Origin of the sequence: Arthrobacter sp. ISL-5 (genome assembly GCF_018613835.1) — a bacterium.
GTDB lineage: Bacteria > Actinomycetota > Actinomycetes > Actinomycetales > Micrococcaceae > Arthrobacter.
In genome coordinates, this window is sequence record NZ_JAGGPM010000043.1 from 1 (window position 1) to 57671 (window position 57671).

51 protein-coding genes, 7 pseudogenes and 1 riboswitch (1 of these 59 running past the window's edge) are annotated in these 57671 nt (G+C 62.2%); of the genes and pseudogenes, 30 read left to right on the forward strand and 28 right to left on the reverse strand.

Features of this window, described 5'->3' with window-relative positions; all coding sequences use genetic code 11:
• Positions 1-619 precede the first annotated feature (619 nt).
• Positions 620-1459, forward strand: a complete 840-nt coding sequence (locus tag J7I89_RS26010) for a hypothetical protein (protein WP_374102034.1) — start codon at positions 620-622, stop codon at positions 1457-1459.
• On the opposite strand, the gene J7I89_RS21230 is transcribed toward J7I89_RS26010, so the two are convergent.
• Together J7I89_RS21230 and J7I89_RS21235 are read right to left on the reverse strand one after the other, a co-directional pair.
• Positions 1425-2291, reverse strand: a complete 867-nt coding sequence (locus J7I89_RS21230) for a nucleotidyltransferase (RefSeq protein ID WP_214974436.1) — start codon at positions 2289-2291, stop codon at positions 1425-1427. The two genes, J7I89_RS26010 and J7I89_RS21230, sit on opposite strands and share 35 nt — an antisense overlap.
• Position 2292: 1 nt before the next feature.
• Positions 2293-3204: an S-4TM family putative pore-forming effector gene (locus J7I89_RS21235; protein WP_214974438.1), complete on the reverse strand. Its 912-nt coding sequence runs from the start codon at positions 3202-3204 to the stop codon at positions 2293-2295.
• A gap of 842 nt (positions 3205-4046) precedes the next feature.
• On the opposite strand from J7I89_RS21235, the pseudogene J7I89_RS26015 reads away from it, so the two are divergent.
• Both J7I89_RS26015 and J7I89_RS26020 read left to right on the forward strand, forming a co-directional pair.
• Positions 4047-4247: pseudogene (locus J7I89_RS26015) on the forward strand (helix-turn-helix domain-containing protein); the annotation flags it as partial.
• A gap of 106 nt (positions 4248-4353) precedes the next feature.
• Positions 4354-4646, forward strand: a pseudogene (locus J7I89_RS26020) (hypothetical protein).
• Between the two features lie 77 nt (positions 4647-4723).
• On the opposite strand, the pseudogene J7I89_RS21245 reads toward J7I89_RS26020, so the two are convergent.
• From J7I89_RS21245 to J7I89_RS21270, 6 genes and pseudogenes are all read right to left on the reverse strand, one after another.
• Positions 4724-4990: pseudogene (locus J7I89_RS21245) on the reverse strand (recombinase family protein); the annotation flags it as partial.
• Positions 4991-5858: 868 nt separating this feature from the next.
• Positions 5859-7313 (reverse strand): hypothetical protein, encoded by a 1455-nt coding sequence (locus J7I89_RS21250; RefSeq protein ID WP_214974441.1) that lies wholly within the window; start codon positions 7311-7313, stop codon positions 5859-5861.
• Positions 7314-7363: 50 nt separating this feature from the next.
• Positions 7364-7624 (reverse strand): thioredoxin family protein, encoded by a 261-nt coding sequence (locus J7I89_RS21255; RefSeq protein WP_214974443.1) that lies wholly within the window; start codon positions 7622-7624, stop codon positions 7364-7366.
• Between the two features lie 29 nt (positions 7625-7653).
• Positions 7654-8391 carry an ABC transporter ATP-binding protein gene (locus J7I89_RS21260; RefSeq protein WP_214974445.1) on the reverse strand — a complete coding sequence of 246 codons (738 nt, stop codon included), beginning with the start codon at positions 8389-8391 and terminating at the stop codon, positions 7654-7656.
• A 65-nt stretch (positions 8392-8456) separates the two neighbouring features.
• Positions 8457-8714, reverse strand: coding sequence for a hypothetical protein (locus J7I89_RS21265; RefSeq protein ID WP_214974447.1), 258 nt, complete (start codon positions 8712-8714; stop codon positions 8457-8459).
• A 783-nt stretch (positions 8715-9497) separates the two neighbouring features.
• Positions 9498-9935 (reverse strand): VOC family protein, encoded by a 438-nt coding sequence (locus J7I89_RS21270; protein ID WP_214974449.1) that lies wholly within the window; start codon positions 9933-9935, stop codon positions 9498-9500.
• Between the two features lie 638 nt (positions 9936-10573).
• Here J7I89_RS21270 and J7I89_RS21275 point away from each other — a divergent pair.
• The 8 genes and pseudogenes from J7I89_RS21275 (at position 10574) to J7I89_RS21305 (ending at position 18485) form a co-directional block, all read left to right on the forward strand.
• Positions 10574-11584 carry a hypothetical protein gene (locus J7I89_RS21275; protein ID WP_214974450.1) on the forward strand — a complete coding sequence of 337 codons (1011 nt, stop codon included), beginning with the start codon at positions 10574-10576 and terminating at the stop codon, positions 11582-11584.
• 407 nt (positions 11585-11991) lie between these two features.
• A pseudogene (locus J7I89_RS25400) lies at positions 11992-12123 on the forward strand (GlsB/YeaQ/YmgE family stress response membrane protein); the annotation flags it as partial.
• Between the two features lie 716 nt (positions 12124-12839).
• Complete coding sequence (locus tag J7I89_RS21280; protein ID WP_214974452.1) at positions 12840-13472, forward strand: DUF416 family protein; 633 nt, start codon at positions 12840-12842, stop codon at positions 13470-13472.
• 200 nt (positions 13473-13672) lie between these two features.
• On the forward strand, positions 13673-13891 hold the full coding sequence (locus J7I89_RS21285) for a hypothetical protein (protein WP_214974454.1): 219 nt from the start codon (positions 13673-13675) through the stop codon (positions 13889-13891).
• A 276-nt stretch (positions 13892-14167) separates the two neighbouring features.
• Entirely contained in the window at positions 14168-15292 is a 1125-nt protein-coding gene (locus J7I89_RS21290) for an EAL domain-containing protein (protein ID WP_214974455.1), read from the forward strand.
• Between the two features lie 697 nt (positions 15293-15989).
• Positions 15990-16820, forward strand: coding sequence for an SDR family NAD(P)-dependent oxidoreductase (locus J7I89_RS21295; RefSeq protein ID WP_214974457.1), 831 nt, complete (start codon positions 15990-15992; stop codon positions 16818-16820).
• An 865-nt stretch (positions 16821-17685) separates the two neighbouring features.
• Positions 17686-17865: pseudogene (locus tag J7I89_RS21300) on the forward strand (helix-turn-helix domain-containing protein); the annotation flags it as partial.
• A 245-nt stretch (positions 17866-18110) separates the two neighbouring features.
• Positions 18111-18485: a DUF1508 domain-containing protein gene (locus J7I89_RS21305; RefSeq protein ID WP_214974462.1), complete on the forward strand. Its 375-nt coding sequence runs from the start codon at positions 18111-18113 to the stop codon at positions 18483-18485.
• 105 nt (positions 18486-18590) lie between these two features.
• Here the strand turns inward: J7I89_RS21305 and J7I89_RS21310 are convergent, their stop codons facing one another.
• Positions 18591-18794 (reverse strand): co-chaperone YbbN, encoded by a 204-nt coding sequence (locus J7I89_RS21310; protein ID WP_214974464.1) that lies wholly within the window; start codon positions 18792-18794, stop codon positions 18591-18593.
• Between the two features lie 140 nt (positions 18795-18934).
• Between J7I89_RS21310 and J7I89_RS21315 the strand changes: the two genes are divergently transcribed.
• Positions 18935-20089 (forward strand): PxKF domain-containing protein, encoded by a 1155-nt coding sequence (locus J7I89_RS21315; RefSeq protein ID WP_214974471.1) that lies wholly within the window; start codon positions 18935-18937, stop codon positions 20087-20089.
• A 406-nt stretch (positions 20090-20495) separates the two neighbouring features.
• On the opposite strand, the gene J7I89_RS21320 is transcribed toward J7I89_RS21315, so the two are convergent.
• The 4 genes and pseudogenes from J7I89_RS21320 to J7I89_RS21340 form a co-directional block, all read right to left on the reverse strand.
• Complete coding sequence (locus J7I89_RS21320; protein WP_214974473.1) at positions 20496-20759, reverse strand: DUF4190 domain-containing protein; 264 nt, start codon at positions 20757-20759, stop codon at positions 20496-20498.
• A gap of 353 nt (positions 20760-21112) precedes the next feature.
• Positions 21113-21367, reverse strand: a complete 255-nt coding sequence (locus J7I89_RS21325) for a hypothetical protein (protein ID WP_214974475.1) — start codon at positions 21365-21367, stop codon at positions 21113-21115.
• Positions 21368-21738: 371 nt separating this feature from the next.
• Positions 21739-21981: pseudogene (locus J7I89_RS21330) on the reverse strand (transposase); the annotation flags it as partial.
• A gap of 825 nt (positions 21982-22806) precedes the next feature.
• A riboswitch (TPP riboswitch) is annotated at positions 22807-22920 on the reverse strand.
• 47 nt (positions 22921-22967) lie between these two features.
• Positions 22968-23201 carry a hypothetical protein gene (locus J7I89_RS21340; protein WP_214974477.1) on the reverse strand — a complete coding sequence of 78 codons (234 nt, stop codon included), beginning with the start codon at positions 23199-23201 and terminating at the stop codon, positions 22968-22970.
• A gap of 122 nt (positions 23202-23323) precedes the next feature.
• Between J7I89_RS21340 and J7I89_RS21345 the strand changes: the two genes are divergently transcribed.
• Complete coding sequence (locus J7I89_RS21345) at positions 23324-23698, forward strand: hypothetical protein (protein WP_214974479.1); 375 nt, start codon at positions 23324-23326, stop codon at positions 23696-23698.
• A gap of 600 nt (positions 23699-24298) precedes the next feature.
• Here the strand turns inward: J7I89_RS21345 and J7I89_RS25670 are convergent.
• The gene (locus tag J7I89_RS25670) at positions 24299-25870 is read right to left on the reverse strand and encodes a LuxR C-terminal-related transcriptional regulator (protein WP_285290252.1); all 1572 of its coding nucleotides are present in this window, start codon (positions 25868-25870) and stop codon (positions 24299-24301) included.
• Positions 25871-25998: 128 nt separating this feature from the next.
• Here J7I89_RS25670 and J7I89_RS21355 point away from each other — a divergent pair, with 128 nt between their 5' ends.
• Positions 25999-26655, forward strand: coding sequence for a hypothetical protein (locus tag J7I89_RS21355; RefSeq protein WP_214974481.1), 657 nt, complete (start codon positions 25999-26001; stop codon positions 26653-26655).
• On the forward strand, positions 26652-26915 hold the full coding sequence (locus J7I89_RS21360; protein WP_214974483.1) for a hypothetical protein: 264 nt from the start codon (positions 26652-26654) through the stop codon (positions 26913-26915). The genes J7I89_RS21355 and J7I89_RS21360 overlap by 4 nt, the downstream gene beginning before the upstream one ends.
• 58 nt (positions 26916-26973) lie before the next feature.
• Here J7I89_RS21360 and J7I89_RS25675 read toward each other — a convergent pair whose 3' ends face one another.
• From J7I89_RS25675 to J7I89_RS21395, 8 genes and pseudogenes are all read right to left on the reverse strand, one after another.
• The gene (locus tag J7I89_RS25675) at positions 26974-27105 is read right to left on the reverse strand and encodes a hypothetical protein (RefSeq protein WP_285290253.1); all 132 of its coding nucleotides are present in this window, start codon (positions 27103-27105) and stop codon (positions 26974-26976) included.
• A 333-nt stretch (positions 27106-27438) separates the two neighbouring features.
• Positions 27439-27951 carry a hypothetical protein gene (locus J7I89_RS21365; RefSeq protein ID WP_214974485.1) on the reverse strand — a complete coding sequence of 171 codons (513 nt, stop codon included), beginning with the start codon at positions 27949-27951 and terminating at the stop codon, positions 27439-27441.
• 116 nt (positions 27952-28067) lie between these two features.
• Positions 28068-28301 carry a hypothetical protein gene (locus J7I89_RS21370; RefSeq protein ID WP_214974487.1) on the reverse strand — a complete coding sequence of 78 codons (234 nt, stop codon included), beginning with the start codon at positions 28299-28301 and terminating at the stop codon, positions 28068-28070.
• A gap of 38 nt (positions 28302-28339) precedes the next feature.
• Positions 28340-29212: a hypothetical protein gene (locus J7I89_RS21375; protein WP_214974489.1), complete on the reverse strand. Its 873-nt coding sequence runs from the start codon at positions 29210-29212 to the stop codon at positions 28340-28342.
• A 160-nt stretch (positions 29213-29372) separates the two neighbouring features.
• The gene (locus tag J7I89_RS21380) at positions 29373-30062 is read right to left on the reverse strand and encodes a hypothetical protein (protein ID WP_214974491.1); all 690 of its coding nucleotides are present in this window, start codon (positions 30060-30062) and stop codon (positions 29373-29375) included.
• Positions 30063-30408: 346 nt separating this feature from the next.
• A complete protein-coding gene (locus J7I89_RS21385) occupies positions 30409-30945 on the reverse strand; it encodes a hypothetical protein (protein ID WP_214974493.1) in 537 nt (178 codons plus the stop codon).
• A gap of 13 nt (positions 30946-30958) precedes the next feature.
• The gene (locus J7I89_RS21390; RefSeq protein WP_214974495.1) at positions 30959-33121 is read right to left on the reverse strand and encodes an SH3 domain-containing protein; all 2163 of its coding nucleotides are present in this window, start codon (positions 33119-33121) and stop codon (positions 30959-30961) included.
• Positions 33122-33398: 277 nt separating this feature from the next.
• Positions 33399-34037: pseudogene (locus J7I89_RS21395) on the reverse strand (CpaF family protein); the annotation flags it as partial.
• 194 nt (positions 34038-34231) lie between these two features.
• Here J7I89_RS21395 and J7I89_RS21400 point away from each other — a divergent pair.
• From J7I89_RS21400 to J7I89_RS21410, 3 genes are all read left to right on the forward strand, one after another.
• Entirely contained in the window at positions 34232-34516 is a 285-nt protein-coding gene (locus tag J7I89_RS21400; RefSeq protein WP_214974498.1) for a hypothetical protein, read from the forward strand.
• A gap of 619 nt (positions 34517-35135) precedes the next feature.
• Entirely contained in the window at positions 35136-35627 is a 492-nt protein-coding gene (locus J7I89_RS21405) for a hypothetical protein (protein WP_214974506.1), read from the forward strand.
• A gap of 304 nt (positions 35628-35931) precedes the next feature.
• Positions 35932-37347 carry a hypothetical protein gene (locus tag J7I89_RS21410; protein ID WP_214974511.1) on the forward strand — a complete coding sequence of 472 codons (1416 nt, stop codon included), beginning with the start codon at positions 35932-35934 and terminating at the stop codon, positions 37345-37347.
• Positions 37348-37482: 135 nt separating this feature from the next.
• Here J7I89_RS21410 and J7I89_RS21415 read toward each other — a convergent pair whose 3' ends face one another.
• From J7I89_RS21415 to J7I89_RS21430, 4 genes are all read right to left on the reverse strand, one after another.
• Complete coding sequence (locus J7I89_RS21415; RefSeq protein WP_214974721.1) at positions 37483-38802, reverse strand: IS1380 family transposase; 1320 nt, start codon at positions 38800-38802, stop codon at positions 37483-37485.
• A 189-nt stretch (positions 38803-38991) separates the two neighbouring features.
• Positions 38992-39378 (reverse strand): uracil-DNA glycosylase family protein, encoded by a 387-nt coding sequence (locus J7I89_RS26025; protein WP_374102036.1) that lies wholly within the window; start codon positions 39376-39378, stop codon positions 38992-38994.
• A 1410-nt stretch (positions 39379-40788) separates the two neighbouring features.
• The gene (locus tag J7I89_RS21425) at positions 40789-41100 is read right to left on the reverse strand and encodes a hypothetical protein (RefSeq protein WP_214974515.1); all 312 of its coding nucleotides are present in this window, start codon (positions 41098-41100) and stop codon (positions 40789-40791) included.
• Positions 41101-41120: 20 nt separating this feature from the next.
• Positions 41121-41591 (reverse strand): hypothetical protein, encoded by a 471-nt coding sequence (locus tag J7I89_RS21430; protein WP_214974517.1) that lies wholly within the window; start codon positions 41589-41591, stop codon positions 41121-41123.
• A gap of 758 nt (positions 41592-42349) precedes the next feature.
• Here J7I89_RS21430 and J7I89_RS21435 point away from each other — a divergent pair.
• Together J7I89_RS21435 and J7I89_RS21440 are read left to right on the forward strand one after the other, a co-directional pair.
• Positions 42350-42613, forward strand: a complete 264-nt coding sequence (locus tag J7I89_RS21435; protein WP_214974519.1) for a hypothetical protein — start codon at positions 42350-42352, stop codon at positions 42611-42613.
• Between the two features lie 1502 nt (positions 42614-44115).
• Positions 44116-44676 (forward strand): hypothetical protein, encoded by a 561-nt coding sequence (locus J7I89_RS21440; RefSeq protein ID WP_214974521.1) that lies wholly within the window; start codon positions 44116-44118, stop codon positions 44674-44676.
• Positions 44677-44815: 139 nt separating this feature from the next.
• Here J7I89_RS21440 and J7I89_RS21445 read toward each other — a convergent pair whose 3' ends face one another.
• Positions 44816-46936, reverse strand: coding sequence for a DUF262 domain-containing protein (locus J7I89_RS21445; protein WP_214974527.1), 2121 nt, complete (start codon positions 46934-46936; stop codon positions 44816-44818).
• 804 nt (positions 46937-47740) lie between these two features.
• Here J7I89_RS21445 and J7I89_RS21450 point away from each other — a divergent pair.
• Entirely contained in the window at positions 47741-48712 is a 972-nt protein-coding gene (locus J7I89_RS21450; protein ID WP_214974529.1) for a shikimate dehydrogenase, read from the forward strand.
• Between the two features lie 8 nt (positions 48713-48720).
• Entirely contained in the window at positions 48721-50112 is a 1392-nt protein-coding gene (locus J7I89_RS21455) for an MFS transporter (protein WP_214974531.1), read from the forward strand.
• A gap of 134 nt (positions 50113-50246) precedes the next feature.
• On the opposite strand, the gene J7I89_RS21460 is transcribed toward J7I89_RS21455, so the two are convergent.
• Positions 50247-51020: an IclR family transcriptional regulator gene (locus J7I89_RS21460; protein WP_214974533.1), complete on the reverse strand. Its 774-nt coding sequence runs from the start codon at positions 51018-51020 to the stop codon at positions 50247-50249.
• A 94-nt stretch (positions 51021-51114) separates the two neighbouring features.
• Here J7I89_RS21460 and J7I89_RS21465 point away from each other — a divergent pair, with 94 nt between their 5' ends.
• The 8 genes from J7I89_RS21465 to aroQ all read left to right on the forward strand — a co-directional run.
• Positions 51115-51906 carry a 2-keto-4-pentenoate hydratase gene (locus J7I89_RS21465; RefSeq protein WP_214974535.1) on the forward strand — a complete coding sequence of 264 codons (792 nt, stop codon included), beginning with the start codon at positions 51115-51117 and terminating at the stop codon, positions 51904-51906.
• Positions 51907-51938: 32 nt separating this feature from the next.
• The gene (locus J7I89_RS21470; RefSeq protein ID WP_214974537.1) at positions 51939-52901 is read left to right on the forward strand and encodes an acetaldehyde dehydrogenase (acetylating); all 963 of its coding nucleotides are present in this window, start codon (positions 51939-51941) and stop codon (positions 52899-52901) included.
• On the forward strand, positions 52898-53968 hold the full coding sequence (gene dmpG, locus J7I89_RS21475; protein ID WP_214974544.1) for a 4-hydroxy-2-oxovalerate aldolase: 1071 nt from the start codon (positions 52898-52900) through the stop codon (positions 53966-53968). Before J7I89_RS21470 ends, dmpG begins: the two co-directional genes overlap by 4 nt.
• Positions 53965-54783: a 2-keto-4-pentenoate hydratase gene (locus J7I89_RS21480; protein ID WP_214974546.1), complete on the forward strand. Its 819-nt coding sequence runs from the start codon at positions 53965-53967 to the stop codon at positions 54781-54783. Before dmpG ends, J7I89_RS21480 begins: the two co-directional genes overlap by 4 nt.
• 48 nt (positions 54784-54831) lie before the next feature.
• Positions 54832-55260, forward strand: a complete 429-nt coding sequence (locus J7I89_RS21485; protein ID WP_214974548.1) for a carboxymuconolactone decarboxylase family protein — start codon at positions 54832-54834, stop codon at positions 55258-55260.
• A 75-nt stretch (positions 55261-55335) separates the two neighbouring features.
• Complete coding sequence (locus tag J7I89_RS21490; protein ID WP_214974550.1) at positions 55336-56358, forward strand: VOC family protein; 1023 nt, start codon at positions 55336-55338, stop codon at positions 56356-56358.
• A gap of 3 nt (positions 56359-56361) precedes the next feature.
• Positions 56362-57279: a sugar phosphate isomerase/epimerase gene (locus J7I89_RS21495; protein ID WP_214974552.1), complete on the forward strand. Its 918-nt coding sequence runs from the start codon at positions 56362-56364 to the stop codon at positions 57277-57279.
• Between the two features lie 51 nt (positions 57280-57330).
• Positions 57331-57671, forward strand: the 5' portion of a protein-coding gene (gene aroQ / locus J7I89_RS21500) for a type II 3-dehydroquinate dehydratase (RefSeq protein WP_214974554.1). It continues 136 nt past the right edge of the window; the window shows 341 of its 477 coding nt (coding positions 1-341); the start codon lies at positions 57331-57333; the stop codon falls past the right edge of the window.

Consider the following 57671-nt stretch of genomic DNA (forward strand, 5'->3'; position numbering starts at 1 on the left):
ACACTAGGCCCCTGACGAGCCAGCCGGCCCTTGGTCCGCTGGTCCTTGCGCGGGAACGACGCGAAAACCTGCCTGACGTACTCCTCCAGCCCGGCCCGTATCGCCGCCAGCTCGTCCTGATCCATGCCCGAAAAATTAACAGAACGGGGAACGGATTAACAGCCGACACGCCACATCTAACAAAGTACTACTAGGTGCCACGCCCTATAAGGCCTCGATGACCCCTTAACGTTTATCAGACAGTCCGGCAGATCTTTGGATGATTTTCGGCTTCGGGACCAGGATCTCATCCAGGCCGTACGCGACGTCCAGGGCTGTAACCGCGTACTCTCGAACAGTTTCGGACGGGATGGAGAGTCCTCCGCGTGGGCGGCCTCGTTGCGAAGCCGGCTTAGCCCGGCTGCCGCTGTCCCCAGATCGTGAGGAACGGCCTCGACACGCTTCAGCTTGTAGTGAATCGACCCTTGCCTTACCTGGTGAGGAGCATAATCGAATGCTGAGGAAACTAAGGAGGACCGGGTTCACGCCGCCCCTGCCGTACTCAAATCATGACTGGCATTGAAGACTATGCAAGTCAGCGGCCAATGAGCAAGAAACAGCCGATTCATTGGCGCCGGGGATGTGCACCGTCTGTAGGATTGCTTCAAGACGGACGCAAAGCCAAACGGAAGAACGCGAGGAGAACTTGGTTTGGACCACTGCAGGCGCATTCCAGGAGTTCTTGTCGACAATAAATCTCCCCGGTGATCACCGGACGATCGCCAACATTCGTAAGGACTGGATCGTACGACTGCGTAGCGGTGGCCTCAATATCCTAGACGCCTTCACAATGGGGTCGATTCCCAGATACACCGCGCTGCGTGATCACGCAGATTTGGACGTTATGGTCGTCCTTCATTTTGCGGAGCACATAAAGGGCAGAACTCCGGCTCAGGTGCTGTCCAGTGTCAAAACTTCCCTGGGGTCCGGAGCGGGGAACGTGAGACGCAACGGTCAAGCTGTGACCATGAAATTCCTGTCGTGGCCGAGCGTGGACGTGGTGCCCGCCTCGAGGCTGGTAGACAAAGCGAAGGCTGTAACAGGCTACGAAATTCCAGATATGAATCGTGGCGAATGGATTCGAACGAACCCACCGAGCCATTCAGTAGCGATTACCGCCGCTGTAGGGCAGTACGGGCCAAACTTTAGGCACGTGGTCAAAATGATCAAGGAGTGGAATCGCCGCCAGGACGTGCGCATGCAGAGTTACCACATTGAGGTCATAGCTTTAAAAATGACCACAAGTTGCCAGGATCATAGCTGGGCGATCCTTCAGTGGCTTGAGACAGCAAAGGGGGCAGGCGATAAGCCAGTGGCGATCCCTGTTTGGCCAGAAGTTCCCTACCTACGGCTAGCTCCCCTTCCAGAACACGGGCAGGTAAGGACTAGCTGTAGGACGGAAAGTCGGCGCCTAGGATGATTTTCCAGAGGCGGAGGGATTCTTCGTGGTTCCCCGACGCCTCCGCTTCACCTGCAGCAACAGCCCGCTTGTGTGCAGTGCTGAAGCTCGACACCACGTCCGACCGGGAGCGTTCTGACAGGTACAAGTCCAGTCGTCCGGAGTGCCCAGACGGATCCTTAACCGGAAGCCACTTTGAAGCATGTTCGAAAAAGACTCGCAGATTAGCGCGCTGGTTGTTTCCCAGCGTTGTAAACATGCTTGCTGCAACAGTCTCAAGGTGAAACGAGCGCATCCGGCTAGAGTGGGCCCGATTCCACTTTTTGAGCAGCTGAACCAGTGGTTTTAGGTTCGATGCGTGCTGGCCGTCTTGAGTATTTAGCCATGAAGTGCAGGCTTCTGGATCCGTCGTGATCCAAGTGCCGTCGCCTGCTGGCAGCAAGTATCCCTTCGAAGCGGTGAGGACCGGGGCTATATCGACGTGGCCGCCATCAACGTAGAAGAGCCTCACAGCCTGGCCCCGCGAACCGACAGTTTCAACCCTTTTCCCAGCCAAGGCATCTCTGACTCTGTAAAGGAAGCCTTGGCTATTTGACTTGTACTTTTCATACAAAGCGGGAGCATTTGCAAACACGGCCATGGCATCGACGTCATCAATGGGCCGAATGATGGTTCCCTTTGCGGCCGATCCCATAAGTGCCATCCTGTGCAGGGGCATGTCTGTGCCGTCGAACTCGGTAGACAGAATATTTCGGGAACTGTTGAAGCGAGAATTCACAGAGTTCCACTGATTGACCGTGGGAGCGATGGCCGTGACATATTCACTAAATGCTGCAGCGGTAGTTATCGCCACATTACGCTCGCTCTCCGCTGATATTTTCCAGGAATCTGGCGGATGAATACTTCATCGCTCTCTCATTCCAGCCATAGACCAGCTTGTAGATTGGTTCCGGTAGAGGCGGGGCGCTGGACCTGATCTGGTACTGTGCGTCCTGGTTCGTACGCAACCGTGTTTCTGTGACCGCGCGGGACTGAGCTTGCTCGTCCAAGGCGTCCCCCAGGACCTGCCGCTGTCTCGCTGCTGTAGCGTTGCCGCGTATTACTTCGTTCAGGGCGATGACGCCGGGAATAATCGGTAATGCGATGCCAGCCAGAAAGTCCCCCAAGGACATACCTTTGAGCACCGCTATGAGCAGGATTGCCGAAAGAGAAATGGCCCCCAGCATGGCTGTGACGATGTAGTAGACGGTATGAATCCTCTGACTGTAAACGCACGCTATGCGTTGGGCCAGGAGAACCGCCATCGGGCCGGGCAGTCCGGGTCTGATCTCATACCAGCCCTGTAGTTTGTGCCTTTTTATTGCTTTCTCGAACCCGCCAAGGCGGTCTGAGATATGTTCCGGGGCAACCTTCTGGCCCAACGCCTGATTCCAGGGCAACCCAAAGACAATACATTCAAACTGTTCCAGGATCCTGGCAGCCCGAACGATCAACAAGGACTCCCACGGGGAAAGTAGCAATGACAGAACGACCCAGATGCCGGCCAAGGAGCCTACAAGATTGTCGGTCAAAACGTCAAGGGTGGTGACCACCGGTCCTAAAAGGGTAATAGTAAGGGCCCCGCCGATTCGGACTCTCCTGATCCACTTCGCAATTCCAAAGATGCGACGCTGGGCAAGCAGTAGTTCTAGGGCTCCACGTTCATCTTGGCGCTCCAGCAACTCGTCGCTGGCAGCCACGAGCCGTGGCGAGGCACTGTTGATCACATGCATCATCCAACCACACGTTGCCCGGGTATCTCCCATCGCCCCTCGCCGGTCTGGGGCGGCGCCATGCTTCGTTTGCCTATGCCGAACAGGGTGGGTCATGCCTAGGCCCAATTTGCCTCGGCGTAGACGTCTATGGGTGGAAAGTGGACCATTTCGCTGTCCATTGATGATGTCGACAGACGTATCCACTCGCATGCCGGGCGTAAGAAGACGGTTTAAGGTCGTCATGCACGCGGCACATGACCGGGGAACTCTACTTCATCGGAACGCTACCTTGAGCCATGTACGGCTGGGGCTCGGCAAGTAGTCGAGATTCTGCCTAGGAGGACCCACCTCCCAATTGAACAATCACTGGCAACAATGGTCAGGTGAGTCTTACAACCCAGACAGGCTCGATTGACCAGCAAAAGTGCTGGTCAGCGGGCATTTGGGCTACCCACCTCTGCACTGAGAGTTTGTGCGCCTCGCCAACAAACTATCTGCAGAGGTGGTCCTCTGCCGGTGTCAGTGCTCGGGGGCAGTTCGGTGATGGCAGTCTCTCGTTGCCATGCACCTCTGGCATTCCAACTGGAGCGGCAACGGAAGCGCCCCAGCTCCATTACTGAGTTGGCCGGGCGACTGCGGCAAGCAATCCATCAACGTGCACGGGGCGGCCGACTGCTTCCCGCATTCATTTCGGCGACTGACCGGTGCTCCACGCGAGCCCTCGGAGCCCTGATCTCGACGCACTGAGCGACCCACTAGCCCCGCCGGGGGTACCCGACAGGGACTCCCGGGATTGGCGTCCCTGCTCGTACCTTTGAGGAATGAATTCGAAGGACGAAGCACAGGAGTTCCTGATGTCCCGCCGCGCGCAGATCACGCCGGCCCAGGTCGGCCTGCCCGACTACGGCGAGGAGCGGCGCGTGCCCGGGCTGCGGCGCGAGGAGGTCGCGTCGCTCGCCGGGGTGAGCCTCGGTTACTACACGCGCCTGGAGCGAGGCGACGTCGGCGGCGCGTCGGAGAGCGTGCTGGGCGCGATCGCCACAGCGCTTCGGCTGACGGAGGCGCGCACTACTGAGGGCTGCTCCCTTGGAGGGGAACGAGCCCTCAGTAGTGCGCGCCTCGCTCCGACGCCTTGTCGACAGCATCAGCGTGCCCGCGATCGTGCAGACGCCGCGCCTGGACCTGGTTGCGGCGAACGACCTCAGCCTGGCGCTGTTCTCCCCGGTCTTCGAGGACCCGCGCGGGGCGAACTTCGCGCGGTTCAACTACCTCGATCCGCCCGCCCGGGACTTCTACGTCGACTGGCTGCTGGCGCGGCGGCCGGCGCGGCCATCCTCCGCCTGGAGGCGGGACGCAACCCGCTGAACGAGGAGCTGACGGCGCTGATCGGCGAGTTGTCCACGATCAGCCCGTACTTCCGCGAGGACTGGGCGCGCCGCGATGTCGGGGTCTGAGGAGGATCGGTACGGAAATTCACGTTTAGGAGGTTATGGTGCGAATTCCGGCCTTGGATGGCGGAACTCTTTCGGATCTACGCGGTGGTGTCGCCTGCACGTTTGATGGCGCGGTAGACGGTTGAGCGCACGACCGCGAACAGTTCTGCAAGTTTGACTGTCGTGTGCGTCCCCGCCGGGTGAACGGAGACCAGGTGCGCCTCCTGTGTTTTGGAGAGCTTGGGCTGCTTCCCCCGGAGGCGGCCCTTCGCCTTGGCGACGGCCATGCCCTCCCGGGTTCGTGCCCGGATCAGGTCCGCTTCGAATTCGGCGACCATGGCCAGGACGTTAAAGAGGAGCCGGCCACGGAGCACGAGAAACGCCAGGCCTACCCCGACGCCGTTGACCAGGCTCACGCCGACTTAGCCGCGCTCCAGCCGAGCACCTGACGTTGGCCAAGACCGGCCCGGGTCATCGCTGGTCAGCCATATCCGCCTGATTTTTCCCAAGTACTACGGCGATCCCGAGCAAGGTGGCGCAATCAGCAGCTGAGCCGGAACCTTGCCTGTACCACCATCGCCCGCCGTGGGCCAGGTCGTTCAGCGTTTCCGCTCGTTCACCGGTGAGGATCCCTGGTTTCTTGGATGCCTGGTGGCCTTCAGGACGAGCTGACCGACTCCTATCAAGACCATTCTCCCGTCGGCGAAAAACGGCAGTAGATTGACGGCATGTCCGAGCGCCACAGGAATCGCTATCCAGGCCGGGACGCCGGCAGGGATGGTCAGTGTGCAGCACAGAACCCCGGCTAACGGGCCCGAGGTTGCCGTGAGGATGTTGTGTATTCCCTGCATGCGGGGTGCGGCTATCCATACACCGGTCAAGGAATTTTTCGTTGTCCCGGCGCAGGAATCCTGGAGGAGCCATCGAAGGACTGTCAGATGAGCGGTCTCATGGAGGATGAGGGAGCTCAAGCATACTGCGAACCCGATCAGTGCTGCCGTGAGGGGGTCATTGAGCGTTCCTGTGGCGAGAGCGGCTATGGTTCCCGCCGCGAGGAAGACGGATGCCATTGTCATGGCGGGCAGGAGGGCTGCGCGGAGCACAGAGAGGAGCGCACCGCTGCTTCCCGAACCATGGCGAAGGTTCCCTGGCATCCGTCCACGCCGCCGGATCTGGATACTTGTGGATGAAAAGGTTCCGGGTCGGTGGGCAGATGTGGGTGTCCTGAGCTGATCACTGACCCGCCATTTCCGAGCGGTGCAGTCCCATCCACCGTCCTGTCAGGAAGTACGCCGCGACGACTGCGATCATCATCATTAGCTGTACCAGGACAATTGCGAACAGACTGCCGGATGCTGCAAGCGTTGACTGTAGGCCGAAGGTCAGGCCGATCAGGCCAATCACGGCGACTGCTTCGGACACGGCCCCGCCAATTGACTGGTCCCGGGACACCGGCAGCAAAAGCCCCAGGATGCAGCTGGCGCACATTTCCACGAAAAGCATCGGCAATGCCATCATTAGATCCACGGGCTGGGCGTCCGTGAATAGGATCAGGGCTGTCCCGTAGAAACCCATCATGGCCGCCCAAACTACGAATACTGCCATGAATTTCGGCATGACCCATGATGTCGGTTGTCCTGCGACCCGGTATATCCAGTGGTGACGGCGGGTTGGGCCGTAACATCCGATGCCTAGGGCACTGGCGACGCCCAGCGAGATGTAGAACAGGCCCAGGTCATCAGAGCCGGCAATCGCAGCAGAAATGACAGCTGCCACGCACAGTCCGTTGACGAACAACAGCAGCACGGCGTTCGAGGGGAAGCATAGCCACTGTCGAAGCTCGAGGCGGAAGAAGGATTCGTCGTTGGCCTTCCGGCGTTTCCGCCTCCATCGGAGTATTGGATGCCAGGCTGTGAATTCCGGCCGGGGCACCCATTCCAGCAATTGCAGGACGCCCAGCATGACCAATGGAGCGGCTGCGACCAGCGTCACGGTCCACCATGCCGGGGCTGGGCCGCCGAGTAGCCACGCGAATACCTCTCCCAGCGGCAGCAGAACGCCTCCGCTTTCCCTGCCGTTCATAGGCAGTGTGCCGATGAACGCGAACAGGAGAAGGCCCGCGGTCAGCAGTCCGCTGATTCCCTGAACGATGACTCCGTTCCGACCCAGCGACCTTCCTATGATCACCTGCCCCAGTTCGATAAGAACCTGGGTCGTAAGACATCCGAAGAGGGCTGCGAATAAGGCATAGCCAAGTCCGGCCACTGCGACGCGTACGCTCCCAGTGAAGACGAACTGAAGGGCGAGGGGGCCTGCGACGAGAAGCCCGCCGAAGTAACCCACAGAGACGGTGAGCCACCGCACGGCCGCCCGGATATGGGCCTGTCGGACGGGGAGTACCGAGAGCATCTCGGTGAGAAGCGTCCGGCTCGGGGCATACAGTACTGCCATCAGCGTGGCCAGTGCAGGCATTGTAAACACCACACCGGCTACGGGGGCAGCGATCTGCCATCCCATATCCGCGTCCAGCCCCAGTTGATGACCCAGCTCGACGCTGGACCACGCAGTCCAGGCCACCATCGCGGTGAGGATCCCGGACACAAATGCTCTTGCCCTGTTCTTCGACCCCAGCGACCGGGCGAGATCGTTGAACCAGATACGCCAGGTGATGCCATGGACTGCAGCCATCACGGTCAGTGCCGGCGGAGGAGGCGAAGGCCGGCGGAACCCGGTGATGCTCATTGCTTCCGGCCGGCGCGCTTGGACCCCTTGCCGGCCAGCCAGATCAGCGTACCGGCCACCAAGGCGAGGCCAATCGGGCCCAACGGGTTGAAAAACATGCTTGTTTCCGGGGCTCCGACCTCATTGGTGGTTGATTCCACCACGACGAACGCCGGAATCGACAGGCTGCCGTTGGTGAGAAAGGTGACGATGAATATGACGAGCAACGTCAGCAGCGCCACCACGATTCCGATACCGAGGGACTTAGCGAAGTTCACATTCTCTCCCGTGTGTGAAGTGACTCTGGTTACGGTGACCGCAGCAGTCGCTGCAGTTCCTTTTCCTTGCCGATCATCGTGGCGTGCAACCCGGTGGCGTGGACAAACAATTCCTCCAGGGATCGGGCGCCGTTCTCTAACATCAGATCCCGTGGCGTTCCGGAGGCGACCATTGTTCCTTCAGCGAGGATGACAACTGAATCGCAGAATCGTTCAGCCGCCACGAGGTCATGGGTGGCCAGGAGAATGGCGCCGCCTTCTTGTGTGAATGTTTTCAGCAGCGCATTCATCAGCAGGCCGGCTTCCGGGTCAAGACCGCGCATAGGTTCATCCAGGATGAGCAGTTCCGGCCGATGGGCCAGGGCCAGAACCAGCTGAAGTTTGCGCTTCATGCCGTGGGAATAGTCCCCGACGTATTTATCCAGATGCGAGGACAAGCCGAGTAGCTCGGTGAGACCGGAAGCGGTTTCGTTGGAGAACAGCGGCCTCAGGCGGCGGTAGAAGGAAATGGTCTCGGAGGCCGTGAGGGACTCCGGCATCGGCAGATCGTCCGGGAAGAAACCAAAATGGTCCTTCGCCTCCACTGATTCGTGCGGGGCGCCGCCGATGAGGATGCTGCCGAAAGACAGTTTGATGAACCCGGTGATGCAATGCAGGGTGGTGGACTTGCCCGACCCGTTGGGTCCCAGAAGTCCCGTAATCGCACCCTGAGGGACAGCGAAGGAGAGATCCTGGACTCCGTGCCGGGTTCCGTAGGTTTTGGTCAAACCCGTCACTTGCAACGGGTCAGGCAAGTTCGCCATTGTTTTAATCCTCTCCTAGGGCCATCGGCCTAGTAGCAGCCGAGTTTGATGCCGATCTTGACTCCCCAAGGACCCCTAACGGCACTAATGTCGCCGGTGAAGCCGTCGTAGCCTGATTTGCGGCAGTATACCCATGCGGCTGCAGCGGCGACCACCAGAATGCCGATTAGGACCAGCCAGACCCAGCGAAATTCGCTGGACTTCTCCAGGGCCGAATCCACGGCTCGGGCGATGGCGTTCTGGGCGGATATGTGCGCCCCAATTGCATAATCTGTGAGTGCAAGCATTCACTTATTCCTTTCGATTTGTTGATGAATTGCCAAATGGCATTGCGGATTTCGCCCAGAAACAAACGCGGTTCAATTCCGCCCGTTAGGGCGCAGGAAAAGAAAGACCGTCAAGTCGATGGGTTGATCCAGTTAATTTGTTAATCAGCCAGTGCCGTCTTCGAATGCATGCTGGGCAGTCGAACGAAATCGTCTGATAAGAGGTCCGGAGGCAGCATGCGGGCACTGAGCCACTTGCCATCGATGCTTGAGTTATACGACAGGCGCGATGGAACAATGTGGCCAATCTGCGGAGTACTCAGCGGGCGGCTGCTTGACGGGTTTCCCCTCAGAAACAAACGCTTCTCGAATCCCCCAAGAAAAGGGTAGAAAAGATACACCTGCAAAGTCAACGGGTTAATCCAGTTAATTTATTAATCGCCAAGTGCCACGTTCCCAGAGGCGCGTACTCGGGCCCGCCGCGTCCCAATCGATGAACACCCACCGTTCGCCCCCTTGCATATGCAGCGCAGTCCTTTGGAGTGCTCTTTGAAGGCCAACCGGTTCCAGAGGCAGCTGCGAGGCTGCGCGCTGTTATTGACGGTTATGGGGCTGACGAGGTCCTACGGGAAGCGGCGAGCACTCGCACGCTGCGGCTGACTATGTCCTACGTAATCAAGACGCCTGGAAACAGGTCCTGACCTAGATTGCTGCTGCCGTGCAGGGACCCGATGAAGGATCCTTTACCGGACAGTCTCTTGACCCTTAGGCCTAGCAACACAGGCCAATTGGGCCGATCGGCCGTCAGCTCTTCTTCAGTTCCTCGGCGAGCATCACGAGGATGCCGCTGGGACCGCGGACGTACGTGAGCTTGTAGATGTCCTGATAGGTCGCTACGCCGCGAAGCGGATGGCAGCCGTGCCTCGCGGCTGTCTCGAGGGCTTCGTCGATGTCGTCGACCGAGAAGGCGACGCGGTGCATGCCGATCTCGTTGGGAAGCGTGGGCTTGGTCTCGATCGCTTCGGGGTGGATGTACTCGAAGAGCTCGAGGCGGCCGTGGCCGTCCGGCGTCTGGAGCAGCGCGATCCTGGCGTGGTTGCCGTCGAGGCCGACGGCGGTGTCGGTCCACTCGCCGCTGACCGTGTCGCGGCCGAGGACCGTGAGGCCGAGGTCGGTGAAGAACGCGATCGCGGCTTCGAGATCGCGGACGGCGATGCCGACGTTGTCGAGTCTGATGGCCATGCGTTGCATTCTATCGAGCCGGGCCGGTTGGCTCCGGTGGCGAGTCGGAGCATGATCGAGTATGCATAGGGGGCTCAGCCCGGCCCTCGGCCTTCGGGCAGACTCGCGCGTGCTCGAACCGGGCTGCGGCCATGAGCTCTACGTCGAGCGACTGGGCCGCCGTGGCATCGAAGTGCTCGGCATCGCGGACAGGGAACCCAGTGGTGGTGCCGCGGAGTGCCATGGTGCGAAGAGACTTGGCAGATTGGGGAGATTCTGCCTAGGTGCACCCATCTCTGTTCTCATCCATGACTGGCGCAAACTGGGGTGAATGTGCCTAGGCAAAACGCCTCGACCTTGCCTAGGCACAAGCGGCTATGAACCGGCATTTTCCCTGCCCACCGCTCTGTTGAGAGTTGGTGCTGCTCTGCCGCGTTCGCCACCGTGGCTGGGTATCGCGGCTCAGAGAATGGTCACGACTCCGGGCTCTCCCATTCGTCGCTCTTCGTGAACTCCTCCGATGCGGCGTTCCAACTCCTCGGGGTGCGAGATGGGCAGCAGGCGGTGGGGGCTCCAGAGGGGCAGGCGTGTTGCAGCAGTGTACGTTCGAGGACCGGCTCACGGACGCATAGTCCGCGATTGTGAGGCACGATGGGGTCATGGCTGCGAGAACACGAATGTCGCCCCAACCAGATACGGTGCTTGACGCCCTTGAGAACTCACTCGGCGCTAAGCCGACGCATCCAGAGCTGGCCATGCTGAGTCTCGCCGAGTTGGACCAACTCGCGGGTGTGTTAGGTGAGTTTTGGCTGGTTCAAGCAGACGAGGCGATCTCAGATGGAGCCTCGCTTATTAGCGGATGGAGGAGCGCCTACGGAAGTGAGCCATCTTTTCGCGAGGATTTGAGTGACTCGCTGCTGTACTACCCGAGGCTGCTGTTACTCGACCCGCTCGCCAACTTCTTCGATGATCGATCCGCGTTGCCCGACACCAGGGGTATCCGCTATCGGCGTGGCGACGGGGCCGACAATGTTGTGCATGCCGGAGCACAGATCTGGAGCCGAGATGGTTCCTACGAGTCGCTCCGGGAGGACCCCGCGTCGGCCGCCGCCCGGTTCGCCGGAATCGTCCACAACCTGTATGCCCACGCGCAGTACGTGCCGTCGTCCGAAGCCGAGTTGACCTTATTGAGGAAGAAGGTCACCGTTGGAGCGCACCACATGCACCCCGAGGCGGTGCTCCGAGAGGTGTCTCGCGTCGCCGTGCCATCGATCGATGTATCGGTCCGGCAGGCGGCGGCTATCCGCAAATCGTCGAGCGACTTCGAGGACTGGCGGAGTGCGTTGCGTAGCATCCAGCGCGGAGCGTCAGCTGATTCACCTGACGAGCTGCGTCAGCGCGTCGAAGACGAGTTGCGGCCCCGAGTGAATAAAGTGCGCCGCGACCTCGAGAGCTCATCGCTCAAGGAACACGTACGAACTGACGGCACGGACGTGATCATCGATGGCGCTCTCGGGTTCTCCGTTGCCTTCGCGACCCACGAGCCGCTTTGGGGAGCGGCCGCCACTGTCGGTTCGGGGGTATTGCAATGGATCCGCAAGGCGTACACGAGGGCTCGGCCGACTGGGGCGGATGCTGTGCTGACCACCCTCCTACGCGACCCGAAGTAGGAGCTCCGAACGAGAGTTCAGGTGCCCGGTAAAGGTCCTTCACCGGCGAATGTCAGGTGCGGCTCTGTCCGTTTCGCAATTCGAATGGCGACTCCAAAACCGCTCAGGTTATGTACCTCGGGGACGTTTGGCGTAAGGCTGCATGCGCCAGGGCGGTAGTACGACCCATTCCGGTTCGGGCACGGAATTGCTTGACTCGGGCCACTCGCCGGACGTGACGAATAGGAAAATGCGCATGGTCTCTTGGTAGAGCCATGGCTGGAGCTGGCCCAGGAGCGCCATACGACCTTCGAAATGAACCAATGGCCATGCGTCGACGTCCCACAGTGCAGGCTCCGCGTCGGAGCCCACAGGGCCGTCATATGTGACCTGCATCCAAGGGTTCTCCCAGGCCCGATCCTCGGCCGATCGGTTCTCTGATCTTCGGCGGCGGCCTCGGGGACTTCTTCGGCCTGCGGACCTGGCTGCTGTCTATTCTGGGGGCCATCATCGTGCTGGCGATATTCGGTGCCTTCAGCGGGCGTCGAAGCAGGATCTGAACACGCTTGCGGGGCCGCGCCTCCGCTAATGTAATGACTTCACCGGTCCGGTTGGCAGTTCCTACCGGCCTCCCCGGGGCATCATGATGTGGCCGATCCGGGCCAGCAGGCTCGTAATAGTTCTGGCCTGGCGCGAAATGGTCAATCGGCTCGCAGACCGGCATCGCCAGCGTTTCCGGAACCGTAGCCATCGCCTGCGCGATCGCCTTTGTGATCTGTGGAGAGATAGCCCCCGTGGCAGGCGCACTCTCCTGGGTTGCCTCCGCAGTCGCCGTCTCCACAAGCGACCAGACAACCTCCTGCCTGTCTGGCCGCTCATCCTGCCCGGAAGCGATTGTGGGCGCCGCGGTAGCTGCAGGCGCAGGCAAGTTTGGTGTCGGAGGAAAGGCACTGGCCGCCCGCGCTACGTCCATTCATAGCGTCTTGGATCCCATCGCCCAGAACATGAGAGTCACGGCCGTTCTGAGCACGAAGGAGGGAGTGAACGTCCTGGCGTCTGGTGGTCGGGATCTGACTGGCGCTCAAAGGGCAATGGCCGGGGCTGACGATATGATTGCTTTATCACCCAAGACGCATGCGGAAGTTACGGCTGTCAACGGCGCCTTAAGCGCGGGCCTTACTCCGCAGGGTATCGGAACGTCCCATCCCATTTGCGGTGCGTGCCAGAATTTTCTAAAAAGCAAGGGGGCCACCATTACAAGTCCAACAACGGCCTGGTGGTGATCAAGATGCAAGCACTGCGAATCTATGATGAGCCCGCCTTGACGGCGAGGCTCGGGCAACTGGACCACCCGGCAAAGATTGCCTTTTCGGCGGCGTGCGCCCAACGCTTGATGCCCTTGTTCGTAAGATATGCGAAGAAGACTGGTACAGATGCCCAAGCCCAGCGGCTCGGGGAGATCCTATCGACTGCCTGGGAGGCCGCATCAGGTGGTCCTGTTGACGTGCGGGGGCTTGACTCCATGGCCGCCTCTTTCGGCCCTTCGGATGACGCTGAATGGGTCTTTGAAATGGGTTACGCACAGAACGCAGCGGCCGCCGTGGCTTACGCCATCAGAACCTGCCTAAGTGATGACCCTCAAGAGGCGGCGTGGGCTGCAAGACAGCTGTATGAGGCCGCAGACTACGCCATCTCCCAGCCCGACCTCGAGCAAGTCGAACTATATGTCCAGAAGGTTGGCGAGTCCCTGGAAAGGAATGAAGCAACCCTGACATCCGACGTAGTCCAGACAGCCCTGGCCTTCTTGGACAGAGACCTGGTGGTTGTGGAATCTGCGCCACCATCGTGGGAGGGTCTTCGGCAGCAATCAGCTTCGGAAGGCCTTTCATGGGCGGCCACGCTCCGCTAGAGGACGGGCAGGCGAGCCCATCGCATGAACCCCCGACGGGGTGAGGCAGGGCTCACTACCCCGTCACGGGCGGATCGATCATGTCTGGAGGCCTTGTCCTTGTGCGCCGCCAATTGCCAGCTACGTGGCGCCGTTCGGGCTTGGGCTGCCCGGATGGCTTCAACACGCTCGAATGGACAAGGATCGGTGAGGCAGGCCAAGTGCCTTCGGAGGCTGAGCGAATAGCCGCCCGGCATGCCGGTTTTTCAGCAATATCGGCCGAGAGCTACCCGCTGTCCGCAGCCGCGACAGGCACCATGGCCGGCTACATCTCCACGGAGCAATTCATTTGGGGACTGCACAAGGTGCTTGATGGACTCGTGGTCTCTGACCCCGGCGCCGAAATCGTCAGCGGAGCCGTAGACCACAGCGTGTCGTGACAAGTGAACATATGTTGGGGAATCCGGCAAAGAGGTGCTATCCGTTGTGATCGGCGTGCTGATTGACTGAATCATGACCAAGCCGACCAAGTGGTTGGGCGACGGTCGCGGACCAGAAGATCATTTCCCGCCGCAAAAAAATTGGTATCCATAAACCGCAGCAGATTTTATTTATGCAGCGTTGTATCCTTCTCGTTGTGGCCGTTGAGAACGGCACGGCCAAGGCACACGGTACCGGGCTCAGCCGATACGCGTACCTATAAAAAGGAATATCGGATGACCAAGGACGAACCAGAGTCCTTTCTGCCAGCACACACCGGCGCAGAGCCGTCACCGGATCCGGGGGGACCGGCGGCACCGCGAGGGGACATGACCCTGCGCGAGCAAGTGTTCGATGTGATCAACGATGTCCTGGACGATACTTGTCCAGAGCGGGAATGGGCCAAGAACCAGTTGCGGGAGCTGTTGGCTGCGCACCCGGACGATCCCGAACGAGCCCTCCTGGAGCACTTGATCATCACAAGGAAGCTCACAGAAGCGGTCGAAGACGAAGCCCCGTCGGCACTCGGGCAGTTCTTGTCGGGTTCGTCGGCGCCGGAGGAGCCCCGGACATTGAGGGTTCCCTTCGCGAGACGCAGCAGGAAACGGATTGAAGCATTTCTCGGGAACAGGATGTTGCTGACCGCCTTCCAGCCCATCCGGGAATTGCCGGACGGACATGTCACCGGTTTCGAGGCGTTGACCCGGTTCGTCAGCAAGGATGGCGCCAGCGCGGACACGTGGTTCCGGGAAGCAGCCGCCATAGGGCTCGGGACTGAGCTGGAAATAGCGGCGCTGCAATGCGCCCTGTCCGCTGCACTGGAGATCCCCCAGCAGCTGTTCGTGGCGTTCAACCTCACCCCCGAAACACTCACCCACACCCGGGTCCAGGAGTTGCTGGAGACCGCACACCTGCCGCTGGAACGGATCATCATCGAGCTGACCGGCCGCGCCGGCGATAGCGTCTGGGACGACCTCATCCGGATCCTGACACCGCTGCGCCATAATGGGCTGCGTGTAGCTGTCGACGGCTCCGGTCCGGGCTTCACCCCGACAGAACACGTCCGCAGGCTCCGACCCGACATCATCAAAGTCGATCGCACCTTCATCGAGAGCATCCTCAGCTCCCGCAGCTCGGGTGATCCTGCCGTGATCGAACTGGCCTGGGAAGTCGGGGCAGTCCTGGCCGCCGAAGGCATCGAAACCGAGGCCGAACTATCAGCCGTCATGCAAGCAGGGATGACCGCCGCCCAAGGCTATATGCTCGGCCGTCCCTCGGTCCACCCGCTGGACTGGTCAGCATGGACCATCCGAGCAGAAACCGTGCCGGCCCGGACCTCCGCAAATGACACCACCCTCTAGCGCGCTGCCGCCACTTCGGGGTCTGAATGCGTCGGAACGCTCGACTGACAGGCTGTAGTTCCGGACCCTTGCGATGGGGCGTTGATGTACCGCTGCTGTGGCCATGGGCCTTGCTGGGCGACGCGATGAAGCGGCATCGAGAGCCTGAGCTCAAGATCAAGATTGGCTCAAGAATGATCAGGAACGACGTAGGGGTAATGGGCGGGGTGCGACACTCGGTAAGTTAGCTGGCCGGGCACCCAGCTTTCCCCAAAGAGCTGCAGGCGCCCACAGAGCCCCTGCGTTTATGTCATTGATGCAGGGGCTCTTTTACGGAAAAGCCACCTGCCAGATTGGGGTGGCCCGTGGCCCGTGATCACGGTCCTCTTGTACGTGGTCGGACCCAATTTTGTCTAAACCACTCGTTCCAACAGTGCAGACGGCTCCGGGCATTTCCTGCAATGGTTCGGACAACGACATGAGGATCGGGGGGAGGGTTCCACCATGGGTGTCCCAGAACCAAGGAAGTGAGAGACTGCCGGTTACTGAAAAAGCGTGTCGGGCATAGGGGACCCTTTGACCGGACAAACCGGACTGAAGCCTGTCTGGACGGCCGGCGGCGGGGCATAGTCTTCTACCGCCAGCTGATTCTGCCAACCGATTGTGATGACGCGTTGATCGACGAACTGAGCAATTTCATCATCACGGGAGCCCAAGCATGACCACACTGACCGACCAAACCCTCCTGATCACAGGAGCGACTGATGGGCTGGGCTACGCGCTTGCCCGCCGGCTGGCAAAGGACGGCGCCGCACTCGTCCTGCATGGCCGACGACCCGACGCCCTTGAACGCGTCGCCAACGATATCCGCCGTCCCGGCGTCGAGGTATCTTGTGTGCTGGCCGACTTTGCCGAACTCGACCAGGTACGTGCCATGGCCGATGAACTCACGGCTGACGGAATCGGCATCGATGTGCTGGTTAATAACGCCGGTGTCGGCATAGGGCAGCCTGATACGACCACACGGGCCACCACGGTGGACGGCAACGAGCTGCGATTCGCCGTGAACTACCTCGCGCCCGCACTCCTGATGTCCCGGCTCCTCCCGGCCATGCAACATCGGCCGGGATCCAGGATCGTGAACGTCGCGTCCGCGGGACAGCAACCCATCGACTTCGACGACGTTATGCTCACACACGGGTACAGCGGGACTCGAGCTTACTGCCAAAGCAAGCTCGCGCTCATCACCCTCGGGTTCATCCTGGCGGACCGCATCCCGGCACGTCAGGTGACGATCAACAGCCTCCACCCTGGGACCTACATGCCAACCAAGATGGTGTTGGAATCCGTCGGCCATAGCATCGACAGCTTGGAAACAGGGGTCGTGGCCACCGCACGGCTGGTCGCTGATCCAGGCCTGTCCGACACGACCGGGGCGTACTTCAACATCACCCGACGTGTCCGTGCCAACGCCCAGGCATACGACAGCATTGCCCGTCGGCGTCTGATCGACATCACAGAATCGCTCATCGGTCAGCCCATCGTCTGAAGGCCGCATATCGCGAGCACTCGAGGGAGTGTCACAACGGGAGTGTGCGGTTCCAGCTCTTACGGCGTGATCAGCCGATTCTGCCTACGGTCCGTCGCCCAATCTGCATAGGTCAGACCCACCCCTGCTCTGAACTATGTCTGGCAAGACTGTTTGAAAATTTACATGGGTTCTAAATCAGGCAATTTCGCACATTTCCGCAGGTCAAAGCTGTTCCTATTACCCATCTCTGGAAAATAGTTAGTGGCCCACGAAAGTTGAGTTAGATGTCTTCGATACGCCCTCTGAGACTTCACTCGGCTCGAAATTCTGCTGACCACCTTCGGGTCGCGGCTGTTTGGCCGTGTCGGCATGGGTTGGGGATGGGTGTCGCAGCCCTGCGCGCCGCATGCCCGGTGCCCAGAGAGGAACCAACCCGGAGTCAAGAGCTGGTGGGGATTGTGACGATCTTCAGCCTGTGCCTATGCAGCCCGGGGGAGAGGGGTTCGCGACTCATAACCCAGCCCGTCACCAACGCGATTGAACGTGGCAACGTTCCTAGCCCACTGCTCGTCACTGCCAGATCTGGCCGCACAAGCAGCGGCCGGCGCCGAGTTGCGCAGCATCCGGACGCCGATGTCCACCAATTCCGACCCTGCCGACCTGGCCTTCGATATCTACCTCCAAACCCGCGTCCTCCGATGCGCCTGTGGCTTCCAAATGGAGATCCCCGACTAGATTTCTCAGTCGAATGATGAGTAGGTCCCCTTTTGGACGTCCACGCCTACCCTTCCGGTGGCGGCGACTACTCCGGGGTGCGGGGCCTGAACGCGCTGCTGGCCACCGTCAGCACGAAGGACACCGCCCCGGTCATCCTCGCCCAGCGGCTCAGATCGAAAATGCCCGTCGCCTCATCGCAGGCGGCGAACCGGCAATACAGGTGGCACGTGATCTGGGCATGTCCAGGGCGACTCTGTACCGGCGCATCGCCAGGAAGCGCAACACTGGATCAGCGCCCAAGGCTAACGGCTCCCACAATCCTCCAGTACAAGTTACTCATCATTGACTTGTCGGCTGACGGCCAAAGGAATACCGGGCACCTCGGGGGAGCGTCGTGCTGTCCTGCGGCCACCGTGTACTAGCCAGTAGACGGTTCTTCCCCGTAAGTTGGATAAGACGCCATGTGGCGCGCTTCACACTCAGTGAACCAGATGATCCTTTTGCCGGAACAGAACGACCGGAACGCAACGCCGCGTCCCGGACCCGACGAGACCTGCCGGGCGTCGCCGCCCGGCGTTCAGGAGGACACCCATGACCGGTACGTTTGAACTCTTCATCGACGAGGACACGAGCTTCAGATTCAGACTCAAAGCCCCCGACGGAACCGTGGTGGCCGTCTCCCGATCCTTTACCGACAAGCCCGCTGCGGTGTCCGGCATCCGTGACGCGCGCGAGTATGCCGGAATGGGCCTGATCACCGATCTGTGCCCGGAAATCCCCGTCCACGGATCATCAGCGCCTAAGGCTACCGGTGCCCGGCAAGCCCTGCGGCCCTCGGCTGACCGTCCCACCGAGGCGCCGAATCCCGGCACCGGGGCGCCGCAGCGTACCACCGCCACGGGATCCTACAGGCCGGCAGCTCCACGCCGGGTTCGTGTTGGGTCCGATCTGCACAAGGTTGCCTGAGGCACAGACCCACGGTCAGGAACACCCCGGCAAACACGGGAGGCGGCCGAATCGTGAACTAATTCCCGACGTCGGTGACTTTGTTGTCTTCGGATGCCTTCGGCGTTAGCCCAGGTAGTCGGCAAACTCCCTCTCCAGGAACTGTTTGGGCCTGGCACCGATGACGGCGGCCCGCAGCCTGCCGGCGTCGAACAGCAGGATGGCCGGGATGGAGGTGATGCCCAGCCTCGAAGCGACGCCCGGGTTTCGGCAAATTGCTGCAAGGCACGAGATGACGCAGGAGGCCAGGCTGGTCAGCGGTGTCGCCACTGGAAGGGTGGACTAACCACCAGCGCTTCGCCTGCACCTTCCACCCCTGTGGAAGGTGCAGACTTTAGTCATAGGAGGAATCTGCGCCTCCTTCCGAGGGGGCGTGCCCGGCCGTCCGCGCATGGATGGAAGGAAGGGGCGTGTCAACGCACCCAGGGGATCAAGGCAGGAATGGCGTGGTGTCCACTCTTCGTCTCATACCGCTGCGGCTGTTGTGTTGCGGGCCACCGCAGCTGATCGTCACCGGTGCCATCGGCGCGGCCGGTTCAGTTCTGGCCCCCCGTGGTTGGTTTTCATCAGTCGCCCTGGGCGCCTATTCACTCGTTCAGCCCAACCTGGACCTAGTTGCTTCCCAGCTGACGAAGAACATCGATTTCAGCGTCTTTGCGGGCGCAGCCCGGGTCGCAGAGCAGTTCGCGGCACAGCAAACGACGTGGCTAAAGAACATCGCGCCGGCACTCGCATCGATGCGCGGCAGCGACGTTGTACTGTCCCTGACATCGCCATCGGGGCGTGTCATCGACCGCGGCGTCCACAGTGCTGATGTCCAGCACGAAGTCGGCCCCACGTTCGAAAGCTACCACCTCAGCGCCAGCGAGCCAGGGACATGGACGGCCACCTTGTTCGGAGCGCAGGTCGCGCCTCAGGGGGAGCCGACCCGGCTGTCCGTCTGGCACACACCTGCTGTCAACCAGGACCCGGTTGCCCGCTTCAGCCTCAATCAGGACGGCCGAACGGTCACCGTTGACGCGGGCGCAAGCACGGACTCCGACGGTAACGTTATCGACTATCTGTGGGAGTTCGGTGACGGCACCACAGCCACGGGAACCACTGCGACCCACACCTATACGACCGCGGACACGTATCTGACGACTCTCGCCATCCGGGACAATGCCGGCGGGGAAGCCTTCGCATCGGCAGAGCAGGCGGTAACCATCTCCAGCTACGACTTCACCGGTTTCTTCCAACCGGTAGCGGCGGCACCTGCCATCAGCGAGGTCAAGGCGGGCCGGGCCATGCCAATGAAGTTCAGTTTTGGCGGAGACTACGGCCTCAGCATCATCCAGGCAGGATCCCCCACATCCGTTCGGGTCGAATGTCCGGCAAACACTCCCAGCAGTGCAGTGGCGCCGACGTCAACGGCCGGCGCTGGCACCCTGAACTACGAATCCGCCAGCCAGACGTACAACTACGCGTGGAAGACTGAGGACAGCTGGGCCGGGACGTGTCGGATATTCAACATGACGCTGAACGGCGGCAGCTCACACCAAGCGATGTTCAAGTTCGTCCGGTGATTTGGAAAGGTGCGCCGGCCATGAGTCAGGAACCGGCTTCAATCCGCCGTCGAGGCTGGCCTGGGGTTATCCTCTGGTCGATCCTGGTCGTCTCGTCCATCGTCCTGATGGTTATCGGTTTGCTGAGGTCAACGTTCTTCGGTTACACGGCGATACCGGAATTTGTAGAGGACGCACGAGTCGGCAGTCTCTACCTGCTAGCCGGCTCGGCCACCTCACTCACAGCTGCACTCTGGTCGTTCTTGCGAGGCCAGCCGCACTGGGTAACGGCCTGCGTGGCAGCGCCCGCCATCCTAATCGGTGGAGTCGCCCTCGTGTGGCCTTACAGCTTGTTGCGGCATATCGTAGCCGTCGGTGCCCTGCCAGGAGCGATCGCGGGAATCATCGGCGGAATGGTGCACCGCGGTTACCGCCGAATCTGATAGAGGGGGCACCTCACCAGTGTCAGGGCGTTGCGGCCCTCTGACGAAAAGAGGGCAATGGTGATGTACGCGAAGATTGCCATGTACGCGCAGCCGACGACGAGAGCGATGATAGCCAACCCGCGGCCGCGTTCATCCGTGGTCTTGATCTGGTTCAGGGCGATGAGCCCCAAGACGATGCCGGTCGGCCCGATAAAAAACGATGAGACAAATGCGGCGATGGCCAGAGTGTTGACCCTAGCAGGCACGGATCCCTCGCCCCGCTGCGACGGTCCTGGTACTTGATATTGAGGAATGCTCATCGGTGACGCCCTTCCGTGTCCCACACAAGTGCCCCGCGGAGATGCTTAGAGGCACAAGGTATCAAGTCAGGGCGGCCTTGTGCATCGGCCAACAGGACTTGCCTGCGGGGATACCCCGCCTTATGCCAAGAAAAACCACATACGACGAAGTCGAGCGGCGCCTCGCTGCGGCGCTGCTCACTCTGCCGAAGAACCTCCCAAAGGATCCCTGCTATCCATGGCTCATGGTAAAGACGCCCCGCGGTGCCAAACCAGAGCGAACCGCCTGTTAAGCGGCACCAGGAATGGCCCCGGCACGTCTACAAACCGGCTGCCCGCTGGTGAGCCTTTCCATCGGCTCCGCCAAGATGGTCCGCTTCCGAGGAAAAACGCATTCCCTGAACCTTCGCCCACGCGCTGAGAGCGTACTCCCACAGAACGCTCCACTCCTCCGAATCAACAGAACGCAGGACAATCAGCACCCCGGAGGGGCCCACCTGATAGGAATAACGCCCACTCTCATCATCATCAAAACGCTCCACCCGCCCGCTGCTCTCATGAACCAGCACTGACATCCCTGTCACTCCTTCACCCATCGAACTGGCACGGAGTCTACCCGCAGCCGGTGGAACCAACAGCCCCAAAACCACAACAACCCGACCAGACCTGCAACCGAGCCCGGAACAGTAGCCCTCGGGGAACTCGGACAGGCCCGGCGCACCAAGCGCTGTGGCCAGAGGTCTTTCAGCCGGAACGACACACACAACTACCGGGCGGGCCAGGGGCCGCGGCCACAGGAACCACGGGGCGCATGGCGCGTTGCGTGGCGCAGGGGGATTCACCCGGAGGTATTGCAATGAGGCAACAGGGTCTCGTCCTTGTCACTTTCCTAAGTCGTCGGGACAAGCGGGTCTGTCAATTATTCGGTGTAACTGGGTTGTCTTTTCTAGCTCCAAGCGGCCGACAGGCGTCCGTCGAAAGTGATCTCGAAGGCGTTCAAAGCGGCCTTCCAACGGTTACTCCAGCGTTTTCGGCCCTTGCCGGTGGGGTCCAGGCTCATGATCGCCAGATAGACGAACTTCAGCGCGGCCTGTTCGGTGCGGAAGTGGCCGCGGGCGTTCACAGCGCGGCGGATCCGGGCGTTTATGCTCTCAATCGCGTTGGTCGTGCAGATCACCGTGCGGATCTTTGTTCATGTTGTCCAAGCCGTGGATCAGGGCAAGGGTCCGGAGGGCTCACGGACGGCGAGAGACTGTAGCGAAAACTGCGACGGTCTCTTATGGCGTTGATCAGCCGGGCCCGACGTGTCCGTGCCAACGCCCAGGCATACGACAGCATTGCCCGTCGGCGTCTGATCGACATCACAGAATCGCTCATCGGCCAGCCCATCCTCTGTAGGCCGCACATCTCGAACAGGGAGTGTCCCAACTGGAGTGTGCGGTTCCAGCTCTTACGGCGTTGATCAGCCGATCCTGCCTACGGTTCGTCGCGTCAATCTGCATAGGTGAGACTCTCGCTGACCAGGAAGGCGTAGTGCTGCGGGGAGATGGGCCGGTCCGCCGTGGCGAAATCGAGGGCCACTCCGTGGTCAAGTGACACGGTCATGAAGGACCACATGGGTTGGGGTTCTGGCAGTCCGAGCACCTTGGCCAGGACTCCGCCGAACGGCGCTTGTCCGTTGCGTAGACGATGGTGTGGTTGAAAGAGACCGTCATGGTGACCTCCTCAGATGCGCGGTTTGAGTCCATCTGACGTCCATCGGCTCGGCAATTGCAAGAGCCCCGGGCCGGGAGCGGATTTTGCTGGATCATGTCCCACCAGAAGTTGCCTACCGTGTGATTACAAGGGGCTGGAGTTTGCCCATTCGAATGATTGAGCAGAATCCGACGCCCATGCGCGTCACCCTTGGCGGCGCTGTCGGCAAAGGGAGCTGCCTGTCCGGGGCGCGGGGTTGAGAGGGAGCGGGTGCTGCCCCATGCGCTCCGGGCCTGAAGGCGTTTCCGCAGACATGACAGGACCTGCGAGGCGATTTTCCTTCGCCGGTATTGTCCGGATCAGGTAATTGGGGTCGCCAGTCAACCTTTCGACCTTCTGGCCTCTCAGCCTTTCGGCTCCCTCGCCCGTCCCGCAGGCCACTTAAAGTATACGCGTCCGGCGCGTCTGGAGCATCCAGAACTAGGGCCTAAAGACCCTGGTCTTCGGCTTCCCGGCGGAAAGAGCTCCCCGCCCAAGCAGATAGCGCTGGCTGCCGGCAAGCTTCCAGGACAGCAACAGCGGCTGCGTCGGCTCCTCGCCGAACGGATCACCCGAATCATGGTCAAGCCCTTCATGGACATCTCGACCATGATCGAGGAACGGCTCACGCAATGCTGCGTTCATGTGGGCACGAAGAGTGACGCCGGCGATCATCAGTGTGCTCCGTTCTGTGCTGTCCAGGCGTGGCCGGCCCTGGCCAGGCAACGCATGAGCACAGCCACGGGCACACGGCTTCTCCCAGTCCGCCAGGTCTGAGTCAGCGATAGGAAGCAATGATGAGTTCCGCATCTGATGCCCGGCGTATTGCAGCCGGGCCATTGCCGTCGCAGCTGGTGCGCTCCAAGCACGCAGGCCGGCACGGACACAGCCCTGACCCTGAAACGGATCCGCAGTCCCCGCCGACCTTCGACCCGCTGCGGCTCTGCATCTTCGCGACCATTGCCCTGCTCGGCTGGGCAGCCGGTCCGGTGGCACTGGCCGTGTTCGCCGCAGTCGGATTCGCAGGCTATTGGAAAGCACGACGGAGGGGCCTGACGAAATCGAAGTGCTACCTCCGCGATACGAGGCTGGTCTTGGCCTACCTGGGCATCCTGTTAGCGGCTGGGTTGTGGGGGATATATTCGCTGGCAGCTCAACTGTTCGGCCTTTAAACCAACAACAGTGTGCGGTCGTCAAGTTCTTGAAACGGGTCGTTGTTGATTTGCCTCCAGGGCCTAAATGGTCTCTCCTTCAGGACCCTTCAGTTGGCGCACACCTCTGAGGCTGCCCGGACCAACCAACGCTTGCCGTTGTCTTGTTGAGTTGACCCATGAGTTGGCGGTTCGCCTCCCGGGCGGCACCTAGTTCTTCCTCTTGGTCTTGGAGCCTGGCTTGTAGTTCTTGGATCTCGCTCTGCAGTGTGTGGTTCTGCTCCTCAAGGCTTTGGCGCGTTGTAATGGTGGCGGTGGCTACTGCCGTTGACTGGCCGAGTAAACGTCGGCGCGGAGGTCGAGATGTGTCGGTGACGGTCGAAAACTGAGAGCCACGGTGACGGTTGAAAACTGAGCCACCTGTTCAAAACGATTGGGTGGGTGATCACAGTAGAGGATTGGGATGCACTTCTGAACAGTTGTCGGTGGCCACAAATTACTCCACGACCTCAGGCAGCCGTTCACCGTAAAATTTCTGTCGTCAGCAGCTCGTCCGCATATCCATCTGGGTCCACCGATGCCAGTGGCAGCCCTGAAGCATTGTTCAGATATCGTCCGGCTTTAGCTCTGCCGTCCCACATGCCATACGGCAATAGCGGACCGCGAGACTACGCCCAGCTTCCTCAAGATGTTGCTCACATGGTTTTCCACGGTACGTTCGGAGAGAAACAACGTCTGAGCTATGACCCTATTGCTATGGCCCTCGGCCACAAGCGCCGCCACCTCGGACTCCCGTACGGTGAGGAGCTCGCCGGAGCGGCGGAGCCGCCCCAGCTCCAGGCGTGCCATCGCTGCGAAGGGCGCAGCGTTGATGCCCTCGGCCAGCCGGATCGCGGTGAGGAAATGCTCGCGGGCTGCCTCGGGGTGACCGAGCAGGGCCGCCAACTGACCCAGGTAGTAGGCCACCGGCCCTGAGGACGGGGTCTGTGAGTCAGCGATCGACTGGAAATTCTCGAACGGCAGGAGATCGCTGTAGAGAGCCGACGCTGTGGCGCGGTCCTTGAGATATACGCAGAGCGTGGCATTGCCTGTCGCTGCGATGAGCCACTCCGGGGCACGCCGGGGGAAATCCTGGAGGTGGGGGACCATGGCCTTCCACAGGGCTTGTACTTCCTCTTTCCTGTCCATTGCGGCAAGGATCTGCGCCAGCCAGCCCTTGGCAAAGTACGGCGTGTTCTCGAGCCTGGCCCGTACGGTCCTTTCCGCCTCCTGAAGTCCGATCCCAGTCAGGACCGCGATGTTCGAGGTCATCACCAGATGCAGGAATGGAACCGTTTCGTCCTCCGCCTTCGCGCTGAGCCGCAGTGCAGTGTCTGCATGCAGGAGCGCCTCGGAATACCGGCCTTCGAGGTGCAGCAGAACGGCCCGGATCAGTTCCAGCCTGCATGTCCACAGTTCCTCCCGCATCCGGTTGGCGATGCTCGTGAGGACCTCAAGCTCCGCCGATACTTCCACGATCCGCCCGAGTTGGAGGAGCGCGTCGATGCGCCAGAGGAGACCCCAGGCAAGGTATTCGTCCGTCCCCTTCCGCCTCCCGAGCTCTACGGCACGGTCGGCGACCGCCAAGCGGTGGCTGACATGCTCGGCGCCGAGGAATCGGGCATGACGGGCATGGAAACCGAGGAACGCTGTATCGGGGTCTTCGGCGGTCATAGCGGCGGTGTCTGCTTCGCTGTCGAGATCAAAATAGCGTTCGCTGACCCAGACGCTGCCGGTGGCGGCCAGCTGCGCGCGAACGCGTGCACAGCGCACCGGATCGGAGTCGTCGAGCAACGCGAGTGCCTCGAGGCACAGCGCGTGCACCTGGGCCTTGACCGGAGAATTCGTGATGCCGCGGATCACTACCGCGGCATCTGCCATGGCGGGCCCGTCACCGGTCTCCCGTGCGATGTCAGCGGCAGCGTTGCAGGCTTCCCAGGCCAGGGCGACGTTGCCGGCGTGAAATCGGCTCCGGGCGAGTTCGAGCAGGAGGTCAACCTTGCGGATGGGGGAAGGTGGGGTTTCGTCTACGAGATCGATGGCGGTGCAGAGGAGGGCGCTTGCCTCTGCATATTCGCGGCGGGCACTGGCCACGCGGGCTGCCCGGATTGCGGCCTGCATATGCCCCGCTGATCTGCCTGCCCACGCCGTCATGTGCCCATGCTATGTCCGTCCTAGGTACTAAGACAGGTGGTTCCACGGATGCCCCGGCTGGAAGTGGCGAGCATCATGAACGAACTGGGCACCGCTCAGCAACCCCCACAACACCAGGGAGCATCCCAATGGCACTCAAAGCAGCTGAAACTGTCCGGCGGCTCGGCGCGATCGGATTCTGGGGAGGAATCGCGGGCGCGCTGTCTGCGGTCGTGGTGAGCGTTTATCCGCCAGTGGTTGTCCCGGAGCACTTCAGCTACCCGTTCAACGCAACCGGATTCACCATCGCGCAGGTGTTCTTTGCAGTGCAACACGTCACGATGGTCGCAGCGATCGTAGCGCTGCTGCGGACCCCCGCTGTCGGATCATCACGGCTTGCGCGTGCAGGCCTTTTCATCGGAATCATCGGTCTTGCTTCGCTGTCTCTCCTGGAGCTGGCTGCCATCACGGCCGCGCACTCCGTTTCCGGGGACCCGCTGTACAGCCTGATCCAATCGCTCTTTGCGATCCCGACGATGCTCACAGGGATCGGACTGGTCCTGGGCGGCATCGGTGTCCTTCGGGCTCGTGCATGGAGGGGTGCGAAGCAGTTCCTGCCGCTGGTATTGGGGATCTACGTCTTCGTGCCGCTGATTCCGGCCATCATGGGGCCCCACGTCGCCGGCCGGATTGGCATCGGCATCTGGGTGCTGCTCTTTGGTCTCCTCGGCTGGATCCTCTGGCGCGGTGATCGGGGCGTCGCCCGACTAGATGCGGTAAGTGCAGACACGGTGGGGCAGTCGTGAGACTGGCCCTGATCGGTGCCATCCGCGGGTTGGCGTACTTCGATCCGGGTCACCCGTTTGCTGCCGTGGCACATCTCTTGGCTGATGCACTAAACCAGGTGTTCGCCGGCGTCGCAGCAGCAACGGGGTCCGAGTACGTCGATGTCACGGCTACCTTCGCCGGGCGCGGAGTCGGTTCCGCTGACCCATGGATCAACTTCATCCCAGACAACCCGCTAGATCCTGCGAATTTCCATCCAACCACCACGTTGGTTGTTTGAACGGGTCTACCTGGTCCAAGTTCTCCTGCTCACCCAGCACGGCACGGCGCCTTCGTTTTCAGCTGGCGTTGCCGATGACCTCCCGGTCACCTATGGAGCTGAGCTGGACGTAGCCGATCAAGGTGACGTACTGCATGCTGCCCGGTTCGCTGTCGATGCTGCCCGGTTCGCTGTCGCTTGTGCCGGTCACCGTGATCTGGATGGAGGAGTCGCTTTCGGTGACTCTGACTTTTCTGGGATGACTGCAGCCGGTGCTGGACGCCGAGAGGTAGATTCGGTTCTCCTAAGGGTCCACCTTGATCAGCTACCAGGGCACGGTCGGGGCGGGGTGTGTTGTCTGGTCAATGATGAGTTCGCTGTACTGCGGCGTGATTGTTTCGATGGGCAGCACTGGCTTGTCTATTGGTGGGTTGGAACCAAGGGCAGGGTCCGCTTGCCCTGCACAGGCAGTCAACGCAGCCGCCAACACGACGAGGGAGGCAGTTCCGAGCCGAAAGCGGCGCTCGACATCGGTACTCATCGTTCACCTCACTATGAAGACGATCGGCGGTGTCGTAACCGGGCTGCCACAGGGGTTGAACGGGTCGTCCTTCGTCCATTCCAGGTCGTTCACCTGCTCGGCCAGCACGGAGCCGTCGTCGGCGAGGGCCCGCAGGGTGACCCGGTCCGGTGTGCCGTTGCGCGTCGCCGCCGGGTAGAAGGCCCATTTGCCGGCGTCGCGCTTGTAGCTGAGGAAGGGCGCGTCCGGGTAGGTGGGCGGTGGAATGCTTGGCCCGGCCGCGGGGGAGAAGCCCCCGTTGGGCAGCGGTACCCAGTGCTCGGAAACGATGACCGACGGGGCAGGCCCAGCGGTGGGTTCAGGCGCAGAACAACCTTCGTCCGTACACAGCTGGACCTCATTGACTGCCTTCGTGTCCCCCTCCATGATCACCTCGATGGTGCTGACGTATCCGATGGCAGGACAGGCAGTGCTGCAGCCAGAGGCAGGCAGCGTGACCAGCGCAGCGATTCCCAGGATCCCCCAACCCGTCTTCATGGCTCGAGTCTACGACCGCCCTGGGTCGGCCACACATACGATGAACCGGTGACCGAGGGCGGCAGCCTAAGCAAGCAGAGTGCATCATCGGCGTGAGAGACGGGACAAGCTGGGCCTTAGTTGATCCGTTCTTCCAGCTTTCGGGCCAGCTCCAGGCCTCTCGGTTCCGGATCTCCATCGCTGCGCGGATTCACTCGGGCGTCCACCTCATCCCAGCGATGCAGCTGGCCGGCGACGAATCGCCACGAATCGACCGGCTGTTCGACGGTGAGGTGCTCTTCGTAAGGCGGCCAGCCGCCCCAGCCTTGCTCGGCCTTCGGGACGGCGGGAGGCCATCCATCCGGCCTCACGGACCGCATGCCCGTGCTCCGCTGTGAGCCGCCGGGCATCATTTCGCCTCCAGCTTCGCTAGCCGTTCGGCGATCCCGCTCCCATTCCGATACTGCTTCGGGCAGTGTGCCAGCCACCTTTTCAGGACCGCGATCTCCTCATCCTTCTGGCCGAGCTTCCGGTGCACGATGGCGGCCTGCTCCGTGTACCAGGGCGCCGGCATGTCACCCTTAGCGTCCCCTTCAGCGGCCTCGATGGCTTTGTAGCAAAGGACCAGAGCTTCTTCCAGCCGGACTTCGCGTTTCAACTGCTTGATTGGCTCGACGAGCTCCAGGTAGTGGGCGCCGTCAACTATGCCCCGTTTGAACTGTTGTGCGCGTTCACCGCCACCCTGCACCGCTTCCCGGACCATAGTGGACTTCTCTGTGTGGGAGCTGTTGATTCGTTCCCGCGAGGTCAGCGCAGGCGGGTTCTCTCGGGTGTGGGCCCATTCCGGCTCGCCGTCGCCCAGCCACACGTAAGCCTTGGCAAGCATCTTTTGCTCACGCAGGACGTGCAGCTGGTAGCTGACGGATGCGCTTGCACCGGCCGGCAGTGGGAGGTCCTTGGCAGCATAAGACGGGAGGCATCCGACCTTCTCACCATCCACGAGGACGGCCACGGCCTGCGGATCCACTGGGTTCTCGGGCTCCCGCTGCAGCTGTGCCTGACCCTCGTAATAGCCGCGCTCACCGAGGCCTTTTCGGTCGGTCAGGGCGGCGACGGCGTCCTTGGCAAAGGTCGTGGTCCCGGCCACTTCCAGACATTGGTTCAGGTGCATCGAGATGGTGAGCACTGCGTGAGGCTGGTCGTCAGTGTGCTCCTCTGGATGCACCGCCGGTGTGAACGCATTCCCGCCGATCGTCTTTCGCAGCCAACTGCCAAGTCCCACTGGAGTCCCCCTCATAGTCCTGAGCGGCTTCGACCCGCCGGTGCTGACTCTACCAATCAGGGATTAGCTAGCGCGGCCGCTCTTTCGGTCCAGTAACGGGGATGCTCTTGCAGCATCGGGTTCAGACGCCGGACGAACATCACAGGGTGCTGCGCCGAGCCTAGACGATCGCCCCATCGCCGAGCTGCAGCCTGGGAAAGCGGCGGGGAACCCGTGTGGCCCAGTAGGTGATCATCAGTCCCGCAGTGGCGGCCCCGCCCGCGTACATCCACGGCGCAGCCCACGCTCCTTCCGGGGTGGGAATCGCTACGGCCACCACGACGGCGGTCGCAGCGAGGAGGATTTCCATCCCCGCCTGCAGGCGCCTCGCCCTGTATTCGGGGTAGGAAAGCCGGATCAGTGGGATGGCTGGCAACAGGAACACAGTGAAGCTGAAGATCACCCAGATCATGTTGAACGTAAAGATCGCCATGCCCAGCACCAGAAGCCCCAGGAACGTCAGGACCCGACCCACAGGGAGCCGGTTCCCCGGCGTCCACCGGCTCAGCAGCAGACCCCATGCCGGGAGCCCGAGCAGCCAGCCGCCGCCCCAGAGTCCGACGTTTAAGAGCGCCAGAGGGACGAGCAGGGCGCCGGGAAGCAGGAACGCCACGGCCTGACGCAGCGACGGCAGCTTGCCCACCGGGCCGAAGATGCAGGCGCCGATCAGCAGGTAGGCGGCCGTGTACCAGGGCAGCAGCTCGATCACAGGCACCTGGGTCAGACCGAACACCAGGAGCGTCAGAGCGGGAACCATAACGCACACCGAGGCGAACGTCCACGGTCGGCGGGCGGGCTGCTGCTGCTGCATTAGGGCAACGCAGGAAGGACATCGTGTGACCACTCTTTGAGCACGTCGTTCAGCTCCTCGTTGGGGCTGCTGACGCAATACGGCGTGTGGTCCGGGTTCAACACTGCCAGGTTCACCGGGACAGCGAACAGTCCCCAGGGTTCGATCCTGTTGGCCAGATAGCCGGTGAGTTCTCAGCAATATCAGGGAGGCCCGGTTTCTGGACTATGGGACTGCTTTACGCAAACCCCGTCCCTAGACGGCTGTCTTTCCTGCCAGCCAATCTTGGTCCGTTACTACGTTGATGGCTGGAACACGTGTTCAGTGAGAGTGCGGTTATTCACTGGCCACACCGAACGGCGACCCCTCAGTCGGGATCGCGCAGGGACTGTAGATCCTGCTCACCGAACGCGGGGTCGGAGAGCAACCGCTGGACGAAGTCGACGGCAGGGTGCCCGCGCAACGACGAGACCGGCGAGTCCGAATAGAGGTCACCGTGTTCGGCCGTCAACGCTTCAAGATCCTTCACGACGGCGGCAAACTCGTCGCGCGATATATAGAACACGGTGCCCGGCACCGCATCCGGCCCGTCGCGCCAGACCGGGATCTGCAGCGGCTCAGCCGTCCCAGCGCGGTCTGCGTCCGGTGTGACGGCCCGGTCCGCGAACAGCACCGCCTCCAGCCGCGCCTCATCGGAGCTGCCGATGGAATCGAGATCGGCTGGTAAGTTGGCGCGGTTCAACGCGCTCGAGCGGGGCCCGCGCTCGGGCACGAAGGTGATCGTGACCGTGTTATTGAGAGTGACATCGAAGATGCCGTCGTAGAACCTCGCGACCGCGGGATCCTCGTCCCAGCCGCGCGGACGAACCCGGATCGGGTAGTCACTGCGGGGACTGATCTGCATCGCCGGCTCCTCCTTACTTCTCATTCAGTAGCTTGCGCCGGATGTCGGCGACCCGGCCTTCGAACTCGGGGATGTCGGGGAACCGTTCCTTCGCCCATTGGGTGATGCTGCTCTTCTCGCCACCGCGGGTAGCGTCCAAGTATCGACGACGCCAGCCCTTGTCCGAGATGCTGCCGTCGATGCCCTCCAGATGTTCGCGCATGACCGACGACGAGGTCCCGCGTTTCTCCAGCCACACCAGCTCCTGCAACCGATTATGATACTCCATGATCGCATTCTGACGCGTGTTCAATACGCCGCCCTGATTGGGGGCTTTCCTCATCCCACGGCTGTCCTCGATCCTGATCTCTGTGGGTGGTGGGCCATCCGGGAACCTGGCCGGGTCAGTCACCTGCCGCACATGACCCACCTCGTGCTCGAAGTCCAGGTGTCGCATGTCCGTACGCACATGCACTTCTTTCTCCACCCGCAGGACCGAGCCGTCGGAGCCCACTACTCGCCTGATCACCACGTGCGGGTCACCAGTAGTTCTCACAATAGTGAACCCGCGTTCCTGAAGCGCCGCGACCTCGGTGCCGTAGTTTGGGTGCTCATCCATCCTGACCGTGCCCGCCCGTATGGTTTCGGGGGTCGGGTCGGAGCCGGTCTTGGCGCCAGCGCTGGCTTTATTCCTCGTGGAACCGGCTTTGCCTGATTCGCGGTCAATCGCTCCGGACTCGCGGGGCGGCAGCATGCTCGCAGGCGGAGAGATTGTTTCGGCAGTCGTTTTCATTTTCTGCCGGTCCGTCAGCCAGCGGGCGAGTTGGCTCTGTCCGACCTTGCCGGCGAACTTGGTCTTGGCGAGGGCATCGCCGCCCTTCTTCATAAGGTACGCGGCCAGGGCTACCAACAGGGCGCTTACCAGGATTCCCAGGGCATCGGCCAGCGTCTTGCCTGCCGTGTCAAGCTGCTTGGCGTCGCCGTTGGCGTTCCAGACCTGGCTGACGAAGCTGCCGAGCTGCCCGACCAGGCTACCGGCCATGCTCAGGATCGCCTCGATCAGCATCGCCAGGCCGTAGTACTCGAGGATCAGCAAGCCTATCTCGAAGCCAATTTCGGCGCCCGGTACTGCGCCCACTCCGCCGAATAGCGCACCGATCAGGGCGCCTACCGCTGTGCTCACGGCCAGGATCTTGGCTGCGTCAATCGCGAAGTCGATCAGGCCGGTGAGAAGCCCCATCGCGGTTTCGCCGGCGTGCCGGGAGACGGCCCCGGGAACGTACTTGACTGTCGCCGAGCAGGCGGTGCCGAAGTCCTGGATCTTCTGTTCGATCTTCTTGACGATCCTCGCTACTTCTCCCGTTACTGTACCGCTGCCCACGTCCATGGCCACCGCCACGCCGAAGCTGGGTATCCACAGGTCGTACCCGGCCTTCAGCGAAGTGTCCGAGGCATCGCGCCCACCGATCACCCAGTTGCCGATGTCGTCGAGCCAGTCGGTGTTGACGATGAAAGCGTCGCCCTTGTTCACCGACCTGATCGCATTGATGAAGTGGTTGATGTTTTGGTCGGCCGTGCTTTCATTGCCCTGGATGCCGTACTGCTCCTTGACCAACCCCCAAAACGTCTGTCCGCTGCGGATCCGGATCATGCTCATCCCCGGGTCGCGGGCAACCAGGTCGGTCGGTGCGAAGTGCACTCTATGGGCGGAGAGGAACCCAACCGCCGCAGCCGGTGTAGTCACCTTCTGCCAACCTGGATGTATCGCCTCATCCTCGAGCACGTGCACACGGGCGCCGAAGGGCAACTGGGCCAGCGAGTTCGACGCCTGGTCCGGGCCGGCGCGCAGGTTGAGCCCCTCTTCTCGGACGAAAGCGACGCGATTGCCGGCCGAGGGCGGCGCGGATGGCACTGGGGGCGACGGCAACGTCACGCTGGCCGCCGGTGCCGGACTTCCCGGCGCCCGCTGCACGGCCCGCTCTCCGGTTGAAGGTGCTTGTGAGACCAACCGCCTGGTCGCGGTGTTGCCGACAATGCTTTGCAGCCGCAGCACCGTGGCTTTCGTTGCCGGAGCTGTTGGGGAGACGGCGCCGTTGAACGCAGCAGGCTGGTCCGCTTGTTTAGTCGGTGAGCCGACACCGCTTGGGAGGGGACGCCGTTGTGCCCTTGCATGGGCCGGCCCCCGGCTGTCATTCATTGTCCGATGATTGCACGCATCCGTAACCGTTTATTGCCCGAAGGACCCGGGCTGAGGGCATCACCGACGGACCCTTTACACCGAGTATTTTCAACTGGAACCCCAAGTTGGCCCTCCCACCAGCACAGGGACTTCCGCGGGAAAGAGTAACGCCTGATTCGGGGACCGGTACGGTCGTAACGTAGGCGGACATGACAGGGCCGTCGGTGTTTTAATGCCCTTGCCTCAACGCCTGTCGCTGGAGATCACAGCGTATGCGAGACAACTAGATCCCGACATGTGCTTGAGCAAAGTCGGGAAGCCCGGAATTCAGGGCGATGAGAATGTCGAGGCTTTCGACCTCCCGTACTTCCCCCACTACGAGGCGGTCGGGCCGCATCCGGAGGCTTCCTTGACCAAGCGCCGCAGCGGGATTTCACCCTCTCCTTCCAGGTTGGGCTGCCTGCACTGCAGCCCGACGACGTCGCGCAGCGGAAACTGGAGCTCAAAGATTTCCTCAACCGTGATCACGCGCTCGCGGCTGCCGATGCTGGCCGCCAGGCAGTTGAGCATTGTGGTCTTGCCCGCCTGGGTGGCTCCGGATACCAGGATGTTGAGCCCGCTGGCCACCGCGGCTCCGAGAAACCGTGCCGACTGGGGAGTCAGGGTGCCCAGCTCTACGAGGTGTTCCAGGCGGCTGGCCTTGACGGCGAACTTGCGGATGTTGATGGCCCAAATGGCGCCTGGTGACGTCCGGTATGACCACATGGAGCCGTGACCCGTCGGGCAGCGCGGCATCCACGAAAGGCGAGGACATGTCCAGGCGCCGGCAGGAACTTTTCAGCATGCGCTCCACCAGGTCGCGGACCTGCTGGTCAGTGAGGCTGAGCGACGTCAGTTCGGACTCCCCGTTCCAGCCCACATAGATCTCAGTGGGGAAAACGATTCGATATAGGTTTCTTCCCACAACAAGGAAACCCCGCCAGACGCGATGACTGGCGGGGTTTCCTGGTGACATTCAACGTGTCGATTGGACGGTCGGGTCCGCCTGAGTAGGCGGGTGCTCGTGCCGGGGAAAGACGGGTACTGAGTACTGATGTCTTGTCTCCGCCCGTCGCTTAGGTTCGTGCTATGGGTGGAGACGAAGAGGATCAAGGAAGCGCCAACATCCCTGTGGATGTTGTGATGGGCTGTCGAGGGATGCTGCTGCCAGCGGCAATGTTCGGCTTCAAGAATGGTGTGGCGTGGGTGGCTGATGACGTGTTCGTGACTCGTTTTACTGGCGGGATCCTGCTGGCCGAGCGATGGGATGGGCGGAGTGTGAGGTCTGCCGTTCTCCGTCCAGACAGTGAGGGTTTCCTCCGCGCACTGTGGGTGGCGCTCAACGAAATTGCAGTGAACGGGGCGCCCGAATAGGCACTGTAGAAGGGAACAGTGCCCTCTAATGGGCCTCACCCTTGACCGACGCGGAAGCCGTTAGCGCAGGGTGCCTCTTTAACGGAGCAACCCCCGCACATGGGGGGACACGCGGGGGTTGCCACCTACAAGGTTACTACTGGGACGTAGGTGAGTCATCCAACTTCATAAGCCTGGGGGCAGGTTACGTGCCGTTTACTTGCATGGCATATGCTCCCTTTACTGTTGCCGGAACGGCCCATTGGGGGATCTACGGCGACGGTAGGTGGTCCGCTCCGAAATAAATGGGGGACGGAGCGGGGCACCGCTGGGCAGATGCAGGTTTTCGGGTAGGAAGCCTGGCAGGCGTTCCACTGGATGGAGCGGAGCGCGGGCTGGCACTGGTGGTATTCGATGATGTCCCACTCTGACGCGGTGAGGCGGCGAACGCTGCTCGAGGGGATCCATACTTACCGCCGCCGGCCAGAGGCCGCCCCCTAAGCTCGACGTGGCTCACGAACCTGTAACCATGAGAGCCTTCCGCTGACAGTCCTCCATCCTTCCGAGAATCGGTTTCGCCCAGCTCATATTTTGGCCCCTCATACCAGCTGTACGCGTGAGCTGACTGGATCTACTCTGATTGGAGGTAATTGAGACTGTGAAACGGGGCGTGGACGTGGATCCAGTGACTTTGGGCGTAGTGGCCGCCACGCTGGTGGCCAAGTACTTCGAAAAGTTTGCCGAGAAGGCCGGCGAGGAAACGGCAACGAGAGGTGCCGATTCCCTCGAAAAGCTGGTTCGCTGGCTCAGGAGCCGGTTCTCAGAAGTTGGAACCGGCGCGGCAACGGTCCTTGAAGACGTGGCGCGCGTTTCGGACAGCGCGAAACTTCAACAGTCACTAGCCGAGGCGATTAAGCAGCATGCCGACGCGGACTCGACGTTCAAGGTGGAACTCGAAGCCCTTGTCGAAGATGCTAAGAGAGCTGGGGTAGCTATTCCATCCGTCACACAAAGCGCAGTGGGCGACAGAAACGTGCAGGCGGCTAATACAGAACACTCGAACATCACAGTCAGCCAGGGCGGTCCTGCATATCCACCTTCTCCGCCACGTCAAAACATAAAGGATTTCTGAGGCGGATGGAGCCGCACGCGGCTCAGTGGGCGGACGGTAACCAGAACGTACAAATCAGCAACGTCTCCGGGTCCACAATCCAAATCACCTTCAATGAGCGATCGTGGCACGTCCCATTGGAACCGGCGACCGTCCCCGTTGGGCTGCACATATCGTCTCCTGCCCGTCTAGTGTTGGCCCGTTCCGGTGTTCTTCCCTATATCGACCGCGGCGGGCATTTGGCCGCCTTGTCGGCGTGGGTCGGCACACCTGATCCCTTCGCGGTCTGCGTCATCGGGGGCCGAGGCGGGAGCGGAAAACTCGTTTGGGCGTCGAACTCTCCGAAAGAACGGCAGCCCAAGCTGGCTGGCTTTCCGGGCTATTGCAGCGCAGCGCCGACCCGTCGGGCCTCAAGGATCTGGCGGACACGCCCAACCCTAGGCTTATTGTCATCGACTACGCAGAGACCCGCATCGAGCAGCTCGAAGCAGTGCTGCCGGCCCTCCAGCGGAAGGCCCGAACCGATTACCCTGTACGAGTGCTGCTGCTGGTCCGTAAATCGCCCGAAAAGAGTGGCGACTGGATAAGTGTGCTGCGCAGCGGGGACGATTGGCTCGAGTCTGTGCTCGACGATGCCACTGCTCGGGTCCTCGATGAGACCGTGCCGACGCTCGGAGAACGCGCCATCCTATTCGACGCCGCGGTCAAGGCGTTCGCTGCAAGGGCGGATTCCTCCATTGCTTCGATTGAAGGTATGGCACCGGATCTGTCCGGAGAGACGTTTGCCAATCCCTTGCTCATCGTCACCGCCGCGTATCTTTCCGTTTACAACCGCCACGACGACCTTCCCTCCACTCGTGCAGGACTTTTTGAGGGACTTATCCGGCACGAAGACCGATATTGGGCCAGCCTCGCTAACGGACTACACATCTCGCCGGTTCTTCGACGCCGCCTCGTCGCCTTGGCCACACTAGCCGGAGCGGGAGCAGGGGCGGAGTCCGACGCCGAGGCGGAAGACGAAGCGGCCCGTATGCTGCGCCACATTCCGGAACTGTCAGATGCCAGCGGGGAACGACGCTATGAACTCGCACGCTGGGCTCATGCTTTATACCCTGGACCCCATTGGTGGAACCCGCTCGAACCGGGCCCGCTCGGCGAATATCTGCTAAGCGGGGAGCTGGGCGGATACCCAAACATTCTCGAAGCCGTCCTGAACCGCGAGCATCCCGCTAGCCTCATACAGCCTTTGGACGCTTTCGCACGGGCAGCATCGTACGACAAGAAACTCGGAAATGCCCTCCGCCCTGTTCTCAGCACCAACCTTGCTCGGCTGTGTCGTACTGCTGCAGATCAAGTCGCTGCCGGGACTGATTTGGTCCTGATGCTGGCTGGCAGCACCGTGGCGGGGGCACTTGAGAGGGCAGTCTCAGTAATTGTCCCTGAGCCCGAAGTGCTGCCCCCCGCCCTGAAAGCCTTGCCGTCCCGGCCTGATGTCATCCTCAACGGTCTCGCTCTGACACTCACTAGCCAAATCGCTGACGCAGTCCGGGACCTCGCGCAGGCGGACAGCGGATGGAGCCAGCAGGACCTCGCCCAGGCACTGAACAGTCTCACCACTCACCTCTCAAACGTGGGGCGCTTGGACGAGGCACTGGGCGCGTGCACCGAAGCCGTGGACCTCTACCGGGATCTGGCCAGGGCTGACGTCTCTGGGTTGCGCCCCGGACTAGCTAAGCCTTGATCCACCGATGGGCGGTCGGCCGGTGCCCGGGATCGATTTTCGGGTGCGGGACCGGAGTGCGGGCAGCGTGAAGCTGCCGGCCTCGCTGCCGGGGTGTTCCACTGTCTTTCGGTAGGGTTTGTCGTTGGGCGGCGGTCAGGCCGGTGCTTTGGCCGGCGGTTTCAGGGCCAGGGCGGACAGGTCGGTCCATGCGGTTTCCCAGGGCCAGCCTGCGGGGAGGTGGAGACGGATTTTACGGGCACTGGAAGCGATCCTGGCCGGGACGCTGATCAGTTTCCTGCGGATCGTTCCGGTCCGTGCCTTCGCCAGAGCGTTGCCTGCCGCGGTTGCTGCGGCGCGGGTGAGGTTGAACGCCATGACGGCCAGAACCAGCCAGGCCGCATTCGCGGTGAAAACACCTGAGGGCAGGTGCGCCAGAGCGCTGTCTTTGAGGTCGGCATTGACCTGCTCGATGACGGCGTGACCGCGGTGGGTTTTGTCCGCGGCGACGGTATCCATCGTGCCGGTGGTGAAGAACGCGTGGTGACGGTGGGTGTCAAACAGGGTTCTCTGGCCCGCGCCGGCCTGCGGATTCAGTTCCGGGATCCGGCGCACGACCAGGCGTCCGGTGACGCGTTCGGACTGTTTCCGGGAACTGAACGCGGTGAACTCGGTTTCGGCGACCTCAGCCGAGGAGATCCACCGCTTGGACGTCTCGTCGTAGACGGCATCTGTGTACTTGATCGGTGTCCATGCGTCTTGGGCGATGCCGGCGATGGCCTTCTTGACGGCCGGGTCCATGCGAACGGTGACGGATACGGCGGCGCCGGCCTTCGCCGCGGCGGCCACGGTGGAGTACCCGTAGAACGCCGAGTCCGCGCGCACCAGCACCGGGCCAGAGGGGCCGGCGCCGCGGACCCTCACCACGGTGGCCATGGCATCGGCGACCAGCCGTTTGGCGCCGCGGGGCGAGCCGGCGGAGCCCTTGCGCAGCCGCTGGGCGACGATCACCGGGGCCGAATCCGGGGTGGAAACAGTGGCCAGCAACGCGTTCAGGCCACGGACGCCGGAGTAGCCGTAACCGGAGCCCTGCTTGGCGTAGCCGTGGACCTCGATGATCGTGTCATCGACATCCACGAAGGTATATCCGCCCGCGCTGGTCGGAATCAGCGGGGCCCTGCCCGCCAGGTTCACCAGGAACCGGGAGGCGGTAGCGTCGAGCTGGCGCACGTGTCCGAAGGTGAAGGAACGCAGGAACGATCCCAGCGTTGAGGGCGCGTAGCAGGCCTTGAAAATCCTGCCCATGCCGCCGTGGCGCAGCAGGGCCATGTCATCGATGGAGTCCGCGCCGGCAACCATGCCGGCGACCAGCGAGGCGACTTTCAGCCCGGCATTTGCACCCTTGTCCGTGGGAACGGACAGCCATTCGTCGGCCAGGTCCCGCAGGCGCTCCAATCCAGGCCTACGAGGATCGATGGGACCTGCTCGGCACGCCGACGGACGAAGTGCCCGTGATGCTGCCGAAGCATTACCGCGCACTCGCCACGGACCCGAGAGTCGGCCTCCCTGAGCAGCACCCCTGGAAGCAGAAACTTCCGGAGTGGTAGGTTGCGGGCCCATTGTGGCAATGGTCAGACAGGCCGCTCGAACAGACCACGGTGGTCATCACACGGTGTTGACTTGGGACAACTCTGACGCCCGCGAGAAGGCTTCTCCTAGCAATTCCTTATTGGGCCTGCCCGTGACTGTGTCTGTCTTGTTGTAAGCAAGCGGACTCGGGTGGGGAGCGGTGACAACAGGCAGGCTCTTGAGCTCAAGAGATGCACTGAGCAGCAGCTGCGACCAGGCTGCCTGTGCTTGTTTGCCTAGAAGGAGAACCACCTTGGGACGGGACTCCAGCAAGTCCAGCAGCTCGGCCAGCAGGGGAGCGGCCCGGCGTGCTTCAGCAGCCAGCGTCCGTGGTGGAAAGGCTGGGTTTGCAACCCACCAGGGCACGACGTTCCAGTGGAGAGACCTGGAGTAGGGGAGACCGCCGGCTTCGGCTGCGACTATGGAGTTATGGGCCGTCCGAGCAAGAGGTGTCTGATCCCAGCGGAGCGGCCGTGATGGGTGCCCTAGAGGATGCCCTAGGGCAGAAGGCGGCTGGTGGTGAGCAGCCCATTCGCCGGCCCAGGGTTGTCACGGTAGCGGAGGTCTGGGGCCCGATGACTGTCTCGGCAAGCCAGGATGGCATTACGGACATCTTTGACGACGCTCTGAAGGTGCTGCGTTCTCTCCGGAGGGCGCACCATTTGGTCACTGAAAGACCTCTGCGGCTCGTCACCAGAAAGGGCCTCCCGGCTGCACTCCCCATCCTGCTATCCTCAGGCGAGATCTTCGCCAAACCATCCGTGCAAATCTTCATGGCGAATGTGGGCGAGAGCGATGCAAGTTATTTGCGCGGCCCTGATCTACCCCAGGATCAGCAACGAGCACTCGGCCGAGCGTTCAACGACTACTCACCCAACATTTTCACGGCATTTAGCGACATGCGACGTGAAGCGAATCTTGCTTATGGACGAGGTGAAAACCTCACGCAATTATCTTGGCGGGTGCAGCCGCCGAAGCGCTCCTGGTTGAGGTTATGCTCCTGATGATGTGGGAAGAGGACTTGAGCTGCGCGGCTGTCGCGAGAGTCTTGGACACGAAGGACACCGTCACAAAAAAGGTGACATCCCAATTCTCAGGTCGACTCGGAGGCCAGTGGAATCTTGACAGGCCGGGGCCGGTGCGAAACTGGCGAATCAACCTAGCGGATCTGCGTAACGCTGCCGTACACGGTGGATACATCCCTGATGACAAAAGATTCAATCGGCCTTCAGAGCATTGATCGAGTTTGAGGTGCACCTTGGCGACCGGCTTGTAGCCAATATGCGGCGTTACCCAGCGACCACTCAGATCTTCCTCGGTCCGCGGGGCCTCGATCGCCGCGGAAAGGCGAATGCATTCCGGGCTATCCTCAGGGCGGACGAGGCATACCTGCCTCCTGACCCCGGCATCTATTTCCGACGCTGGAACAAAGAAATTGACCGTATTAGAGTGGGGAGACTCATCGGAAATGCGGAGAACGCGGAGATCGTCCTCGTCTGCTATCCCAACGGCGTTCATCGTTGGTTCGTCCAGGACAACGACAGTGGGCTGGCTGCACAGATCCCGGAGCCAGCGCTGGAGCCGAGAATGGCGCAACAGGTTGCCAAGGTGAAGGCCCAGCCAGCAAACCATGCCTGTTTCCGCTCTCATTCAAGGTGTCACCTTTCCACCGACCATCCCGCTGAAGTGGCTTCCGGTGGGAGAAGTCAACCCCGTGCACCCATACAGGCGCTGGGAGGTCTGCCTGATCCCGCCCCCAGTGATCGAAACCGAGGGTGAGGATGCTTAGCGGCCAGACTGGCCCCTTGTGTTGCTCATCGCGAAATCGCCTTGTCAGGAGCGTTTTGAACCGGAGCCGATCTGGAGCAGAGGCGGGACAATCCCTGTTTCAAAGGCCTTTGCAACCGCCTGCTCTGACTCTCCATCCACGGTAAGCCCCACTGGGGCCTGGTTGGGCGAGTTGTAGACGCGCAGGTGAACCGGCCCGTCCGCATTCGTGTTCGCACAGACGGGGTCCGCTGACCGGCGGGCACCACCGAGTTTCCAGCGTCGGACCCGGTTGCTGTCGATGCCGCTGACTGTCCCCTGGCTGAGGGGGTCGCGGCGGGTGGACGCAAATCCGAACTGGTACTCAAGCTGTTCCATGTCCGCAGCGGCCGGGTCAATCAGCAGCTCATCCAGGCATCCGGGCGGCCACCGTCGATGCTCATGCCGAGTCGGTCAGCCAGGGATCGGCGGTCCGCTGCTGCCGCGGATCTTGCCTGACGTAACTGGGCATAGGAGGTTCCGGCATGCAGTAGCAGCGCCTGATAAGCGGCCAGGACGATGTCCCGGCCGGCGGCCGGCGGAACCACCGGACCCAGATGCCGCCAAGACCGATCATCCGGGTCGTAATCGAGAACCCAGATACCGTTGGCTTCACCCTTGGAGAAGACCAGCTCATCCCGCCCGTCGCCGTCCACATCCGCCGCGGTTACGGAGAACGCCGGCACTCGCCCGCCGGGCGTCCATTCCAGATCCGCTTCCAGGGGGTGTCCGGGGATAGGACTCAGGTGGCTCCATACCCCGGCAGCGTCACGGTCAAGGACCCATGCAGCGTTGCGGCGATTCGTCGTTCCGGAATGCGTCAGGACCACGAGTTCGTCCAGACCGTCACCATCCGGTCAACGACCGGCTCCGGATTGTCGGACGTTCCAGTGTCCTATCGGGCACGTCGTCCAAAGCGCTGGCCGCTCACCTGCACATCCCCCGCAAAGATCAGAGGACGTCGAAGGCGGCGACGCATGCCGGCAGTTCACGGCCCGTGTCGATTGTTGCCGCCTGGAGGTTGTCATGCGCATCCCATTTGGGTTCGTAGAATGCCCCGCCCGGCACGGTAGAACCCGGGGGCCGGCTCAGGAATCGTTCCTGTGATCGTCAGACAGGTGACCGTTGGCCTGGAGCGTCCCGTTAGCACTAACGGGCACGAGGCGATCTCTACCGTTCCCAACCAACAGGGTCACATCCCGCGCGTTCCGGCCAAAGATTGCGCGAGTTTTTCCCTTGGCTGCGCAGGGTTGCTCAAGGATTCCCCCGGTACCTTCCATCCAGCCTGCCGACTCTGTGATCATGATGGGGGACCGCGCGCTTCGTGCGGCTGCCTCAACAACGACCTGACATTGTTCTTTGGTACACCCGTGATCCCGGAGGAACTGTGAAAATCCCGACTGTACCTTGCTCGGCGTCATGCTGGTGGGTCTGGCTCGCGGCGGCCAAGGCGTCCCAGGTGCCCGTGGATCCGTCAACACTCCCATAGAGACCGGGCAGTTATTGACCGTCTGTGGTTACAGTATGTAAGAGAATATACGGGCGTCTAACATGGATGCGCGTAACAGAAAAACAGTTAGGAAATATTATGGCACTAAACTTTAGCAGCAACCAGCCCAAGCGTATTAACCAGCTTCTCACTCAGGAAGAGAAGTGCTTTCTTGATGATCTTCCACAGGAGGCTGTGAACGCATTCTATTCAGAAGTGGATGGTCAGGAAAACGGAAGTATTACCGGACTTACAAAAGAGGGCGTGACGACTATTACGCTAGAAAGCCCTGAGCGAGTACAGGCCGTAAAGCAGTACATCGACATGCTGATAGAACTTGGAGTCCGGGAACGTCCCGAGTGATTAGATATTCCGATGTATTCTTTATGCCTCTGATACCATAATTTCAGGATTAGTGGCTGTAGTCGTTTCACGTACCAGCAAAGCCAATACCTATAGCCCAATCCTTACCCTCGGGGTTATGCTAATCCCTTCGGATATTCTTATCGAAGCCACGATGCTAATAATGTTTATCGTTTCTGTGGTCTTTTAGCAGGAGACGCGCATATGCCGCTCTCCACAGGGTAATCGGCGCAGGATCTTATGATCAAAGCTGCTGACATAAACCAACGCCTGAGTTTATCTTTCTGGGGGTTTCTTTTGGCAACTGTGTTCCAAGAATCTGGTTCTACTTTTGGGGTTGGCAAGTGAACAGGAAGCCGCGGCCGGCCTTTAGGTTGGTTGTTGGACGAGCTATTCTCTGCGTCATCACAGGGGGATGGTCAGCGGCCATTTCTAGCAACTTTAACTTCATGACCGCGGTATCTCTCAACTTTTTGGTTTTACCTTCATCACTCTTTGTAGGTGGTGGGGCCCGGGCGTGCTTCCGCCAGTGTTCCCAGGCGGTGAGGAAAGTTCCCCGGAAACGTGACGAACCATCGGCACGCCCAAGAATCCTCATCCGATGAATCAGACACAGCCTTGCCGCCTGTCGCATACGACTCGGCACACCGCGCGGGCGAACACCGCGGGCATCAACTGACATTGCTCTTGACGCGGCTGCTAGTTCAAAGTTTTGACCAAACCCGCGCGATAACCGAGCCTTCTTGACGTGGGTTTCGGCAGCGTCCACCATGGCCGAGGGCGTGCTGGGCGAGAAGACCCGCAGGATGCTGAACTGGAAGTGCCGCCAAATAAGGACAAGCGGCGACTCAGCAGGCAGTGCAATTCTGCCACCGGTCCGCCTTCCGGTGGTCCATGCACCGCGCAGAAGGTGAGCCCCGTCGGTTATGTTCAGCTCAACGGCCCCGTCGGCTGGCGTCGAATTGTGGGAAACACCCCTTAGGAGGTCAGGCCGTTAATGCGTTCGAATTACGGACGGTTCGACGGCCACTGTTCCGAACGGGGGCGGTCCGGTATCTTCCGGCTAGTCTGTGAGCGTCCGCCCTTCGTGCCTTCCGGGGAACCCGCCACGGGGAGTACCGGGGTCGGTCAAGGTGAGCGTTGGAGTTTGCATGCCGATCGCAGAGTTGTGTTTACGAGCCGTGATTCTCAAGAAGGACAAACATGAAGGCCGCACGTATGAGGCACGCAACGCTCCGCTGCCGTTCGTTTGTTCCCCGTCGCGGTGACTCTCGCCCTAGGCGTAAACCTGGCTCTTAGCCAGGCGCGTGAGGCGGCAAGCTGAATGGCAGCCATGTAGTTGCGTGCGGTCTTATCGGATCTCATAGCGAGGCCCCGCCAGTTTTGAGCTGGTTGAATCCGCGCTCGACGACGATGTTGCGGTATTGACTTGCTGGCCGTGCTGCTACGCTCCAGATCATGGCCGACACGATGCAGATCACGAGTGCGGGGGAGCACTGGGTGTGCTCGGTGTTGTCTCGGTACGGCTGGGCCGTGACGCTCACCCCCGGCCCGGGACCGCGAGGACCGACATCCTCGCGGTCAAGACCGAAGGACAGCGGCCGTGCATCGAGGTGCAGGTCAAGACAAGCAGGATGGTCATCCGGACGAGTACTGCCACAAGGAAAGAAAACGGGTGCTGGCACCTCGGCGACAAAGACCAGTTGCCAGCGCTGTCGACGTACGAGTGGTACGCGCTGATCCTAGTCGATCGCGATCCGATGGCCAATGCGCCCCGGTCCTTCATCGTCCCGAGGGACCACGTGGCGGCGGCAGCATGGATCGGACACATGCATTGGCGCACCGACAAGAGCGTTCCTCCAGGGAGGCGCAATGCCCCAACGGATCAGGCCACTGTCTGGGTCGAGACATTCGAGGGTTACAGGGACAAATGGGAGCTGCTCGACATGCCGACGGACGAAGTGCCGGTGCTGCTCCCGGAGCACTACCAAGATTGGGCCGCTGAAGAGGGAGTAGGCCTGCCTCCGGAGCACCCGTGGACGATAAACATGCCTGAGTGGTGAACGAATCCACGTGAATCAACAGTGAGGCGGCCTCCGGGAGCCTCTTGAGGCTTTTTGCATCTGCGGTCGGCCGTAGACGGCGGCTGCTCGGCAGGATCGGCGCTGACACAGTTGGTGAAGACCATTTTCATCATCCGATTCAGGGCTCTGCGTCGGCCGGTATTGAAGCTGCCGTGCTCTGCAATTGTGCACGAAGGTCCCGGAGGCGACGCCCGTCCGCGACAGCCCAGAAATACCAGCCGTTCGTGGCCTTCTTGCGCAGGTGGTGACCAGCCGATGACGGGGCGGTGAAACGCTTGCCACCAAGCTCGATCGATCCGTCCGCCGTGACCAATGCTTCGACGCCCTTGAAGTCGCGGTGCGTGGCGATGAGCTTGTCGCCCGGGGCAAGGAGGCCAGCAGCAATCAGGTGCTTTAGCTGGACCCAATCTTCCGCCTTGGCCTGGGGGTCGACTACCTGACCTTTGTGTCCGTTGGGGACAGGCCACACCCTGAGAAGCGCTTCGACCAGGACCTCTGTCCGGTGGTCAATGAGCGATTCACGCCACGCCTCTCCTTCGGTGTCCGCGACCACGCGCCCGGTCAGACTGATTGTGTTGTGCTTGAGCATCGCGTCGCGTTTGGCCGACCACGGGCCGTTGGAGACCTTCGAATTCAGGGGGCCGGTCAGGAGCGTCAGGTTGCCGAGGCGGTGCACATGAGCTTGACGATCCTGCTGTTCCTCGGGAGTCTCAACCGGCCAGTTCTCCTGCCACATCTGAGGAAGGATGTGCTCGATCGGAAGCCCGGCTCGCACGACCTGGGCCTGCTTGGTTTCGGCGCGGTAGTGATTCTCGATCGCCTCAAGGAACATGCGCAGGCGAGGGCGCGGGTAGCGGCGGTAGGCGGGCTCATCCTTGAGCGCCACCCTGATCTCGTCGTCCCCAGGCCAATACGTGCTGGAGACATTGAGACGGGCGAGGTACCCGGTGACGCGCTCGACCAGTTCGCTGGCTTCGACATCGGAGTTGGCGTGGATGAGTTCGGCTACGATGCGGCCGAGATCGGAGCCCGTGAGACGAAGCAACTGCCGACGGATCACCCAGCTCTCCGCGGCACCGATCACGGCATCGATCACTTGCTGCGGACGATCCCTGCCGGGTTCGTACAGCCAGAGCATGAGCGGCTTGAGAAGTTCAATGCCGGCGGCATTCATGCGGTGGAACGCCATCTCTACAGCTCCGAGGTTTCCGTCAGGCCTCAGCGAAGCTTCAGTCCACATCTCATATAGCGCAGCTTGCTGCTTGATCACGGCGAGCAGGTCAACCATCTTGTGCCCGGATGTGAGCTCGACGTACGACTTGAATCTGGTGAACGTCGACTGCGGGCTGATCTCCTCACCTGTGCGAGAGATCAACCACTGGTTGAAGAAGAGCGAGCTTCGAGTCACGAAGTAGCGACCGACGCTGACCTCCTTCGTCCAGAACCTGGCCTCGAAGGGCCAGTCCTCGCGGTAGGCCTTCTTGGTGTCTCCGCCTTCAGCTTCAAGCCGCTGGAACACAAAGTTCCGGATCAGATCCGCCGCCGTCAGAGGAGTCCCGCGGGCGTTGAGCGTCTCGAAGATCTCCTGTGAGTTCTCCGAGGCCTTGAGCTCGATGGTAACGAGCTGCAGATCGTCGAGCAGGACGCGGGCGAGTTCTTTGGCCCTCGTCGCGAAGTCGTCTGTGCCAGGGTTCCCAAGCCATTGGGTGACAGCGGTGGTGAAATACCGATGTGCATGGACGATCCGCGACTCGTGGTGTTTGAGGTCAGAGTGGTCGACAGGTGGTTCGACCGTCATCACTTCGAGAAAGGCATCGTGATCATTGTTGAGGTGCCGAACCTTGAGCGGGCTTTCATCTTCCTCGATGAAGCTCTCGGAGTTGTGTGTCAGGCCTTCGAGCTGACTGGCATACTTCGAAAGCCCGGCCTGCGCAAAGATCGCGCACGTCGCGTCGGCAAGCAGCTGTAGGGTTGTCAGACGCTGCTGACCATCGATGACATTCCAAGTGGTAAGTCGTGCGCTCTCGGCTTCATGCGCCTGGAGCACGACTGCTCCCAGAAAGTGCTGTGGCGCGAGGTGCGGCTTACTGATGCGCAGCTCCGCAACCCGACGAATGTCTTTCCACAACGGCTCCCACTGCTCATCCTCCTTCCAGACGTAGGGCCGCTGGAACAGCGGAATCACGAAGTGCTGAGGCAAGTTGAACAGCTGAAGGGGCGTTCGCTTGAAAGTCTCCACGAAGGTAATCCTGCCGTAAGCGTCTGAAGATTGTGGTCAGTCATTCACCATCAGAGCCGCCGTGTCGACCGGCGCAGACGACCGAAGCAGTCATCGCTGAGCCGGACACCCGGTCGTTGTGCGGTCCTGGCGGCGCAGGAAGGACCTCGTGCCTATTCAAGTGCGATCGCTCTCGGCTGACTGCTACTTCTTCAGTGAGGGCACCGGGGGGAGATCTGAGCCGAAGTTTCTCCTAGCCAAAGGCCCTCAAACCCGGACAAGCGGCGACTCAGCAGCGTCGGAAATTCTGCCTTGGCAGTCCTTGAAGATCTGCTTAGCGTGTACCCACCTCCCTCTTTAACGGTATCTGGTACGAACTCTTTGGCAGAAAGGGCGGGTGTTGGCTACGCAGATTCACCTGTAGTTGAGAGGAAGTGCAGGTCAAGAGGCTTTTTTGGCCGTTGAGGCGCAGCTCGTACTCGACGAACCCGTCGCCGTCACGGTCGCCGTAGTCCCGGATCCAGTCCAGGGCGCGGTCCGCGTGGGGCAGGCACTGTCTACGGGTGCAGGCTTCACGCCGATAGAGCTGCTTCCCGGAGGGACGGCGCCGGCAACTCGCCTTTCAGACGCCTTTTCCATGAACCCTGCGACTTCGTACCGCTCATTGGAACGATAGGTTCTTGTTTCGCTGTGAAGCCTGTCACTATCTCTTAGGCCGTTGCGGCGTAGGCATGCAGCGGCAGACGGAAGGAGTCGCGAGGATGCGAACAAAAAACCTACAGCTATCGCTGAACAGCACACAAACCCAAGGCGTTCGAGTCACTGATGCAGTCTGAGCTGCTGGCCCGCGATATCGCGGGGGAAGCGACGACCGATCTTGCTGCAGCAGACCAGCAAATAAGCGATCTGCGCAGACCGGCTTATCTGATCGGACTCATCGGAGACGGGGTTCTGCCGTCCCTGAGTCCACCGATGCACGAGCGCGAGGCGGAGTTCCACGGCCTACGCCTGGTCTACCGTCCCATCGACATGCCCAGCCTGGGACTCGGCCAGGCGGACCTGCAGGGTTTGCTCCGACACGCCCGTTTGCTCGGCTTCAACGGGATGAACATCACTCACCCGTACAAGCAAACAGTCCTCGGGCTGCTGGATGAGGTTTCGGATGACGCCCGGATCCTGCGCTCGGTGAACACCGTAGTCTTCGAGGACGACGGGCGGATGACCGGCCACAACACCGACCACCGGGGCTTCCAAAAAGGCCTCGAAGAGGGCCTCGGGGATGCAGCCCGCGATCGTGTGGTGCAGGTGGGGATCGGTGGCGCGGGATCGGCCGTGGCGTTGGCGCTCGTCCGCTCGGGCGTAGGACAGCTGACAGTCAGCGACCTGTTTCCGGAACGAGCCCACCTGCTGGCTGTAACTCTAAACACGACAGCGGGGCGGGAGGTGGTGCAGGTGGCAGATGCGGGGCAGCTGCAGGACGCCATCCGTGTCGCAGACGGCGTCGTCAACGCCACACCCATGGGCATGGACGCCCACCCCGGCACGTCATTTGACGTCAGTCTTCTCAATAGCAGCCAGTGGGTCAGCGACGTTGTCTACCGGCCGCTCCGCACCGAGCTGCTGGCCAGAGCCGAAGCCATCGACTGCCGGACGCTGGACGGAGGACGCATGTGCGTCCACCAAGGCGCCGAGGCATTCCGGCTGTTCACCGGCCTGGAACCGGATCCACAGCGCATGCGCCGCATTTTTCTTTCCCTTATTGACTCCGAACACCGCAGTTCCGAACTCGAGAAATGAGCTCCAACATGTCCATCTCCGTAAAGGGCCCGGCACCGTCGCCCGGCCACGCGCCCACACCCGTCAAGGCCGCCCTCGCCGCATTCCTTGGCTCCATGGTGGAGTACTACGACTTCTTCATCTACGGCGTTATGGCGACGCTTGTGCTGAACAAGGTGTTCTTCACCGCCGCTGATCCGGCCACCGGAACACTGCTCGCCCTGGCAACATTTGGCGTGGCCTACGTGGCCCGCCCCGTCGGCGCGTTCTTCCTCGGCCACTACGGCGACAAGCTGGGCCGCAAGAAGGTCATGGTGTTCTGCCTCCTGCTCATGGGCCTGTCCACGTTCCTCATCGGTGTCCTGCCGGACTATAACGCCATCGGCGTGTGGGCGCCGGCGCTCCTCGTCTTCCTTCGCCTGTGCCAGGGACTCTCCGCAGCCGGCGAGCAGAGCGGTGCAAGCTCGCTGACCATCGAGCACGCCCCCATGGGCAGGCGCGCGTTCTTCGCCAGCTGGACCCTGAACGGGACCCAGGCCGGCCTGATCCTGGCGAACCTCGTGTTCCTTCCCTTCGCCGCCCTCCCGCCGGAACAGCTGTACACCTGGGGCTGGCGGGTACCGTTCCTGCTCAGCGCCGTGCTCGTGATCATCGCCTTCGTCGTCCGCCGTACCCTGGATGACGCCCCGATCTTCACCGACCTTGAAGAAGACCACAAGGTCGAGAAAATGCCCATCAAGGCACTGTTCCGCGACCAGTGGCGCGACATCATCCGCGTCATCGGTTGCACAAGCGTTGGTGTGGTCAGCTCCGTCACGGCAACCTTCGGTGTGGCCTACGCCTCCAAGCCCGAATACGGGCACGCCAATGTGGTCTCTTCCAGCACCATGCTGTGGGTAGTCATTGGCGCGAACCTCGGCGCCCTGATCGTTCAGCCCCTCGCGGCGATGCTTGCGGACAGGATTGGCCGCAAGCCGGTTCTGATCACGGCTGCGGTCGGCTGCACGCTTAGCTCCTTCTTCTGGCTGAGCACGCTGACCTCGGGCAACGGCTGGCTGATCTTCCTGGGCCAGTTCACCATCACCTCCCTCTTCTATAGCTGCTACAACGCCATCTGGCCGTCCTTCTACCCGGAGCAGTTCGCGGCCAGGGTGCGCTACTCGGGTGTGGCTGTCTCCACCCAGCTGGGGGTGGTCCTCACCGGCTTCGCACCGTCCATCGCGGCCGCCATCGTGCTCAAGGGCGAAATGGGATGGCTGCCGATCGCCATCTTCGTCGCCGTCGCATCCTCAATTACCGTCGTGGCCGTTCTGTTCAGCCGCGAAACCTACAACGTCCCGCTGGAGGACCTTGGCAGGAAGAACCCCCGCCGGGTGGACCTGAAGGCCGCGCGGACCGAGCGGGTCAAAGAGACGGTCTGATCCCGGCGGCGCTCCCGCCACCTGCATCTGCGGCGCCCCGCCGGCAACACCTCAAGCTGAGGCCCCGCCCGAAACACTGGTTTCGGGGCGGGGCCTCAGCCCGTTGCCGGCAACGGCAGCCGGAACGGAGGTGCTCAGATCCTGCTCAGCTGCGTGTTGTTCCGGATCAGCCGGTTGAGCCCCATAGTGGCCGCCTGGACAGCGGGGCCCACCCTTTCCAGCTGGACGACGCCGAGCGGCCCGGAGACGCTGATGGCTGCCATCGGCTCACCGTTCTCACGCAGAATGGCGCCGGCGGCACAGCACACGCCTGCAGCCGACTCCTCCTGCTCAAATGCCACCCCGTGGGTGCGGACAGATTCCAGTTCCACGCGCAGGTCACTAGCAGAAGTGAACGTGCGCGGACCCATCTGCTCCAGCGGGCTTGAAAGGATTTCCTCCACGACGGCGGAATTGGCATAGGCCAGCAGGGCCTTGCCCACACCGGTTGCGTGGGCGGGCATCCGGCCCCCGACCCTTGAGGGCAATTGAACGCCGTCGCGACCACGGAGGATCTCGATGTAGACCACCTCACGGCCTTCGCGCACAGCCAGATGGACGGTGTGGCCGGTTGCCTGCCGCAGGTCAGCCATCGTGGCCAGCGCCAGCCTGCGGAGATCCTTGGGCCTGCGGGTGAGGGATCCCATTTCAAAAATCCGCAGCCCCAACCGAACCGACGTACCGCGGCGTTCTAGGAACTCATAGTCAATAAGTTCACGGGAAATCCGGGAGACGGTCGCCTTGGCCAGCCCTGTCCGGCGGGCGATCTCTGAGATGCCAAGATCTTCATCATTCGGGCCGAAGGCACCCAGGACCAGCGAGACCCGTCCGATCATGGATTCGGGGACGTTTCGTTCAGTGGGACACATGCTTGGAGTATGGGGCAATGAACGGCAGTATTCCAAGTGTTCGTTCCATTCACCGGCCGTCATAGGCCGGGCAACACGACTGACGGAGACAGGCATGACCAGCAGCACCCCCGACAACGACGCCGCGCAGGCACTCCTCGAGGCCTACCGGACCCGCCAGAGCGTAGCGCCCCTGACGGAAAACATCCCGGACCTGGGCGTCGAAGGAGCCTACGGGATCCAGCTTGCACAGGTACAGGCCTGGAAAGTCGAAGGCCGCATCGTCAAGGGACACAAGGTGGGCCTGACCTCCCGCGCCATGCAGGTACAGCTGGGCGTGGACCAGCCGGACTTCGGGCACCTGATGGATGACATGTTCTTCGCCGACACGGAGCCGATCAAGGCCGGCCGCTTCATCAGCCCCAAGGTGGAACCGGAGTTCGCGTTCGTCCTCGGAAAGTCCCTGACCGGTCCGGGCGTCACCGTCGCCGAAGCGCTCAGTGCCATCGACTACGTCGTCGGGGCGCTCGAGATCATCGATTCCCGGATCACCGACTGGAAGATCAAGCTGGCGGACACCATCGCCGACAACGCCTCCTCCGGCGGAGTGGTGCTCGGTTCACGGCCGGTGAACCCGGCGGACCTGGACCTGCGGACCACCGGAGTGAACCTGTCGCGGAACGGCGAACTCGTCGCCAGCGGTGCCGGCGGTGCGGTACTCGGCTCACCGCTGAACGCGCTCGTCTGGCTCGCGAACACCCTGGGTCCGCTCGGCGTCACCCTCGAGGCAGGCTCCGTCATTCTTCCCGGCTCCATGACGGCCGCCGTGGCCGCCGTGCCCGGAGACACCATCTCGGCCAGCTTCGCCGGGGGACTGGGCACAGTCACCGCGAACTTCGCCAACTGACACTATGTAAACCAAGGCACAGGAGTAACTCCATGGACCACAGTCCACGTCCCATCGCGGCCATCGTCGGCCCTGGAAACATCGGCACCGACCTGCTCATCAAACTCCAGCGCAGCGCAGCCCTCGACGTCCGCTACATGATCGGCGTCGACCCCGCCTCCGACGGCCTGCGCAGGGCACGCGACCTCGGGGTCGAAACCAGCGCCGGGGGAGTCGACTGGCTCCTCGAGCAGGACGTCCTTCCCGACGTCGTCTTCGAAGCCACCAGCGCCAAGGCCCACGAGGCGAACGCACTGCGGTACCGCGACGCCGGCATCGCCGCCGTCGACCTCACACCCGCCGCCGTCGGCCCCTTCGTCTGCCCGGCAGTAAACCTGGATAACTACCTGGCCGCGGACGACGGCAACGCACCGAACATCAACATGATCACCTGCGGCGGGCAGGCCACCATTCCCATCGTTGCCGCCATCTCAAGAATCACCCCGGTGCCGTACGCGGAAATCGTCGCCTCCATCTCCTCCCGCTCCGCCGGACCGGGAACCCGGGCGAACATCGACGAATTCACCGAGACCACCGCCCACGCCATCCAGTCCGTCGGCGGCGCCACCCGGGGCAAGGCCATCATCATCCTAAACCCCGTGGAGCCTCCCATGGTCATGCGGGACACCGTCTTCGCCGCCATCGGAGCCGACGTCGACCAAGACGCCATCACCGAATCGATCCACCGAATGGTCGCCGCGGTCCAGCAGTACGTCCCCGGCTACCGGCTCAAGTCCGAACCCCAGTTCGAGGACCCGCGCCCGGACTGGGACGGCAACGGACGCGTCGCCGTCTTCCTTGAAGTCACCGGCAACGGCGACTACCTCCCCGAATGGGCAGGCAACCTCGACATCATGACGGCAGCCGCAGCGCGCGCCGGCGAACAGCTGGCCCTGGCCTGGGCTCTTACAAGACCGGCCGCCACGACCCAGAAAGAGCAGGTGGCAGCGAAATGACCTCCATCGAACCAGCCGGCACCAACCCGCCCGTACGTATCATTGACACCACCCTGCGCGACGGCAGCCACGCCGTCAGCCACAGCTTCACTATCCAGCAGGTCGCGGATATCTCGCGGGCACTCGACAGCGCCAGTGTGCCCATCATCGAGGTGACCCACGGTGACGGCCTCGCCGGATCCTCCTTCAACTACGGCTTCTCAGCCGTCCGCGACATCGACCTGGTGGCGGCCGCCGCGGAATCTGTCACCAAGGCCAAGATCGCCGTCCTGCTGCTGCCCGGCCTCGGAACGGTAGCGGACCTCCGCGAAGCACACGCCGCCGGCGCCCGCATGGCACGCGTCGCCACCCACTCCACCGAAGCCGACGTCAGCATCCAGCACTTCCGCGCGGCCCGGGACCTGGGCATGGAAACCGCGGGCTTCCTCATGCTCTCGCACCGCACCGCGCCCGCCCAGTTGGCCCAGCAAGCGCGGATCATGGCCGACGCGGGCTGCCAGTGCGTCTACGTCGTGGACTCCGCCGGGGCACTGCTGCCCGAGGGCGTCCGGACCCGCGTTGACGCCCTGGTCCAGGAACTCGGCGACGACGCACTGGTGGGCTTCCACGGCCACCAGAACCTCTCCATGGGCGTGGCGAACTCGGTAGAGGCCTACCGCGCCGGCGCCCGCAGCATCGACGGCACCCTCCGCGCGCTGGGTGCAGGCGCCGGAAACACCCCCACCGAAGTCCTCGTCAGCGTCTTCGACGCCCTGGGGATCCCCACCGGCGTCAACGTCGAGGCAGCCCTCGCCGCCGCCGAAGAGGTACTGGCCCCCATCGTGACGCGCATGCCCGTGATGGACCGTTCCTCGATCGTTCAGGGGCGTTACGGTGTCTACAACTCGTTCCTGCTCCACGCGGAACGGGCCGCGGTGCGCTACGGCGTTCCGGCCCACCAGATCCTCCGCAGGGTCGGCGAAGCCGGCTACGTCGGAGGCCAGGAAGACATGATCATCGACGTCGCCATCGAACTGGCAGGTTTGCAGCGCCAGGCAGCCGAACACAACGAAAGAGTCCCCGCATGAGCAACGAACCCACCAACACACCGTCCGCCCAGGGCAGCGCCTGGACCGAAGAGCGCGTCGCGGACGTGCTGTACAAGCGCGAACTCGACCGGACCGACGGCGGTAAAATCACCGACGAATACCCCGAACTGGACCTGGATGCCGCCTACCGCGTCCAGCGGAAGCTCATCGACCTGAAGGTCGCCGGCGGAGAGCGCGTGATCGGCGTCAAGCTCGGCCTCACCGCCCGCGCCAAGCAGCAGCAGATGGGCATCGACTCTCCCCTCACCGCCGTCATCACCGACAAGATGGTCCTCGAAGCCGGTGTTCCGATCCCATTGGACGAACTTATCCACCCGAAGATCGAACCGGAAATCGTCTTTGTCATGAAAGAACGCCTCGCCGGCCCCGGCGTGACAGCGGCAACCGCGATGGCCGCCGTCGGCAGCGTCCACGCAGGGTTCGAGGTCATCGACAGCCGCTTCACCGACTTCAAATTCACCCTTCCCGACGTCGTGGCAGACAACGCCTCCTCCTCTAGGCTCTTCATCGGCGCCTCCGGCACCGACCCGGCAGGACTGGACCTTGCCCTCGAGGCCGTCGTCCTGTCCGTCAACGGCACCGTGGTCGCGACCGCCACCGGCGCAGCCGTCCAGGGACACCCCGGTGAGGCCCTGGCCCTGGCCGCCAATGCCCTCGCCGAACGCGGAGAGGTCATCGACGCCGGTGCGGTCGTGCTCACCGGCGGCATGACCGACGCCGTGTTCGTCCGGCCCGGAGAGCAGATCACCGCCGAGTTCACGAACCTCGGAACACTGACCGTCTGCGGCGCCTGAACCAGTCCGCGCCTCACCACATAAGCCAATTACGAAAGAAGGACGGCCATGACAGCCACCGAAGGCCAGAACTGGCAGATTGACGAATTCCTGGACACCTACCGCGAGCTGATGGGTTTCGTACCCCCGCGCATCCAGGCCCGCTTCGACCGGCTCCGGGTCACGAACCCGGAACTGCTGCTCGCAGAAGAGCGTGTCCGCAACCTGATCTGCTACACGGACAAGCTCGACCAGAAAACCGTCCAGCTGATTCTGTTCGCGGTCCTGGCCGTCAACCTGCGCGACGCCGCCAAGCTGCACGGCCTGGCCGCACGCCGCGCCGGTGCCAGCTGGGACGAGCTGCAGGCCACGATCGACCTCGCCTATCTCTTCGGCGGGCTGTCCGTGGCCAACCACGCCCCGGCCGTTCTCGACGGCATCGCCGAGCTGGAGCAGAAGAACGAAGCGGGCCTCGGCGCGTCGGCCGCACCGCGCTGACCCCACCTGCCCCTCAGACCTACCAAGACGACACATTTCGGCGGCCCCGCCGGCCGCCGCGTGCAAAGGAGCACCATGGCTGACATCTCCCACCACGCCGAACGGCTGGCTGACCCTGCGGAAGACACTTACAAGGAACCCATTTACGACGTCGCCCAGTTGGGCCACGTGGAAATCCTCAGCCCGGATCTCCAGGCCACGGCAGACTTCTTCACCCGCGTCTACGGTCTCTACACGGTGGAGGAAACTGTTGATTCCGTGTACCTGAGGGCGTGGAACGACGATGTGCGGACGTCTTTGAAGGTGACGGCAGCGGGCCAGCCCGGCCCGGGCCATGTAGCGTGGCGCTGCACCAGTCCCCAGGCCCTGGGCCGCAGGGTGGCGGCGCTGGAGGCCAAGGGAATCCACGGGCAGTGGATCGACGGGGACGTCGGGCACGGCCGTGCCTACCAGTATCGCGGCCCGGGCGGGCACCTGCAGGAGATCTACTTCGAAACGGAAAAGTTCGTCGCCCCGGAAGGACAGAAGCCTTATCTGCCCAACCAGCCCCAGAAGTATGATCCGCGTGGCGTGGCGGCAGCCCACCTGGACCACATCAACCTGCTGGTCCCCAACGTCGCCCAGGCCAGCGCCTTCGCACAGGAATCACTCGGCTTCAAGTTGCGGGAGCGTCTGGTCCCGGCCGGCACGGATCAGGAAGTCGGGGCGTGGCTTTCGGTCATGACCAAAGCCCATGACCTTGCCCTGACCCAGGAGCAGCATCCCACCGAAGGCCGGCTGCACCACCTCGCGTATGCCGTGGAAAGCCGCGAGGATGTGCTTCGCGCCGCGGACATTTTCATGGAGAACGGCGTGCCCATCGATTTCGGGCCGGCCAAGCACTCCCGCACCCAGGGGTTCTTCCTCTACGTCATCGAACCCGGCGGGAACCGGATCGAGGTGTTCTCCGGAGGCATCCATATCTTCTCGCCGGACTGGGAACCGGTCACCTGGGACACGGAGACCGGCGGGCGAAGCACGGCCTGGGGCCTGGCCACTCCGCCCAGCTTCAAGGACTACGCCACCCCGCCCTACGTGCCCGCAGCACCGGTGGCCTGAGACGTGGAAATAGTGCAGGCTGACAGCGACACCAACGCCGGCTCCTACGTGGCGAGCTTCTTCACCCTGTCCGGCAGCGGCTTCGGACAACCGCCGAGACACGCGTTCTCATACCGGGTCCGGGCCGCCGCCGAAGCAGGCTTCGACGGCATCGGCCTGCACCTGAACGAACTCACCGACCCGGCGTGGAACGAGCTCGGCACGGCCGATCCCTCGGCGGTGCTGGACCACATGGCCGGCGTCCTGCAAGGGACCGGGCTGGACGTCGTCGAAATCGAATTCGTGGGCGGCTGGTGCGACGGACCCGGCAACCCCGCCGTTGCTACGGCCGCTGAACTCATCGGCGAGGTCGCCGGGCGGCTGGCCGCCAACAATGTTGGCGGGCATCACGTCAGCGTGGGGGAGTTCACGGCCGGACCGTCCGCAGACCCGCAGCTCGCGGGCCGCGGACTGGCCGAGTTCGCCGAGGCCGTGGCCGGCACGGGTTACGTTCCCGCCATCGAGGCCTTCGCTTGGTCGAAGATCCCAGACTACGGTCTGGTCCGCGACATCCAGACCGTTACAGGCGTGGGGGGCGCCCTGGCAGATACGTGGCACGCCTTCAACACCGGCTGCACCACCGACGGGATCGCCAGGGGAGAGATGGGCCTGATCACAGCCGTCCAGCTCAACGGCGGCTACCGCGTCCACGAAGACTTCCTGGCCAACGCGCGCTCAACCCGCCGGCTGCCCGGGGACGGCGACCTCGACGGCGAAGGCTTCATCCGGGCCGTCCGCGCCGCCGGCTTCACCGGGCCCTGGTGCGTCGAAGTCAACTATCCGGAGTTCCGTGAGCTGGATGCCGCCATCGCCGCCAGCAGCAGCATCGCCGCCGCCCGGAAGCTCATGGCAGCGGCCCTCGCGCCCTCCCTGAAGCACTGAACCTTCTTCACGCCCGGTTTTGCGCGCCCATAGCCACCCAGAAAGCAGCCCATGAACAATCGCGTCCTGGTCCTGAACGGACCCAACCTGAACATGCTCGGCACCCGCGAGCCAGAAATCTACGGCAGCGACTCGATCGCCGACGTAGAACGCCTGGTCCGCGACCGCGCAGCCACCCACGGCCTGGAAGTGGACTTCCTGCAGAGCAACCACGAAGGTGACCTCATCGACGCCCTCCACCGCGGCCGCAGCGAAAACATCGGCTGCGTCATCAACCCAGCCGGACTGACCCACACGTCCGTGGCACTGCACGACGCGATCAAGGCCTCAGAACTGGACGTGGTCGAAGTCCACATCAGCAACCCCCACACACGCGAAACCTTCCGCCACCA

Excerpts from the sequence above, each read along its gene's own strand:
- J7I89_RS26010 (WP_374102034.1), top strand. The coding sequence starts at position 620 with ATGTGCACCGTCTGTAGGATTGCTTCAAGACGGACGCAAAGCCAAACG.
- J7I89_RS21250 (WP_214974441.1), bottom strand. The coding sequence starts at position 7,313 with ATGGCTGCAGTCCATGGCATCACCTGGCGTATCTGGTTCAACGATCTC.
- J7I89_RS21265 (WP_214974447.1), bottom strand. The coding sequence starts at position 8,714 with ATGCTTGCACTCACAGATTATGCAATTGGGGCGCACATATCCGCCCAG.
- J7I89_RS21270 (WP_214974449.1), bottom strand. The coding sequence starts at position 9,935 with ATGGCCATCAGACTCGACAACGTCGGCATCGCCGTCCGCGATCTCGAA.
- J7I89_RS21275 (WP_214974450.1), top strand. The coding sequence starts at position 10,574 with ATGGCTGCGAGAACACGAATGTCGCCCCAACCAGATACGGTGCTTGAC.
- J7I89_RS21290 (WP_214974455.1), top strand. The coding sequence starts at position 14,168 with ATGACCAAGGACGAACCAGAGTCCTTTCTGCCAGCACACACCGGCGCA.
- J7I89_RS21295 (WP_214974457.1), top strand. The coding sequence starts at position 15,990 with ATGACCACACTGACCGACCAAACCCTCCTGATCACAGGAGCGACTGAT.
- J7I89_RS21305 (WP_214974462.1), top strand. The coding sequence starts at position 18,111 with ATGACCGGTACGTTTGAACTCTTCATCGACGAGGACACGAGCTTCAGA.
- J7I89_RS21325 (WP_214974475.1), bottom strand. The coding sequence starts at position 21,367 with ATGTCAGTGCTGGTTCATGAGAGCAGCGGGCGGGTGGAGCGTTTTGAT.
- J7I89_RS21340 (WP_214974477.1), bottom strand. The coding sequence starts at position 23,201 with ATGATCGCCGGCGTCACTCTTCGTGCCCACATGAACGCAGCATTGCGT.
- J7I89_RS21345 (WP_214974479.1), top strand. The coding sequence starts at position 23,324 with ATGAGTTCCGCATCTGATGCCCGGCGTATTGCAGCCGGGCCATTGCCG.
- J7I89_RS25670 (WP_285290252.1), bottom strand. The coding sequence starts at position 25,870 with ATGACGGCGTGGGCAGGCAGATCAGCGGGGCATATGCAGGCCGCAATC.
- J7I89_RS21355 (WP_214974481.1), top strand. The coding sequence starts at position 25,999 with ATGGCACTCAAAGCAGCTGAAACTGTCCGGCGGCTCGGCGCGATCGGA.
- J7I89_RS21365 (WP_214974485.1), bottom strand. The coding sequence starts at position 27,951 with ATGAAGACGGGTTGGGGGATCCTGGGAATCGCTGCGCTGGTCACGCTG.
- J7I89_RS21380 (WP_214974491.1), bottom strand. The coding sequence starts at position 30,062 with ATGCAGCAGCAGCAGCCCGCCCGCCGACCGTGGACGTTCGCCTCGGTG.
- J7I89_RS21385 (WP_214974493.1), bottom strand. The coding sequence starts at position 30,945 with ATGCAGATCAGTCCCCGCAGTGACTACCCGATCCGGGTTCGTCCGCGC.
- J7I89_RS21390 (WP_214974495.1), bottom strand. The coding sequence starts at position 33,121 with ATGAATGACAGCCGGGGGCCGGCCCATGCAAGGGCACAACGGCGTCCC.
- J7I89_RS21400 (WP_214974498.1), top strand. The coding sequence starts at position 34,232 with ATGGGTGGAGACGAAGAGGATCAAGGAAGCGCCAACATCCCTGTGGAT.
- J7I89_RS21425 (WP_214974515.1), bottom strand. The coding sequence starts at position 41,100 with ATGGAACAGCTTGAGTACCAGTTCGGATTTGCGTCCACCCGCCGCGAC.
- J7I89_RS21435 (WP_214974519.1), top strand. The coding sequence starts at position 42,350 with ATGGCACTAAACTTTAGCAGCAACCAGCCCAAGCGTATTAACCAGCTT.
- J7I89_RS21450 (WP_214974529.1), top strand. The coding sequence starts at position 47,741 with ATGCAGTCTGAGCTGCTGGCCCGCGATATCGCGGGGGAAGCGACGACC.
- J7I89_RS21455 (WP_214974531.1), top strand. The coding sequence starts at position 48,721 with ATGTCCATCTCCGTAAAGGGCCCGGCACCGTCGCCCGGCCACGCGCCC.
- J7I89_RS21460 (WP_214974533.1), bottom strand. The coding sequence starts at position 51,020 with ATGTGTCCCACTGAACGAAACGTCCCCGAATCCATGATCGGACGGGTC.
- J7I89_RS21465 (WP_214974535.1), top strand. The coding sequence starts at position 51,115 with ATGACCAGCAGCACCCCCGACAACGACGCCGCGCAGGCACTCCTCGAG.
- J7I89_RS21470 (WP_214974537.1), top strand. The coding sequence starts at position 51,939 with ATGGACCACAGTCCACGTCCCATCGCGGCCATCGTCGGCCCTGGAAAC.
- dmpG (WP_214974544.1), top strand. The coding sequence starts at position 52,898 with ATGACCTCCATCGAACCAGCCGGCACCAACCCGCCCGTACGTATCATT.
- J7I89_RS21480 (WP_214974546.1), top strand. The coding sequence starts at position 53,965 with ATGAGCAACGAACCCACCAACACACCGTCCGCCCAGGGCAGCGCCTGG.
- J7I89_RS21485 (WP_214974548.1), top strand. The coding sequence starts at position 54,832 with ATGACAGCCACCGAAGGCCAGAACTGGCAGATTGACGAATTCCTGGAC.
- J7I89_RS21490 (WP_214974550.1), top strand. The coding sequence starts at position 55,336 with ATGGCTGACATCTCCCACCACGCCGAACGGCTGGCTGACCCTGCGGAA.